Origin of the sequence: Corynebacterium tuscaniense DNF00037 (genome assembly GCF_000759055.1) — a bacterium.
Taxonomy (GTDB): Bacteria; Actinomycetota; Actinomycetes; order Mycobacteriales; family Mycobacteriaceae; genus Corynebacterium; species Corynebacterium tuscaniense.
Genome location: NZ_JRNG01000002.1, coordinates 57,672 through 115,179, shown reverse-complemented (window position 1 = coordinate 115,179; position 57,508 = coordinate 57,672). Strand labels below are relative to the sequence as shown.

Here is a 57,508-nt window from a genome sequence, read left to right as displayed (position 1 = left end):
ATAGCACTACTTTCACGTGCTTACGGGCCTCCTGCGCCACGAAGTACAGCGGCACCAACGAGGGGTCAGCCACCGGATCGTCGAGGTACCACATGATTTTCGGGATCGCGTCGGCATACTCTTCAGGCGAAACAATCTTCACGATGTGCTCTACACCAATCGCCTCAGCGGACTCCGCAGCCACGTCGACCTCGGAGTAGCCCTCACGCTCAAAGCCGGTGGTGAAGGTTAAAAGATTCGGGTTATGGCGCTTGGCCAGCGTTGCAATTGCCGTTGAATCAATACCGCCGGACAAGAAAGAGCCCACAGTGACATCAGCACGCATGTGCTTTTCGACGGAATCCTCCAACACCGCCGCAATCCTGTCGAACAGCTTTTGTTCCTCCCCGGACTTCACCGGGATGACGTTGAACTTCGGTGCGAAGTAGCGCTTCGCCTCGACAGTGCCACCGGGCTTGAGGGTGACAGTGCAGCCGGACTCGACGCGTCGAATAGCAGAGTGCAGGCTTTCAGGCTCTGGGACGTACTGGAGATCGACGTAATGCTCGATGGCGCGGTAGTCCAAATCGAGGTTCAGTCCGAGTTCTGGGGCCATTTCCAAGATGGCTTTCTTCTCGGAGGAGAAGACGGTGCCAGCTTCCGTAGTGGCGTAGTAGAGAGGTTTAATGCCGAACTGGTCACGCGCGGCGAACATGACCTTGTCCTGCGTATCCCAGATCACAATGGCGAACATGCCACGCAGGTGATTGACTACATCCACACCCCAGTGGTGGTAGCCCACCACGATTGTTTCGGAGTCGCCCTCAGTATTGAATGTGTAACCGTAGTTAGACAGCTCCTCGCGTAACTCCACATAGTTGTAGATCTCACCGTTGAAGGTCAGCGCGTAGCGCTCGGGATTATCGGACGGGCCCCAGCGCAGCGGCTGGTGGGAATGCTCAAGATCAATGATGGCCAGGCGGTTAAAGCCAAAAACTGCATCATCGTCATTCCACGTCCCTGCTGCGTCCGGGCCTCGGTGGCGGAAACAGGGGAGGGCCCGCTGTGCAGCGTCGACAAAGCGAGGCGCATCGGAATTGCTGGTCAGCATGGCGAGTAGACCGCACATGGGTGGGTGCTCCTTAACTCACGGAAGTGATGGGAAATAGGTGGATAGCTCTCCCAACAATAGAAGCCGGATAGTCACACATGGGAATCACCGTGCGCCTGGCAGGTGAATGGGGAAGAACGCACCACCTTTAGCCCGTCCCCGATAGGGGTGCAACTTCCGGATGATGTTGTTTTGGGTATGTGTGATCGGGGTTACGTAATGGTCCTTAAAGTGTGTCATCTGTCCATGTCGGGCGTGTACGTGTGCCGGAAAGTGTGATTCGGGGAGGGCTGCGGGGGCGACCCATGTGCGACGCAGGTTAAACATGAGCGAGCGATCAACTATTCTGACGGGGTACGAATATTCTGTCTTGCTACGCGCAGCTCCTATTGCGGGGAATTGCATGCAGCATGGGCGATATTCACAGCTTTAATTAGCTGGCATACAGCGTTCAAAAGCGTTTAACAGCGTTCATCAGTGTGGACAGGAAGGCAGACACACGTGGAAACGGTAAAAAACCGCGGTCTAGCTAAGAAGTTCGGCGTTGCCGGCCTTCTGGCTTTGGCTGGCATTGCTCTTACCGGCTGTGAGGTTACACCGCCGAGTTCCATGTCGAAGTTGCTCGACATGGGTTTCCCGGACCCGGTGACCCCTGAGGCTCACAGCATGTACAACTTCTGGGTATGGGTCTGGCTCGCAGCTTGGATCATCGGCATCATCATGTGGGCGATCTTCATCTACGCGATCTTTGCCTGGAATGGCAAGCGTCGTGAGAAGAAGGGGTATGGCGAGTTCCCGAAGCAGCTGCAGTACAACGTGCCGCTCGAGCTTGGACTCACCATCGTTCCGATCATCATCGTCATGGTGCTGTTCTTCTATACCGTTCAGGCGCAGACCAAGGTCGTTGCCCTGGATAAGAACCCTGAGGTGACGGTTGACGTCACCGCATACCAGTGGAACTGGAAGTTCGGCTACGCACAGGTTGGTTCCTCGCTGTCGCCGACTGGATCTGACTACGACGGCCAAGACGTTGAGCGTCAGAAGCTCGCGGACGAATCCAAGTTCGACGATGAGTCGATCCCTAACGCAAACCCGATCCACGGCCACTCCATGAGTGACCAGTCGTTCCTGCGTTACAACCTGATCGAGACGATTGGTACCACCGAAGAGATTCCGGTCCTGGTTCTGCCGACCGAGACTCCGGTTGAGTTCCGCCTCGCTTCCGGCGACGTCTCTCACTCTTTCTGGGTTCCGGAGTTCCTATTCAAGCGCGATGCTTACGTCCACCCGGAAATCAACCAGCAGCAGCGTAGCTTCCAGATTGAGCAGATTGAGAAGCCGGGCGCATACGTCGGCCGCTGTGCTGAGATGTGCGGTACCTACCACGCAATGATGAATTTTGAGATCCGGGCGGTTACGCCGGACCAGTTCCGCGAGTACATGCGCTTCCGTAACGAGAACCCGGAGGCCTCCAATGCTGACGCCCTCGAGGCAATCGGCGAAGCTCCGTACGCAACGTCCACCCGTCCGTTCAACTCTGACCGCACCGGCACCCGCGATGGCAACAACGCCGTGCAGAACGTCTAAGAGAGGCTAGGGAAAAGAAATGGGAACTGGAGCAAAGATCTTCTACGCGCTCGGCACCTTCTTTGTCATCATGGCTGTCATCTACGCAGTGGCAACCAGCTACATCGGTGACGATGCTTATCTCTCGGGTTATGAGTGGGCGGGCGGTGTCGCACTGATCCTCGCCACTGCACTCGCCTTCATGCTTGGTGGCTACCTGCACTTCACCGAGCGTCGCATCGATATCCTCCCGGAGGACTGGGAGGAAGCTGAGGTTGAGGACGGTGCAGGTGTCCTTGGCTTCTTCTCTCCGGGTTCTATCTGGCCAGCTGCTATGACTGGTGGCGTTGGTCTCATGGCCCTGGGTATCGCTTTCTGGCAGCTGTGGCTTCTGGCTCTCGGTGCCGTTGTGCTCATCTGGGCAACGACGATGCTGAATCTTCAGTACGGCATCCCCCGCGAAAAGCACTAGGACTGAACGCGAACGCTGACCCCCCGCACCCCATGTGGTGTGGGGGTTTCTGTATTTTGCAGGCTTGCGCCCAACCAAAGATGGAGGGAAAAGGGGTCAACCGAAAGTTCGCATAATTCACAGTTTCCGCAGGCGAAAAATGTGAATCCCGTCACATTTGGGAACTACTTTCGTTTTTGAGGAACTGTGTTTCTGGGAGACTCCGAAACGCCAAAAAGGTCTCTGGGGATGTGAGTCAATTTTTGGCGCACGATGACCTGCGTGGATGGCTTTAAAAAACTCGTGCCAGCAACTTCTTGATCAAAAGTTGGACGATGGCACGCTCGATGTGGAAAGAAAATTCCGTTGTTTTCGGCGGTGTTCACATGAAAAACTCGGGGGTGAACAAGGTGACTTTAGGCTTCGAAAGGGAGATACTGGTACCCGTGACGACTGCAACAACTAACCCAGGTATGGCGACTTCACCTGATCGTCTTCCTGCGCTGAACCGTCCGAACATGGTCAGCGTGGGAACGATCGTGTTCCTCGCCCAAGAATTGATGTTCTTCGCCGGACTCTTCGCGATGTACTTCACCTCGCGTGCGAACGGCATGGAAACTGGCGATTGGGCTAACCAGACTGCCCATCTGAACGTGGTCTTCGGACTCATCATCACGATTGTGCTGGTGACTTCCTCCGTGACCTCTCAGATGGGTGTGTTCGCCGCTGAGAAGGGCGATGTCTTTGGACTTCGCAAGTGGTTCACCGTAACCATTCTTCTTGGTGTGGTGTTCCTGGGGCTCGTCGCTTTTGAGTGGACCGAGATGGTTCTGCACGGTGTGACGCCACAATCGAGCGTGTATGGCTCCGTGTTCTACATCATCACCGGCTTCCACATGGCTCACGTGACTGCCGGCATCATCGCTTTCATCGTGGTGATGCTCCGCGTGGCTAAGTCGAAGTTCACCCCGGCGCAGGCAACTGCGGCCATGGTGACCTCGTACTACTGGCACTTCGTCGACGTTATTTGGATCGGCGTGTTCGTTACTCTCTACCTCGTTCAGTAACAGCACCTTGTGTGTGATTGAACTGAACACCGATTTTCGCTAAGGGATCAACATGGATAACACCCCCAAGAAGGCGCGGAACCGCCGCAAGTTGCGCCGGTCCGCTGCTGGCGCCATGGCGCTGACCTTCGGTCTCACGGGTGCCGGCCTTCTGGCCGCAGCCCTGACTCCGGATGCTCAGGTTGCCACCGCACAGCGCGACGACCAGGCGATGATCCAAGAGGGCAAGGATCTTTACGATTACGCCTGCATTACCTGCCACGGTGCAAACCTGCAGGGTGTCAAGGATCGCGGACCGTCGCTTATCGGCACTGGTGAAGGCGCTGTTTACTTCCAGGTCAACTCCGGCCGTATGCCGATGAAGTCCAACGACGCACAGGCTGAGCGTAAGAAGCCGCGTTTCACTGAGGCGCAGACCCTCGCTATCGCCGCGTATGTTGCAGCAAACGGCGGTGGCCCGGAGCTCGTGTACAACGAGGATGGTTCCATTGCTATGGAGGAACTCCGCGGCAAGAACTACGACGGCACGATTCAGGCAGCTGACGTTGCCCGTGGTTCTGAGCTCTTCCGTCTGAACTGTGCCTCCTGCCACAACTTCACCGGTCGTGGTGGAGCACTGTCCTCTGGCAAGTACGCGCCGGTTCTGGATCCTGCTAATGAGCAGGAGATTTACCAGGCTATGCTGACTGGCCCGCAGAATATGCCCAAGTTCTCCGACCGCCAGCTGACGGCTGATGAGAAGCGCGACATCATCGCCTTCATCAAGTCCGCTAAGGAAACCCCGAGCCCGTCCGGCTGGGCACTTGGTGGCATCGGCCCGGTTGCTGAAGGCCTGGCAATGTGGATTATCGGTGTCACCCTCGTTGGCGCCGCTGCTATGTGGATTGGATCGCGCTCATGAGCAATGAAGTGAAGAAGAACTACACCAAGGCTGAGCTCGATAAGATGAGCAATGCCGAGCTGGCTGCCCTGGGCACCGAGCTCGATGACGTGACGGTTGCGTACCGCAAGGAGCGCTGGCCGATTGAGAATGATCCGGCTGAAAAGCGTGCTGCTGCTGGCATCATGACGTGGCTGATCATCTCCATTGTGATGGGTATCGCCTTTTTAGGTGTCTACCTGTTCTGGCCGTGGGAAGCTAAATTCCATGGCGATGAAGGGCTGCTGCTCTTCTCGCTGTACACCCCGCTGCTGGGTCTGACCGCTGGACTGTCCCTTGCTGGACTTGGCTTCGCCATCATCCAGTACGTAAAGAAGTTCATCCCGGAAGAAGTCGCAGTTCAGCGCCGTCACGATGGTCGCTCTTCCGAGTTGGATCGTCGCACGACGACTGCCCTGCTTAATGACGCATGGCAGACTTCTACCCTGGGCCGCCGCAAGGTTATGAAGGGTCTGCTTGGTGGTGCTGGTTTGATGGCTGGTTTGGCCATCATCGCTCCGATGGGTGGTCTCATCAAGAATCCTTGGCGCGTTCGTCACGAAATGAACTACCTCGGCGATGGCACTCTGTGGACCCAGGGCTGGTCCATGGCCCGTAATGGTGCGAAGTTGTACCTCGGTCGTGATACCGGCGCTATTGCTGAGCTGCATGAGACCGGCAAGGGTGACCACTACAGCACTGCAGGCGTTTCTCGCCTGGTGCGTATGCGCCCGGAGGACTTGGACGCTGCTTCGATGGAGACGGTTTTCCCGCTCCTCGAGGAAGACGTCAACGATGGCAACAAATACGACGCCGAGCGCGATGTCTACGAGCAGCACATGCACTCGCTGCACGGTCCGCGTAATGCTGTCATGTTGATCCGTCTGCGTTCCGCCGATGCCGAGAAGGCTATTGAGCGCGAAGGACAGGAGGACTTCCACTACGGTGACTACTACGCGTACTCGAAGATTTGTACCCACATCGGTTGCCCGACGTCTCTCTATGAGGCGCAGACCAACCGCATTCTTTGCCCCTGCCACCAGTCGCAGTTCGACGCGTTGCAGCACGGCAAACCGGTGTTCGGTCCAGCAGCACGCGCTCTGCCGCAGCTGCCGATCGACATCGACGAAGAAGGTTACCTCATCGCCCGCGGGGACTTCATTGAGCCCGTTGGCCCGGCATTCTGGGAGCGTAAGTCCTAATGAGCACGAAACTCGCAAAAGCCGCGGACAACGCTGATTCGCGGTTCACAATCGCGGGCGTTCTCCGCCCACAGCTGAACAAGGTCTTCCCGACCCACTGGTCATTCATGCTTGGTGAGATGGCGCTGTACAGCTTCATCATCTTGCTGTTGACCGGTGTCTACCTGGCCTTGTTCTTCGACCCTTCCATTACGAAGGTCATCTACGAAGGTGGCTATCTGCCACTGAATGGCGTCGAAATGTCTCGCGCCTACGCAACTGCCCTGGATATCTCCTTCGAGGTGCGCGGTGGTCTGTTCATTCGCCAGATGCACCACTGGGCTGCACTGATGTTCATGATGGCGATGTTTGCCCACATGATGCGCATCTTCTTCACGGGTGCATTCCGTCGCCCACGTGAGGCTAACTGGATTATTGGTTCCACCCTGATCCTGTTGGGTATGGCAGAAGGCTTCATGGGGTACTCCCTGCCCGACGACCTGCTGTCCGGTGTTGGCCTCCGTATTATGTCCGCCATCATCGTGGGTCTGCCGATCATCGGTACCTGGTTGCACTGGGCAATGTTCGGTGGCGACTTCCCGTCCGACCTCATGCTGGATCGTTTCTACATCCTGCACGTGCTGATTCTGCCGGGCATCATCCTGGCTCTCATTGCGGCTCACCTGCTGCTTGTCTGGTTCCAGAAGCACACCCAGTTCCCGGGTCCTGGTCGTACCGAGAACAACGTCGTGGGCATCCGCATTATGCCGGTGTTCGCTGTTAAGGCAATCGGCTTCGGCATGGTCGTCTTCGCGGTGCTGGCCCTGATGGCTGGTGTCACAACGATTAACGCCATCTGGAACATTGGACCCTACAACCCGTCCCAGGTCTCCGCTGGCTCCCAGCCGGATATCTACATGCTCTGGACTGACGGTGCTGCACGTGTGATGCCAGCGTGGGAGCTCTACCTTGGTAACTACACCATCCCTGGTGTGTTCTGGGTGGCTCTGCTCGCAGGCGCCATGGTTGTCGCCCTGATTGCCTACCCCTTCATTGAGAAGAAGGTCACCGGCGATGATGAGCACCATAACCTGCTGCAGCGTCCGCGCGACGTTCCGGTTCGTACCGGTATCGGCGTTATGGGCCTGGTTTTCTTCCTGCTGCTCACGTTGTCTGGTGGTAACGACCTCTTCGCGTACCATTTCCAGATCTCGCTGAACGCCATGACCTGGATTGGCCGTATTGGTCTGTTGGTTTTGCCACCGTTGGCATACTTCATCACCTACCGCATTTGCATCGGTCTCCAGCGTTCCGACCGTGAAGTCCTGGAGCACGGTATTGCAACCGGTGTGATCCAGACCTTGCCTAACGGTGCATTCGTGGCAGTCCACCAGCCGATTGGTCCGGTGGATGGGCACGGGAACCAGATTCCTCTGGAGTACGGCGGTGCACGCGTGCCCAAGCAGCTCAACGAGCTTGGCTACGCAGATTCCGAGACGTCCGGTGTGTTCAAGGCCGATGACCCGGCGATTACAGCTCGTCGCAACGAGATTGCCCGCAAGAACCACTATGAAGAGGTTGAGACACTGCGTGCACTCGAGGCAGAGAAGTCTGCCACTGACCGTGACGCTGGTAAGTAGAACAGTTAAGTAGTTCTGTCTCGTCAAGGCCCCTTTCCCTTCAGCGGGAAAGGGGCTTCTCGCATGTAACAGAACGATAAACTTTAGCATGTGACTAGAATCACACTAAGGATTTTGTTTGAGGAAAAGTGCCTCAACTAAGTGTTGAGAGTTTTTGAAATATATTGCGTAACTGCAGGTAAAGGGTTGTGTTGCGCAATGAAATCCTGAAGCCGCTATCTCTGGTGTGGTTGTGTGATTGCGAGGAAATTTAAATAACGGGAAAATAACGGGCGCGCCGCTAGACATTCTTCGTGTCCATTTCGTAACCTAGTTGAGACCTTGCAGCCACAAGGCGGCAAGCGAAACCTAGACATCGTAAATACATACAGCCGAGTTCCTTATGTTTGATCACATGACATGAGGAAGCCGGGGAACCGAGAACTTCCCTGGGGTGAACGGGAGGCAAGGGGCGCCAGAATGGCGCCGGAGTTTCCTGCGGTGACCTCTAGCACCGAACCCGTCAGCTAACCCGGTAGGCGACTGGAAGATATGGAGTTACATAGTGGCTAAGCATCGCCGCCAGACCACGTCCGCGTCCAAGCGCGGTCTTACTGCTGCATCCGCTGTTATTGCCGGCGCCACCCTCGTGAACCCGGCTAACGCTGACGCTGCAGAGGTTCGTGTACCGAACACCAACCTCTCTGCTGACGTCCCGGGCATTGAAAATGTGCCAGGTATTGAAAACGTGCCGGGTATCGATCAGTGGGTTCCCTCCCTCGCTGGAAAGGCTGCCCCGGGCGTGAATTTCAACGCTGCTGCGAAGGGTGCTGTTCCGGCACCGGTGCAGCCGCAGGGCCAGCGCATCGTCGATATCGCTAAGTCCAAGATTGGTTCCCCATACGTGTATGGCGCTGCCGGCCCGCAGGCTTTTGACTGCTCTGGCTTCACCTCTTGGGTTTATGCGCAGGCTGGCAAGTCCATCCCACGTACCTCTGGTGCGCAGGCGTCCGCCGGTCAGCGTGTGGCTATTAATGCTCTGCAGCCGGGCGACATCGTCGTCTACTACGGTGGCGCTTCTCACGTTGGTATCTACGCTGGCAACGGTCAGATCATCGATGCACTGAACTCTGGCACCCCGGTTGGCTACCGTCCGCTGGACTACATGCCGATTCACTCGGCTGTGCGTTTCTAAGCAAGAGAGTATGTCAACCCGGCTTCGGCCGGGTTTTCTCAATTGTCACACCTGTAACACGCTGCGAGTTTGGTGTGAAACACTGCTTGACCGAGCAGAATTAGCGCTATAAATTTATTTAAGGTTTGAGAACTTCAGGCTCTTTGGTCTGTCCGAGAAAGAGGTCGCTTTAAGTGGGCATGTGTCACGCTTCCTTCCGTTTCCGTCCGATGGTTGTGGCGGGTCTCATTGCCGGCTTTTCGGCGGTGCACTTGTCGGTGCCCGCACAGGCTGATGAGATTGAGCAGATAATTAATGAGCTCAGCTCTATCTCCGAGGAGGCTACGGCTAAGTCGGAGGAAGTGAAGAAGATTGAGGAAGAGATCTCCAAGGGGGAGGAGGAGGTTTCTTCTCTGCGCCGAGAGGCAGAGGATGCACGCCGTGACGCTGAGGATGCTAAGACGGCGCGTTCCGGTGCGCAGGGTGAAGTCGACGGCACCGCAAGAACCCAGTATCGCAACCTGTCCAATGATGCGCATTTGAACGCACTTCAGTCGGCTAACCCGCAAGAGGCGATTGACCGTTCTTCCTATCTTGGTTCGCTTTCGCGTTCAGCGCAGCGCACGTTGGAGGAGTCTCAGCGCCTGAATGAGATTGCTGCATCCCGCGCAACGGATGCCGATATTGCTGTGGCAGTTGCTGATTTCCGTCAGAGCGAGCTCGAGGGCAAGCGTGACAAGCTTGAGCGTGAGCGGGAGGACTTGGACAATAAGGTCAAGGAGATTGAATCCAAGGTTGATGGATTCACTCCGGAGGAGCGCGCGCGTTGGGAATCGAAGAATGGCCCAGTTGCGGTTAATGTGCCCGAGTCAGCTCATGCTTCGGGCGTGGTGTCAGCGGCGTTGTCAAAGGTGGGCTCGCCTTATGGCTGGGGTGCAGCTGGTCCGGATCAGTTCGATTGCTCAGGTTTGATGGTGTGGTCGTACGCGCAGAACGGCAAGTCGATTCCGCGTACCTCCCAGGCCCAGCTTGCGGGTGGAACGCGTGTGTCTATGTCTGAGCTCCAGCCAGGGGACATCATCGGTTACTACCCGGGGATCACGCACGTAGGCATGTACATTGGCAATGGCCAGGTGGTTCATGCGTCGGATTACGGTATTCCGGTTCAGGTTGTCCCCTTGAATTCAATGCCGGTGCAGGGTGCTGTCCGCTACTAGCCGGGTTCTGCTGGTTACGAATGATTACCCGCCGACAGTTGGCGGGATTCAGTCGTATTTGGAGCGGTTCGTCGCGGAGATTGTCGCGCGACGGGGGAGCGATTCCATCGTCGTGTTCGCGTCGACGCAAGATACGAAGGCTGCACAGCTTTTCGACGCTGCCCGGGATCACACCATTCACCGCTGGCCTCGTAAAATCATGCTTCCTACGTTGGCGACGGCGCGGGAGATGAAGCGGATTATCCGTGAACACCAGATTGACACTGTGTGGTTTGGTGCTGCGGCACCACTAGCGCTCCTAGCGCAGGCGGCGCGCAAGGCTGGTGCTATGCGGATTGTGTCTACCACCCACGGGCATGAGGTGGGGTGGTCCATGTTGCCTGTTGCTCGGCGGATACTGCGGCGTATTGGAAACACGACGGACACGCTTACGTATGTATCCGAATACACCCGCAGGAGGTTTGCCTCCGCGTTTGGTGCACACCCGGACTATGTCGCTTTGCCCTCCGGGGTGGACACGGAGTTTTTCCGGCCAGCAACAGCTGAGGAAAAGAAGAGCACGCGTAGTGAGTTCGGCTATGGGGATGAACCACTCGTCGTCGTGGCTTCCCGCCTCGTTGCGCGTAAAGGCCAAGATCAACTCATCCGAGGGTGGAGCACTGTGCAGGCGCGGTTCCCCGAAGCACGCCTTGCCATCATTGGGGAGGGACCCTACCGGAAGAAACTTGAGCAGCTCGCAGACCCGTTGGGGGATGCAGTGACGTTCCTTGGGCGTCTGCCACGCATAAGCATGCGTGATCTTGTTGCAGCGGCGGACATCATGGCTATGCCGGCGCGCACCCGCGGCGGTGGGTTGGACGTGGAAGGGTTGGGCATTGTCTACTTGGAAGCGCAAGCGTGTGGTGTCCCAGTCATTGCTGGCACCTCTGGTGGAGCGCCGGAAACGGTCACGCCGGAGACCGGCATTGTTGTCGATGGAACACGAACTCAAGCGGTTGCGGAAGCGGTGGTGGAGTTGTTGGGGGACGGGGGACGTCGACAAGCAATGGGCCTTAGCGGACGTGAACATGTCGCCGGAGTTTTCTCCTGGCAAGCGTTGGGGGACAGGCTCGAAAGCGTACTCTTCGAGGGGCGGGGCTAGAATAATGCCCTATGTCTGAGGCAAAGCTGACCATCGGGTTCGATATCGGGGGCACAAACACCCGTGCCGGTGTCGTCGATGAGGACGGCCGCATCCTTGCTGTTGAATCCGCGGCAACCCCGCACACCTCTGAAGATCTCCGCAGTGCAATCGTGGGGATGGTGGATCGCCTGCGCCAGCGATACCCTTCCGGTGCGATTGGTTCTGTGGGTCTCGCCGTCGCCGGATTCCTCGACCCAGAGTGCGAAGTGGTTCGCTTTGCCCCGCATCTTCCTTGGCAGGACAACGCGCCTGTAAGGAAGATTCTGCAAGATGAACTACGGCTTCCCGTGCGATTGGAGCATGACGCGAATTCAGCGGCCTGGGGGGAGTATCGCTTTGGGGCGGCACAAGATGCGAAGACGTGGGTGTTATTCGCCATTGGAACAGGAATCGGCGCGACTCTCATGCACAACGGGGAGATCTACCGCGGTGCATTCGGCACAGCTCCAGAGTTTGGTCACCTAACTGTCGTTCCGGGCGGACGTGCGTGCTCCTGCGGTAAACAAGGCTGCTTGGAGCGCTACGCATCGGGTACAGCGCTGGTAGACACCGCTGTGTCGATTGCCACCAATGGAGGATTTGAATCCTGTGGCCTGTACCGGAAGGCCGTGGACAAGCGTGCGACGGGCAACGATGTTGTGGCTGCAGCGCGCACGGGCGACGCATTGGGATTAGCTACCATGGATCACTTTGCCCAGTGGCTCGGGCAGGGCCTTTCCCTGGTGTGCGATGTTTTGGATCCAGAGCTCATCGTTCTAGGCGGGGGAGTGAGCCGCGATGCTGATTTATTCCTAGACACAGCGCAGAAAACTATGGCACGTTCAGTGGTAGGTGCAGGCTTTCGGCCATTGCCGGCACTTCAAACGGCCGATTTGGGCTCGCAGGCAGGTATGATCGGCGTTGCTGACTTGGCCCGACACCAGATGTAGAGGAAATATGAACAACAAGTGGTACAAGTTCTTTAAGTACATCCTGATTGGGCCGTGGCTGCGTTTGTGGAACCGCCCCGAAACCCAGGGGCTGGACAATATCCCTCCGGAGGGCACACCGGCGCTCATGGTGTCTAACCACCAAGCTGTGATGGATTCTTTCTATTTCCCGCTCGTGTGCCCGCGTCAACTGGTTCACCCGGCGAAGAAGGAGTACTTCACATCCCCGGGTTTCTCTGGTGCTGTACAAAAGTTTTTTATGACGGCTGTAGGGCAAGTCCCCATTGACCGTGAATCGAAGGACGCGGGTTCGGCGTTGTTGAAAGTGACGCAAGAGGTCTTCGACAACGGTGACCTGTTCTGCATCTATCCAGAGGGCACGCGCTCGCCGGACGGGCGGATCTACAAGGGGAAGACCGGCATGGCTCGTGTTGCCATGGCATCCGGGGTGCCGTGCATTCCGGTAGCCATGATTGGTACCCGCGACGCGAACCCGATTGGCTCCTGGATCCCCCGCCCGACCAAGGTGCGTGTGAAAATTGGTCAGCCGGTGGATCCGCACCAATGGGCGCGCGATAACGGCTTTGAACCACATGATCCGGCAGTGTGGCGTCCGTTCACGGACTTCTTCATGGAGCAACTGGTCGAGCTGTCGGGTTGCCCCTATGTGGATGCGTATGCAGCTGACGTGAAGAAGTCTCTCGAGGCAGGAAAGGGCTACCCGAAAGGCACTGAGCCTACGGGGGACCAGCTGAGCTAAGGCTTCTTGTGCGGTACTTCTACGACACGGAATTCATCGAGGATGGCGCCACCATCACTCTTGTATCCATCGGCATCGTTGCGGAGGATAGACGAGAGTACTACGCGGTGTCAACCGATTTTGATGGTGCGCGCGCAAATCGTTGGGTGCGGGAAAATGTACTAGCTAAGCTGCCTAATCCGGATAGTCCAGTCTGGAAACCACAGCGTCAGATCCGGGATGAGGTGTTCGAGTTTCTCACCTTCGGTGGGCACCGTCCGGAACTGTGGGCATGGGTGGGCGCCTATGACCACGTTGTGTTTGCACAGCTCTGGGGGGACATGACCAAGCTTCCCAAGGATTTGCCACGCTACACCCGGGAGCTGAAACAGTACTGGGATATGGCGGGCCGTCCGTCCTTGCCACGAACACCTAGAGATAACCATGATGCGCTCGTAGATGCGCGCCACAATCTTCACAAGTTCCGAGCATGCCAGCGTGCACTTCCCCTCGATCGGCGAGGGTTTGTATTAAATAGATAGGCATACCGTCTGCGACGTGCTAGAACTTATAGAATGAGCTGGACAGTAGACATCCCCAAAGAAGTACTCCCTGATCTTCCTCCCTTGCCGGGCGATATTTTTGAATCGTTCCAGGGGGTTGTGAACCTCCCTGCGAAGCAGCAGCCCACTTGGGATGAGAATGCTGCCCTTTACGTTCGTAAGATCCTTGAATCTGTGCCACCGGTTGTTGTGGCGCCGGAAATTCATAAGTTGAAGAAGCAGCTGGCAGAGGTTGCAGAGGGTAAGGCCTTCTTGCTCCAGGGGGGTGACTGCGCTGAGACTTTTGAGTCCAACACCGAGCCTCACATTCGCGCCAACATTAAGACGCTGCTGCAGATGGCGGTTGTGCTGACGTACGGTGCATCCACCCCAGTGGTGAAGTTGGCTCGCATTGCTGGCCAGTATGCCAAGCCACGTTCATCTGATCTGGATGAGAACGGCTTGCCCAATTACCGTGGTGACATTGTTAATGGTGTGGACCCAACACCGGAGTCACGTGAGCATGATCCGGCGCGAATGATCCGTGCGTACGCGAACGCGTCTGCTGCGATGAACTTGGTGCGCGCACTGACCAACTCCGGTACGGCTGACCTGTACCGGGTGGAAGCGTGGAACCGTGAGTTTGTGGCTAATTCCGCTGCTGGTGCACGGTATGAGGCTCTGTCCCGTGAAATCACCCGTTCGCTGCACTTCATGGATGCGTGTGGCGTGAATGACCGTGAACTGCGTACCTCGGAGATTTACGCTTCCCACGAAGCACTGCTTGTGGATTATGAGCGCGCGATGCTGCGTCTGGCCAAGGATGAGAACGGTGACACGAAGCTCTACGACTTGTCGGCACACCAGCTCTGGATTGGTGAGCGCACGCGTGGCCTGGATGACTTCCACGTTAATTTCGCCGCACTTATTGATAACCCGATTGGTCTGAAGCTCGGCCCGTCCGTGACACCGGAGGAGGCTGTCCGTTACGCCGAGAAGTTGGATCCAAACCGCCAGCCGGGGCGCCTGACCTTTGTGGCTCGCATGGGGCACGATAAGGTGCGCGATGTCCTGCCGGGCATTGTCCAGGCAGTTGAGCGTGAGGGCCATAAGGTTATTTGGCAGTCTGACCCGATGCACGGCAACACGTTTACGGCTTCGAATGGTTACAAGACTCGTCACTTTGACAAGATCATCGATGAGGTTCAGGGCTTCTTCGAGGTTCACCGTCACCTGGGTACTCACCCGGGCGGTATCCACATTGAGCTCACGGGTGAGCACGTCACGGAATGCTTGGGCGGCGCGCAGGACATCACGGATATTGATTTGCCGGGCCGCTACGAATCCGCATGTGATCCGCGTTTGAACACTGAGCAGGCGTTGGAGCTTGCGTTCCTGGTGGCGGAGATGCTCCGCAACTAGACCACCGGTCGGATGAGTTCGGGGAGCTCCCCGTAGAATCCGGACCCGTACCACCAGCCACCGACGGCGACGACAGTGGTGGCTGCTGTCATGAGGAGTAAAGCGAGAAAGAGCCGGAAGCCGGATCTGTTTGTTTCCGGTTTTGGTATCGGGCGAGGTTTGCGTGGAGGAGGGGCCACGGGAACTCGCTTCGGAACTGGAGGATTCGTTGGAACCGACGGGACTTCTGGTACTTGCTCCGCAACGTGTGTGATCCTCGTGGGAATCGCAGCAACTCGGTGCGCGGCTGATTGTGTGGGCAGAGGGACCACGAAGTGGGGCAGGCGCAGGTTCGCCGAGACATCCTCAATGGCGTCGAGGAATTCACGGGCACCGGTGAAACGGTTGCGTGGGTTGCGGGCGGTGGCGGAGGCCGTTAGTTCGTCGAAAAGCTTGGGTACTCCAGCGATGCGGCTGCTGGGTGGCGGTACATCGTAGTGGAGTCGCGCGAAAGCGTGAGCAAGTGGGGTGTCACCGTGGAAGGGCACGGTGCCGGTGAGTAATTCGAAGAGGACAATGCCGGCGGAGTACACGTCCGTGGCCAGGCTCAGAGGTGTGCCATCAACCTGCTCAGGGGCGATGTAGGCCACGGTGCCCACGATCTGGTCGGTGGAGCGGTTTGATTCGCTGGCGGCTCGCACCAGTCCGAAGTCTGCCAACTTTACGGTGTGATCACCGGCGATGAGAATGTTGTCGGGTTTGATGTCACGGTGAACAAGTCCTCGGTTATGCGCGACATTAAGTCCGGTGAGCATGCCACGCATGACCGCCGCGGCTGCATGTGGCGGCATGGGGCCGCGTTCAGCGAGGAGTTCGCGCAAGGTGCCACCAGTGATGAGTTCCATGATGAGGAAAACTTCCTCACCATCGGCGGAGAAATCATACACACCCACCAGGTTGGGGTGGCTGAGCTGCGCCATTGCCCGGGCTTCGCGGGAGAAACGGTTGAGAAACACCTCATCATCGAGGTAGCGGGAGTCCATGACCTTGGCTGCCACTTCGCGGTCCAGGCGTGTGTCTAAACAGCGGTACACGGTAGACATTCCGCCCCGAGCAATGGGGCGGTCGATGACGTACCGGCCTTCAAGCACATGGCCGGACTCAAGTTCACTCATGTTTTCTAAGTATGGCGCACGGGTGGAATGAAGTGGTAGCTGACGTAGAGTGTTCACCGTGAGTACAGAAAATTACGACCTGGATGCGCTGCTTGCTGGCGAGTCACTTTTGACGTTTCCCGAGGTTGCGGAGCAGCTAGGTGTCCCCGTGACCAAAGTGCACGATTATGTCAATGCGGGCAAGCTTCTGTCCTGGAAGAAGGAAGGAAAGAAGGTCGTGCCTTCCACGCTTCTCGACGAAGATGGGGGCCTTTCTAAATTCATCTCTGGCGCCATCACCGTGTTACTGGACGGCGGTTTCACCCAGGACGAGATCCTGGGTTACCTCTTCACCGCTGATGAGAGTTTGCCGGGCAGGCCGATAGATGCGCTTCACGGGCATGGGGCGCGTGAGGTTATTCGGCGCGCTCAGGCAATGGCCTTCTAGCCGCTAGCCATGAAGCAATGGCGGTGAGCAGCATCCACCAGCCGTCGTAGAAGCGGTGGTTACCACTGCCCATGAAGGACAGGGCAACCACGACGGTCGCTGCCACCGTGAGCTTGATCAGCCATGGCCGGGGCTTGAATGTGCCTACCAGCGTGAGGGATGAGGCAAAGTACCACGGCAGCGTGACGGCGTTAAATAGGAAGGCAACTTGGTACGCCAGGGTGATGCCCATGATCGCGCGGCGGTCAGACTGCCGGAAAATTGCCCACACTGCCACCAATCCGGCAAGCATGAGTAGGGAGCCGACGGTGCGGGCGCCGGTGAGGATGGTGTTGTACCTAAAGGTTTCGTCGACAAGCTGAATAAACGGTGCGACCGCATCGGCCATGAGCGTGGCGCCTGAGAGTGGGTTGACCACCTTCGAGTTGCCGGAGATCTGCGCCAACCAGCCCCACGATGTTCCGGACGCCCACGTCACCGCGGCGACGGCTGCAACAGACAAACCCACGGTAACAGCTCCGCCGAGGAAGAACACGCCACATCGTTTTGCAAGGGGAGTGCCCTGCGGTGCGTATCGGGCCAGCACCATCCACACGACAAAAGGCAACGCAATAGCTGCGGTGGCCTTCAGCGATACCGCCACGCCGATGAGTACGACACCAAAGCCAAAACGCCCGCGCAGGCAGGCCAGCAACCCCACGGAGACGAGTCCGACCATCACGGATTCGTTGTGCATGCCACCCACCATGTGAATGATCATCACCGGGTTAGCCACACCGAGCCACAGTGCGAGCGCGGGATTGCCGCCAAGGTGTTCCGCGATGCGGGGGACAGCGAGCGCGATGGCAGCAAAACCCATGAGCGAGATGATCTTGTACACGATGAGTCCGGCCGTGACATGGTCGCCGACCAGCGTGGTTACCCCGTCGCCGATCCACAAATGAAGGGGGCCGTACGGCGTTGTGGTGTTGCGCCAGTCGTGAGAGACCTCCAACAAGTACGGGCCAGGGTTGACGGCAGCGCCTTCCGAGTACGGGTCGAAGCCATCGCGCACCATCGCGCCCTGCATCAGGTAGGAGTACACATCGCGCGACATGAGCGGCGCAGCAAGAATCAAAGGAGCTGTCCATGCCCACAGTGCCGTGTGAACAACCTTCTCCCGACGTTCGCTACCCAGCAATACCCATGCGGCTACCAGCAGGAATACACCTGTTGTCAGTGCCACGTCCATGAGACCGCGCGCGTGGCCATAGCTCAACGATGACCAGCCGAGCGCGTCTAGCACGCCTCCCCGGTTACGTGTCGCGCCTGCGCCAAAAGAGCCCAGCATCATCAGCGTTGAGCCCACGACACCGAGCGGGATAATCCAAGAGCGAGCTGCCAACGAACAATCCTTTACATACGTCGCGCAGTGGCTTTTTCGGCCATTGTCTTCAAGGCTTCCGCGGCATTGTGGTCCAGCTGCGCATGGTTAAGGGAGGAAAGCCCGGTTTCCGTCAAATGCGCAATTCGCTTTTCGACGTCCTCCACCGCCCCCGTTCCCTCAATAATCGCCGTGAGCTCCGCGATATCCTTCGGGTCCTGCACCACGCCGATTCCGGAGCGGAGTTTCTCCGCCGCCACCGGATCGGTCTGGTCCGCGGCCCGCAAAGCCAGGGAATACAAAACGGTGCGCTTACCCTCCCGCAAATCATCACCGGCGGGCTTGCCGGTGACCTCTGGGTCGCCGAAGACCCCCAGCAGATCATCGCGGAGCTGATATGCCACGCCGATGTCGCGACCATACCCACGCAGCGCGGTAATCGTTGTCTCATCGGCACCAGCCACGGCTGCACCCAAGTGCAGTGGGCGTTCAATGGTGTACGCGGCGGTCTTGTACACATTGACTGCGTTAGCTAGTTCCTCGCTTTCGGAGCTGGCTGCCTCCAAGGAAATATCTAGGATTTGGCCACCGATAACCTCACTGCGCATCCCGCGCCATGGTTCATGCGCCCGGTCCCGGGCAGCGGTGCTCAGTCCCGAGCCATGCCACATGTCATCTGCCCACACCAGTGCAAGGTCACCAATGAGAATGGCCACGTTCTGCCCAAAGACCTCCGCATCACCGTGCCATCCCTGTGACCGGTGGTTGGCTGCCGCTGCGCGGTGAACAGTGGGGTTGCCGCGCCGGGTATCGGAAGCATCGATGATGTCATCGTGGATAAGAGCACATGCCTGGATGAACTCGAGTGCACTGACAGCCCGCAGAACAGCTCTGGGGTCCTCTTCACCCTTTTCCAAACCTCCCGCAGCGGTGTAGCCAACCCAGCCAAAAGTCGGGCGAATGCGTTTTCCACCACCCAGAACAAAGTCGCGCAAAAGGCCCACGGCGTTTGCAACGGGGGCACCGATCTCAGCAACAGGTGGGGAAACCTGATTCAGAAATGCGTTCAGTTGGCGTTCCACCGCCGCCGGAACATCATCGAGGGTGGGGGCGGAACCGGAAGGGGTTTGTTGCACGAAACATGGCTCCTTTAACCAGTTGCGGGTGGTTAGCAATACCGCTCACTTTACAGCTAGGTGCGGGCAGTCAGGTCAGAGGCAGTTTCCTGCCCAGGATGGCAAAGGGGCGACTGTCGCCGGCGTAGGTGAAATGGCGCAAAACGTCCAGGAAGCCGAGGGAGCGGTAAAGCCCGAACGCAGCATTATTCTCACCTGGCACCTCCGGTGTGGACAGCAAAGCGTAGGGTTCCGTGGTTTGCTCCAGCAACATGTGCATGAGTTTCCGGCCAGTGCCCTTGCATTGCAGATCGGGTGCGACATGAATTTCGGCGACCTCAAAGTAGTTCCGTATCACTGTGATCATGGCAGGTGTCATCGCCTGCCGCTGAAATAGACCTCTTCTTAGCTGGAGGTCCCACCACCGGTCACGTGTGCCTTTGAAGCCATAGGCGATTCCAACCAGTGTGTCGTTTTTATAAGCAGTCACAGCAACAAAACCGGGAGAGGTGGCATCACGGCGCCACACAGCGATGCGCTGCTCACGTATTGCAGGCGGATACTTCATGGCTGCGATGTAGAGATCCACGAGTTCCGGCACCGACTCAGTGAACTGTGGTGCAGTGAGGTGGCGGAATGTCATAGGCACGTCACCATCGAACCATGACGCGACCCTGAGCGGAGTAAAAATGCATAACTTAGAACAAGTGTTCGAACATGTGAGAAGGGGTGTCGCACGGGTTTTCTAATGTGAGGGCAACAAAGCAGATCACAGTGAGGTGTTAAAGATGAACAGCATTATTTCTGCCACGACGGGTGCTACTTGTGGCACGGTTCCACGGGTAACCCAGTATGAAGCGTTTCTTGATTCTGCACGGGAACTTCTCGCGGATGCCCAATTGCGCATCGCTCGTGGTGAGTATGACCTTGCAATTGAAAGTGCTTATCGCGCCGCTTTGCGTACCGCGGGCGCTGCTATCGCGGAATCAGCAGCCGTGGCCAAGCGCAAGAGGCTGCCTACGAGCGCTTGGGACAAGCTGCGCATTACTGGCGCCCGGGGCGAGGTGTGGGCTGATGTTTTTAGTGGATACTCCGCACTGCGTGGCCGGGTTGCATCGGGTATTGAGCTTCGCCCGAATCCTGTGAAAGCGACTGCGCTTGTTGCTGATGCTGCGGATTTTTACGCAGAAGTCACCGGTGTGGGGGACGGTATGGCTGCAGCTTAGGGGCGTTTTTCGGGCGGTACTGTTATCCTGAGGAACAAACCTGCCCACTGAATCGTTATATCCTCAAAGTGGACATCGAGTGCACGGCTGGAGGAATCGTGGCCCTTTCTGAGCAAGAACAGCAGCAGCTCCGCGAGATTGAGGAGTCGCTCCTTGCGGATGACCCGAAGTTTGGGGCATCCGTTGCTTCCGCGTCTCGCTTCCAGGGTGGTCCTGAATCCGGGCGCTTAACAATGCGCTCTGTGGCTCTCATTGTGCTGGGGTTGTGCCTTCTTATTGGGGGCGTGGCTTTGGCGGCTCAAAGTCTGTGGTTTGTGAGCTTGAGCATTATTGGCTTCGTTGTCATGTTTGCTGGTGGCGTCTGGGCCCTCCACACTCCAGCTGAACCGAACGCACGCCAGACGGGCCGCGCCAAGCATCCTTCGCAGCGCGGTGGCATGAGTTCTCGAATGGAGGAGAACTTCCGTCGCAGGTTTGAAGGGCAGTAAGTAGCGCATCAATCCCCGCCTCTTGGCGGGGATTTTTTATGCGCCCACTTTCTCCCACCTATGTCCCCCACTATCACCCACCCTTAAACGGCACCTGGGAATTTATGGTTTTGTTCGCGGCGTTGAGCGCGATCTGATGGGGAGAATTGGCATTTAAGAGAATCTAGTTAACGGTTGTTATTCAAAAATGCGGGCGTGTCTGCCACATTTTTTATGCATCTTGACCTCGTATTTTTCTGGAAGTGGAAAGAAAGTTTGACGTGAGAGTGGAATTTGTGGGGGATTGTGGGTTAAAGTGGGGCGCAGTGAGAGGTTAGTGGGGCACTTCTGGCCTTTCGCGGATAAAAGTTCACAACCGGAGTCATCGAGCAAGAAAGGTGGGGCGCCGGATGTTTCTAGGCACCTACACCCCAAAGCTGGATGACAAAGGGCGCCTGACGTTGCCCGCTAAATTCCGTGAGGGTTTGGCGGACGGGCTGATGGTGACCAAGGGGCAGGACCATTCTTTGGCGGTCTATCCCCGCGAGGAATTTGCGGCACGTGCACGTAAAGCAGCCGCGGTTTCACGCACGAATCCGAAGGCGCGCGCCTTCATTCGTAACTTGGCAGCAAGTGCGGATGAGCAGACGCTCGACGGATCTGGTCGCATCACGCTGTCGCCGGCGCACCGGGATTACGCGCAACTATCTAAGGAGTGCGTGGTCATCGGTTCAGTGGATTTCTTGGAAATCTGGGACGCCGAGTCCTGGGCGAAATACCAAGAAAATACGGAAGCCGCTTTCTCTGCGGCTGATGAGGACGACATTCTCTCAGGCCTGCTTTAGAAAGTGGGCGATTAGCGGAGAGCGTGTATGACCTCTGCTCGGGGCGCGAGTCGTTCTGGTGTACTTCCCCGATATCAGAATGACCGCCCCGGGTAGGGCTCTATACGTTCCCCGCGAGTGCACGTAAGTGAACAACAAGCCGCGAATGAAGGGGGTGACCCGGTGGCAACAAACATGGCACATCATGTCAACCACGGGCACGTCCCTGTAATGCGCGATCGCATGGGGGAGCTGTTGCGTCCTGCGGTGGAAGCTTTCGGTGCGAACGCTGTCATCGTTGATGGCACCCTAGGAGCCGGGGGTCACACTGAATACTTCTTGGAAATTTTCCCGCATGCTTCCGTAATCGGAATTGACCGTGATGGGAAAGCACTGCGCAAGGCCGCTGAACGGCTTGCGCCTTTCTCGGATCGTTTCCTGCCAGTGCAAGGTCGTTTTGATTGCTTAGAAGATTCGCTGGCACATGATGAAGGGGCGATTGTAAAGAAAGCGCGGGAGCATGGGCTTGCAGGTGCTTTCTTCGATCTTGGTGTCTCTTCAATGCAGCTGGACCAAGCTGAACGCGGTTTCGCATACAAGGTTGATGCGCCCTTGGACATGCGGATGGATTCCAGCAAGGGGATCACTGCAGCTGATGTCCTGAATACATACTCGCACGGGGATCTGGCGCGAGTGTTGAAGACGTATGGGGATGAGCGTTTCGCCGGCAAGATCGCATCCGCAGTGGTGGCCGAACGTGAAAAGGAACCGTTCACACGGTCCGGCCGTTTGGTTGAGCTGTTGTACCGGGTCATCCCAGCGGCGACGCGGCGCACGGGCGGGCATCCAGCGAAGCGAACTTTCCAGGCGTTGCGCGTGGAAGTAAATCGTGAGCTTGATGCACTGCAAAACGTTCTTCCCATGGTGGCTGAGGCTCTCGGTCCGGGTGGGCGTGCTGTGTTTATGAGCTACCAATCCCACGAGGACAAACTGGTCAAGCAGGCGTTTACTGAGCTCACTTCTTCTAAAACCCCGCCCGGGCTTCCCACTGAGCTGCCAGGGATGGAGGCCAAGTTCAAGGCCGTCACCCATGGGGCGGAGAAAGCCAGTGAAGAAGAAATAGAACAAAACAAGCGAGCGGCACCGGTCCGGGTGCGGGCCATAGAAAAGATCAGCAACTAACCAACCGAACCAACGATGAGCTCTGTGAAGGAAACAAGGACAATGGGAGCAAGCCAAGATCGCACTGCAGGCTACGCTGGCACCGCACTGCTCGAACGTGGACGAGGACGCACTACGCTCACCCCGCCGAAGCCCCGTTTTGCGCCGCATGTCCCGCGGCCAAGTCGGCTGGGGTCGAAGCAGGTCGTGTCGGTGCGTGGGCGCCGGGTAACCACAACGGAAACGAAGCGGAAGTTTTCGCGGATGTCTATTCTGTCGCTTCCGCTCCTGCTGCTGGGCATTTTTGGGGCTATGTTACTGTCTGCGTTGTCCACGCAGCAGACATTCACTATTCAGCAGCTGCAAAGTGAAGAGCGTGCGCTGAAGAATGAGATTGAAACCCTGAACCGTGATGTCGAAGACTCTCGTGCCGCTGCGGAAGTTGCTGCCAAAGCAGGGCAGGAGGGAATGGTTGTACCGTCGCAGGCTGGCATCATCACGGTGAATAACCATGGTGAGGCAACTGAGGTTGGTCCGGCTGATCCGGAAAAAACCCTACGTGTGGTGGATGTGAACGGTGACACTGTTCGTGTGGACCGTGCAACCAGTGACCGCAGTGCCACCGATAATGTTGCTGATAACCTCTCTCCATTGCCTGCTCCTGCAGTGCTGCAGTCCTTGCCGGGTGTGCAGTAATCCGATTTGTTTCCCGTCGCCGTGTGGCGGTGAACTTCTGGTGTGCGGGAGCCAGGCAAAATGAAGGGCGATTGAGCCTGAAATTTGAGAGGTAGGTGACCTGCGCCGTGACACGCATGGACCCGCAGCGGCGCCAACAACGTGGTGAGCCACAGAAAGTCATCACGGCTAAACGCATTCAACTGCTGACCGTGTTGTTTCTCGTGGTCGCTTTAGTTCTTGTTGGACGTCTTGCTTGGGTGCAGCTGAAGTGGGGGCCGCAGCTTCAAACTGTTGCTGCTGACCAGCGGACGCGCACGTTTGTGGATCCGGCGCGGCGAGGGGAGATTGTCGATAGGCAAGGCAATGTGCTCGCGTACACCATGCAGGCGCGTTCTTTGACTGTCTCGCCGGTGATTCTGCGGCGTGAGCTGGGGGAAAACGCGCGGAATGAGATGTACCAGGAAGGCGCTACCCGCGCGGAGGCTGAAGCTCAGGAAGGCGCCCGCGTGGAGGATATGCTCCGCCAAATGGCCAATGAGATTCCCCGCATGATTGGTCAGGGGGAAGACAACGAAGAAGACAAGAAAGACGGCGACAACAAGGTCAAAACCCAGAAAGTGAACTCCAAGGATATTCTGGAGAAGCTGCATGCCTCGACTGACTATGAAGTGTTGGTTCGCAATGTGGATCCAGATGTGGCGGCCGAGGTGGCTGAGAGATTTCACGGTGTTGCTGCTGATCACCAGGACATCCGCGAGTATCCGAACGGTGCTGTGGGGGAGAACATTATTGGCCGGGTGTCCATGGATGGCCAGGGGCAGTTCGGCCTTGAGGCTTCGAGCGACTCCATCTTGACTGGTATTAATGGCCGCTCCACGGAGGATGTTTCTGTGCATGGCCAGGTGATACCGGGTACGTTGCGCGATGTTGTGCCGGCCGTCAATGGTGCGAAGATCGACCTTACGATTGATCTTGATTTGCAAGCATACGTTCAACAGTTATTGGAGCAGGCGAAGGAGAACTCCCGGGCTAAGGGTGCGGAGGCGGTTGTTCTGGATGCGGCTACCGGCGAGGTGCTGGCCATGGCTAATACGGACACGATTGATCCGAATGGGGACCTTGAAAAGCAACTCAAGAACGGGCGAAGTTTTGACAACCCATCGATCTCGCATCCATTTGAACCGGGTTCTGTGGCCAAGATCATTACGGCCACCGCGGCGATTGAAGAAGGCCTGACAAACCCGGATGAAGTCCACCAGGTCCCCGGCCAGATTGAGATGTCTGGCGTGACGGTGGCTGACGCGTGGGAGCATGGTGTGCTTCCGTACACCACCACGGGCATTTTTGGTAAGTCCTCGAACGTGGGGACGCTCATGTTGGCGCAGCGCGTGGGGGAGGAGCGCTTTGATGACTATTTGAAACGCTTCGGCATTGGCCAGGCAACAGGGGTGGAACTGCCTAATGAGTCGGCTGGTTTAGTGCCTACCCGTGAGCAGTGGTCGGGTGGTACTTTTGCCAACCTGCCGATTGGGCAGGGAATGTCTATGACGACGTTGCAGCTGGCAAGTATTTATCAGTCGTTGGCTAATGGTGGTGAACGGATTGAACCCCGTATCATCAAACATGTGACATCCGCGACGGGCGAGGAGCTTCCGCAGGAGGAGCCTCGTCGCACCCGGGTTGCCAGCGAGGAGACGGCCCGCACGATCGTGAACATGTTCCGTGCGCCGTTCCAGGAAGACCCAGCTGGTTTTAACAGTGGTACGGCGCAGGGGAACAACATTCCGGGCTACCAGCTGTCAGGCAAGACCGGTACTGCGCAGCAGGTGAACCCGGATACGGGGGCGTATTCGAACTCGGATTACTGGATTACTTTTGCTGGCATTGCTCCAGCGGATGATCCACGTTTTGTTGTGGCTGTCATGATTGATGATCCGGAGCGTGGGCCACTTGAGGGTGGCGCTGGTGGCCAATCTTCGGCGCCGGTGTTCACCCAGATTGCTAGCTGGCTTATTGCACGCGAAAACATTTCACCTAGCCGGGACCCGGGTGAGCTGATGGTCCTTCAGGCTCAGTAGAGGGGGAGAGAAAATGAGCAATCACATATCCATCAACACCATCGCGCAGATTGCGGGTGGTCGCGTTGAAAATGATGCCGCAGTAGAGATCAGCGGTATCAGTCTTGATTCGCGTGCTGTGGGATCGGGCGCGATATTCGCGGCTTTGCCAGGAACTCGCACGCATGGGGCGATGTTCGCGCATGATTCGGCAGCTTCAGCTTTCCTTACCGATGAGGAGGGCTGGGCGCTTCTGCAGGATGCGGGGGAGATACGTCCCGTGATTGTTGTGGAGAGCGTGCGGCCGATTCTGGGTCGTGTTGCTTCCGCCGTTTATGGGAATCCTTCGAGCAAGCTCACGGTTCTGGGAGTGACGGGGACGTCGGGTAAGACGACGACAACGTACATGCTTGAAGCGGGTCTGACGGCGGCAGACAAGAAGGTCGGCCTGATCGGCACGACGGGCACTCGCATCATGGGCGAAGATGTGCCAACCTCTTTGACCACCCCGGAAGCACCGAAACTGCAAGAATTATTCGCAGAGATGGTCACTCGCGGTGTCACACACGTGGTCATGGAAGTCTCCTCCCATGCGCTCGTCTTGGGGCGCGTTGGTGGGACGCAGTTCACCGCTGCTGGCTTTACTAATCTTTCGCAGGACCACCTTGATTTTCACCCGACGATGGAGGATTATTTTGAGGCAAAAGCATTGCTTTTCGACGCTTCTTTGAAGGCCTCCGTCATCTGCGTTGATGACGAGTGGGGGGAGAAGATGGCTGCTCGTGCACACAATGTGATCACCGTGGGAACGCGCAATCAGGCGGGTGTTGATTGTTCTGCACGGCTCATCAGTACCACTGATTCTGGTGCTCAGGATGTGGAGCTTGAGTTGAATGGCACTGTCCACCAATTTCGCCTTCCACTTCCGGGCGCGTTCAATGTTGCGAATGCTGCCCTGGCTGCTGCATTGGCACAGGCTGTTGGTGTAAATGTGGAGAAATTCCTCTCGGGTATTGAGGGGGCTGCGGTTCCAGGACGTATGGAACGTATTAACTGCGGACAGGAGTTCATCGCGGTTGTGGATTATGCGCACAAGCCTGCCGCAATCGCCGCTGCATTAACGACGTTGCGTGAGCAGGTCTCAGGCCGCATTGGTGTTGTTGTGGGGGCTGGAGGTGACCGCGACCAGTCGAAGCGGGCGCCCATGGGTGAAGAGGCTGCACGGCGCGCTGACCTCGTGATCATTACTGATGACAATCCTCGCAGTGAGGACCCAGCAACGATCCGGGCGGCTGTGAAGGCCGGCGCGGAGAAGGTTCAAGGGACTGAGGTCCGTGAGGTCGGCTCACGTTCGGAGGCGATACGGGAACTCGTGGCATGGGCACAACCTGGCGATGCTGTCATTGTCGTGGGTAAAGGCCACGAGGTGGGGCAGATCATCGGGGATGAAGTACACCACTTTGATGACCGTGAGGAAGTCCGTTCGGCCTTGGCTGGCGTGGGTTTTAAGGAGGATTAACCATGATTCCAATGACATTGCGTCAGATTGCGCACGTCACCGGCGGGACCTTAAGTCCTTCCGCTGATCCGGACGCAACCGTGACTGGATATGTTGAGTTTGATTCCCGCAAGATCGCTGACGGTGGGCTGTTCGTCGCACTTCCTGGCGCGAATGTTGATGGCCATGATTTTGCGGAGGCAGCCATGCAGCGCGGCGCGGTCGGTGCACTTGTTGCTAGCGATATCGGTGTCCCAGCGGTGATTCTGCCGCCAGTGGAACAGGTGGAGGGCGATAATTCGGACCTCGCAGCGGGTGATCCGGATGGTACGGCCCGAGCGGTTGTGGCCGGGATGTCGAAGTTGGCGCGATTTGTGGCTCAGGAGCTCGTCGATAAGCATGGGCTCTTAATTACCGGCGTGACAGGCTCTGCCGGTAAGACCTCGACGAAGGATCTTATTGCGAACGTTTTGGCGTGTGGCGGTGAGACCGTCGCACCACCTGGCTCTTTCAACAACGAGATTGGGCTGCCGTACACCGTGCTGCGCTGCACAGAGGACACAAAATTCCTCGTGGCGGAGATGTCCGCGCGTGGCATTGGGCACATTGAAAAACTTACACATATCGCGCCTCCCGCGATGAGCGTGGTGCTCAATGTTGGCAGTGCTCACCTCGGTGAATTTGGCTCCCGCAACAACATAGCGGTGGCCAAAGGCGAAATCGTTGAAGCGCTTCAGGCGGATGGTATTGCGATACTCAACGCCGATGATGAGTTAGTTGTCGGCATGGCTTCGCGCACTAACGCCAAGGTCGTAACATTTTCCACACAGACCAAAGCAGACTACTACGCCACGGGCATCGTCCTCGACGATGTGGCCCGGGCGACGTTCACCATGCACACTCCTGGTGGGGAGCATGAGGTTTCCTTGAAAGTCTTCGGCGCCCACCAAGTATCCAATGCTTTGGCTGCTGCCGCCGTGGGGATTGAATCTGGGATTGATGCAGCGGCGGTGGCGGAAGCATTGAGCAATGCCCACAGCGTGTCTGTTAACCGTATGGATGTGTCCACCTGTGCTGACGGCGTGACGGTGATCAATGATGCCTACAACGCCAATCCCGACTCGATGCGTGCTGGCATTGCAGCACTCGCATTCACTGCTGCCGCCCGCCCCGGTGTGCGCTCCATTGCGGTTTTAGGAGAGATGGGGGAGCTTGGTGAAGACTCCGTTGCAGCTCACACTGCGCTTGCAGATGACCTTGGCCGATACGGCATCACCCACTTGATTGCGGTGGGGGATACGCCTGAGATTCATGCGCTTATGACCGCGTCTGCGGACCATGGAATTGCGGTGGAGCAGGCAATTGATGTTGATGATGCGACCGCAATCGTCACAGGTATTCTAAGCACTGTTCCACCCGGCGAGGACCACTGGTACGAGCGGACCGACCGCGACGTCGTGCTTGTGAAAGCAAGTAATGCGGCCGGATTGTGGCGCGTAGCCGAGAAGCTGTTGAAAACGGAAAGGTAGCAAAAGGTATTCACCATGACCCAGATCATTATGGCGGGGCTGATTAGCTTCCTAGTAGCGATCTTCACTACACCACTACTGATCCGGTATTTCACCTCAGCGGGTAAGGGCCAAGAGATCCGTGAGGACGGTCCGAAGTCACACATCCGTAAACGCGGTACCCCAACGATGGGCGGCATTGCCATCTTGTTGGGCATCGTGGTCGCTTATCTTGTCGTTGGGTTTTGGGGCATGGCTACAGGCCACGGTGGGTTCGCTGCATCGGGCTTACTTGTTCTAGGTTTGACCGTGTCGCTGGGTCTGCTGGGCTTCGCCGATGATGGCATCAAGCTCTTTTTTAACCGCAACCTTGGCCTGAATAAGACCGCGAAGCTGGTTGGCCAGCTTGCTGTTGCCCTGCTGTTCGGTTTCCTGCTGCTTCAGTTCCCGAACGAACAAGGCCTGACACCGGGCTCCACGCACGTAAGTTTCATCCGCGATATTGAGACGTTTGATGTCGCTGTCGGCGGGGCCGTAGTTGGCACCTTCCTCTTTCTCATCTTTGTCTACTTCCTCATTGCCGCTTGGTCGAATGCCGTGAACCTTACGGATGGGCTGGATGGTTTGGCTGCGGGTTCGACTGCTTTGGTGATGTTCGGGTACATGATCATGACGTTTTGGCAGTTCAGAAATTCCTGCTCTGTTACACCCGGTCCTGGCTGCTACGACGTCCGCGACCCGCTTGACCTTGCAGTCCTATGCGCTGCTGGTCTTGGTGCATGCGTTGGCTTCCTGTGGTGGAATGCTGCACCGGCCAAGATCTTCATGGGGGATACCGGATCATTGGCACTGGGCGGTCTGGTTGCCGGAGTATCCATCACCAGCCGCACTGAGGTACTCATGGTCATCGTTGGCGCACTTTTTGTCATGGAGGCCGCATCCGTGGTTATCCAAGTTGCTTCCTTTAAAACCACCGGTAAGCGTGTCTTCCGCATGGCCCCGTTCCACCATCACTTTGAAAACGGAGGGTGGGCAGAAACCACTGTGGTGGTCCGCTTCTGGCTTATCTGTGGTATCGCTGTTGCCCTTGGCCTGGCAATTTTCTACGCTGATTGGCTCACCGCGACGGGAGTGAGCCTGGTATGACGCGATACCTTATTGCCGGCGCCGGTGTTTCCGGCCAAGGCACCGCAAGATTGCTTCGCGTGGCAGGGTTGCCGTTTGACATCGTCGACGATGATCCAGCAAAAACCGACATACTGCGCTCCAATGAAATCTCTTTTGCGGACTACGACACGGTGGTGACTTCTCCTGGATGGCGTCCGGATTCACCGCTACTTGTTGCCGCCAAAGAGGCTGGTTGCGAGGTGATCGGTGACGTTGAATTGTGCTACCGGCTAGATAAGCAAGGGGTCTTTGGCCCGCCGCGTGATTGGTTGGTGGTCACGGGTACGAATGGTAAAACCACCACGACCGGCATGTTGGCTGCGATCATGCAGGAGGCTGCGCACTATACCGGCAAAAAGGCCGTCGCGTGCGGCAACATCGGCGTCGCCGTGGGCGATGCGTTGATCATGGAGGAGCGGGCAGACGTCCTGGTCGCTGAGCTGTCTAGCTTCCAACTTCACTGGTCTGAGCACCTCACACCTGATGCTGCTGTGCTGCTCAACCTGGCGGAAGACCACATTGATTGGCATGGCTCTTTTGAAGCTTATGCCCAGGCAAAAGCAAAAGTCTTCACTGCGTCCACCGCTGTTGCCGGTATCGACGATGAGCGCGTGCGGGACTACGCGCCAGCTCATGCCATCGGCTTCACCGTGAACGAACCACAAGCAGGGCAAGTGGGCATTATCGACGGGGGTATTGTCTCCCGCATCGGTGACACACCCGTGCAGATCACCGCTATCGAGGGCATTGAACCTCCCGGCCGTGCTGGCGTGCTCGACGCGCTGGCTGCATCCGCAATCGCGATTACTCGAGGCGCTGCCCCGGAGCAGATTGATCGTGCTCTGCATTCCTACACGGTGGCAGGCCACCGTGGTGCCGTTGTCCACAAAGACAGTGACAACGACATCGTCTGGATTGATAATTCCAAGGCAACTAACCCACACGCAGCTGATTCCGCGTTGAAGGCAACCACGTCGAAGATCGTGTGGGTTGCTGGGGGGCAACTGAAAGGTGCGGATGTTAGCTCACTCATTCAAGACCATGGAGAGAAGTTCCGTGCGGTCGCTCTATTGGGTGTTGATGGCTTGAAAATAAAGCATGCAGTGGAAACTTTTGCTCCTTCGGTTCCCACCTTTTATACGGATTCGACTGACCCGGTTGAGGCGATGGAGCAGGTCGTAAATTTTGCCACTGAACAGGCGCTTCCTGGTGATGCGGTGATTCTTGCTCCTGCGGCGGCAAGTTTGGATATGTACACCGGTATGGCACAACGTGGAAATCTCTTTGTCCAAGCTGCGCGCGCCAAAAAGGAAAAAGCGAACGAATAGGGCAAAGTAGGCATCGATGACCACTACAGCCACATCCGCAACACGCGCTACACGGAACCAGTACTCCTCGGGCATGGCCCGCGCTCTGTCACGCCTGAACGCGTGGATGGACTCGCGCCCCCTGATTGATTACACGATGGTGCGCACCATCGTCCTTGTTCTCGCCGGTCTTGGCGTTGTCATGGTGACCAGTTCGTCGATGACATGGTCAGTGTTTAATGACGAATCCGTGTGGGCCCAACCCCTCAAGCAGGCCGCAGTTGTTGTTATGGGCTTGGTTGCCTTTTGGGTTGCCCTGCAAATCCCTCCGGAGAGAATTCGCAAGATCGCTGCGGTGTTCATGGGAGTAGCTATTCTCCTACTCATCCTCGTGCTTGTCCCAGGTATTGGTACTGGCCGTGATGAAGTGGGCTCCCAGTCGTGGATTTACATTGCTGGCTTCCAGCTGCAGCCGTCTGAGATTGCCCGCGTGGCCATCTGTGTGTGGGGTGCGTCCATCTTGGCTAATAAGAATCCGCGTAAGTTGCTCAAAGTGACCAATGGGTTCACGCCATTCATTTTCGTTTCGATGCTGTGCATGGGCCTCATTGGTGCCCAGGGTGACATGGGCATGATGGTGTCCTTCGCTATCGTGGTTGCTTTGATTCTGCTATTTGCTGGTGTGACGTGGAAGTTCATCGGTATCGTCGCAGGCTTCGGTGCCACACTTCTCGTTCTCATCATGGCTGCTGGCGGATATCGTTCCAACCGTCTCCTCGTGTATTTTGATGCGCTTTTCGGGCACTTTGAGGACACTCGCGGTGTGGCGTTCCAGTCCTATCAAGGCTTCTTGTCCTTGGCCGATGGTTCTTTCTTCGGCGTCGGCCTGGGCCAGTCACGCGCAAAGTGGTTCTATCTCCCGGAGGCGAAGAATGACTTCATCTTTGCAGTGATCGGTGAGGAGCTCGGGCTATGGGGCGGCGCACTGGTGATCACCTTGTTCGCCATGTTGCTGTTTTTCGGTTTGCGTACCGCGCGCCGGGCACAGAACCAGTTCCAAGCTCTTCTGGCTGCGTCAATCACCACCGGTATCGTGTCGCAGGCGTTCATCAACATCGGCTATGTCATTGGTTTGCTGCCGGTTACGGGTATTCAGTTGCCCATGATCTCTGCTGGTGGCACTTCGGCCGTTATCACCCTTGGTGCGATGGGCTTGGTTGCCTCCGTGGCCCGCCATGAGCCGGATGCAGTGTCCTTCATGCAAAATTACGGTCGCCCGCTGTTTGACCGGATGTTTTTCCTCGCCGAACCTAAGGCGCCACGTCCTGCTGTGCGCCGAGCACCGCGTCAGGCACCACGCCGTGTCCGTGAGGTGCCAGCACCGACCCCGGTTACGGCTCGCCGTCGCACGCAATACACTGACACTCGACGCGCAAGCTAGCTACGTAGAGGAGAAACGTGTCTTTCAACGTCGTTGTTGCTGGTGGTGGGACAGCCGGGCACATTGAGCCGGCACTGGCTGTGGCGGAGGTGTTGCGTGATGAGTTTGATGCATCTGTCACTGCTCTAGGCACGGAGAAGGGGTTGGAAACGTCCATTATCCCCGCCCGCGGCTTTGAACTTGATCTTGTGGATCCGGTGCCGATTCCGCGTAAGCAGCCCCTCAAGCTTCTCGGTGTTCCAGCGAAACTTATTAAGTCGGTGAACCAAACCCGCATGGCGCTGAAGCGCCGTGAGGCTAATGCAGTCTTTGGTACCGGTGGTTATGTTTCTGCTTCCGCCTACCTTGCGGCGAAGTCTTTGGGTATTCCTTTTTATGTCCTTGAGACAAACGCGCTAGCCGGCATGGCTAACAAGCTGGGGATCCGTCTCGGAGGCATAGGCTTTAACGCGGTGCCGAATTCCGGCATGCCCGGTGAGGTTGTTGGGGTTCCTGTTCGTCCGGGTGTGGGGAAGGATGCAGACGGCGCGAAGGCAGAGCGTGGTTACAAGATGTGGAACCTTGATCCGAACAAACCAACGGTGCTAGTTACCGGTGGCTCCCAAGGTGCGCGCAGTATTAATACAGCGTTGTCCGGGGCTGTGGAGCGCCTCACCGCGGCCGGATACCAGGTGCTTCACGCATACGGGCGTAAAAATGATGCGCCTGAACCGCACGAGGGTTACACTGCCGTGCCTTATATTGAAGACATGGAAGCTGCGTACGCAGTCACCGATGTAGTGATATGCCGTTCCGGCGCCATGACAGTTGCGGAGAATTCCGCTGCCTGCGTGCCTGCGATTTACATTCCGTTGCCGCATGGCAATGGTGAGCAAGGTCTCAACTCTGCGCACCTCGTCGAAGCAGGCGCCGCAATGCGTATTGACGATGCTGCGCTCACCCCCGATGCCCTCGTCACCGCGGTCACAGAGATTCTTAGTGGCAAGGGTGAAGAAATGAAGCAAGCGTTGTCCAGTACCCAAGCTGGCAATGCATCACAGATTATTGCCCGTCGGATCATGGGAAAGGATTCATAGTGAGCGACGCAGTTGATCTTTCACGCGTTCATTTGATTGGTATCGGTGGCGCTGGCATGTCCGGCGTGGCCCGTATCCTCCTTGATCGTGGCAGCATTGTCACTGGTTCCGATGTCAAGGACTCACGCCCAGTTCGTGCACTACGCACTCAAGGTGCGCAGATCGCCGTGGGGCATGATGCACGTAATCTGACGCTCGCCGGGGACCCGCCCACTGTTGTGGTGACTAGTTTTGCCGCGATTCCGAAAGATAACCCGGAACTCGTAGCGGCAGCCGAGTTGGGTATTCCCGTTATTCGTCGCTCGGATCTTCTGGGGGAACTGATGGAGGGCTACACCCAGATGCTCTTTGCCGGCACGCACGGGAAAACCTCTACCACTTCCATGGCGGTTGTTGCCTTGCAAGCTGCAGGGGAGGACCCGTCCTTTGCCATCGGTGGGCAGCTCAACCGTGCTGGCACGAATGCTCACCACGGCAGTGGCAGTGTTTTTGTGGCTGAGGCAGATGAATCAGATGCTTCGTTGCTGCGCTACAAGCCGGACATTGCCGTGATAACCAATATTGAGCCGGACCACTTGGACTACTTCGGTGATGAAGCGTCCTACTTCCAGGTTTTCGATGACTTCGCAGACCGCGTTACGGATACGGGAACCCTCGTTGTGTGTCTTGATGATGAAGCAACGGCGCAGTGTGGTGAACGCGCTCTTGACCGCGGTATCAATGTCGTTGGGTATGGCACGGTGACGCACCCACGGATTCCTAACCATGCTCGTGTCACTAGCGAGCGCATGGAAGACACCACTACGTTTGTCACGGTGGATCTGAACGGCACGCCCTTTGAGTATTCATTGGCTATTCCGGGGCGCCACATGGTGCTGAACTCTGCGGCTGCACTGTTGGCGGGAGACATTGCGGGTGCAAACCCGGTCAAGCTGGCTGAAGGTTTGTCCGGTTTTACCGGTGTGCGGCGTCGTTTTGAATTCCGTGGGGAGCTGCCAAGTGGCACCCGGGTTTACGATGACTATGCGCACCACCCGACTGAAGTTGCCGCGGTGCTTTCCGCGGCAAAGGCTGCGCATGACCGCGTTGTGGTTTGTTTCCAGCCGCATCTGTACTCGCGGACGGTCAACTTTGCTCAGGAATTTGCTGATGCGCTCTCGCTCGCGGACGCTGCCGTAGTTCTGGATATTTTTGGTGCCCGTGAAACGCCAGTGGAGGGTGTTGATTCGCGTGTCATCACGGACAAGATGAGCATTGAAGCTATTTACGATCCGGACTTCTCACACGCACCACTATCGGTAGTAAAGGTGACGCACCCAGGTGATGTGGTGATCACCATGGGGGCTGGAAGCGTAACCATGCTCGCAGATCCGTTGTTGGCTGCCCTAGCGGAGGCAGAACAGTGAAACGCGTAGCGGCGATCAGCGGCGCTATCGTGGTAGCACTGGCGGTGTTGTGGTCGGTGGTGTACTTCACACCACTCATGTCGGTGAAGCACTTTCAGGTTGAAGGCAACGCTCACATCAGTGAAGAAGACGCTGTGAGAGCCTCCGGAATTCGATCCGGTACACCTCTTGCCCAGGTCAAGCTGCGAGACGCAGCAGCCGGCGTTGTTGCCTTGCCATGGGTGAAGTCCGCTACCGCGTCACGCGGGTGGCCATCAACGATCAAACTGACGGTGATAGAGAATGACGCGGTGGCGTTCTTCTCTCAGGAAGATGGCGCGCATTTGCTCGATGCGGACGGGCGTGAGTTTGCGGTGGATGTTCCCCCAGAAAATGCTGTGGAACTCACGGGGGCCGCTGGCACTGATGAGGCGGTGCGTAAGGGGGCGGTAGACATCGCTGGCGCATTGAGCGACCAGGGTCGAGAAAATGTTGAAGCGATTGAAGCGCGTGGAAAGCATGACTATGTCCTGCATGTGAAAGAGGGCAGGACCGTCACCTGGGGTGCGTCCGAAGACAACCGGAATAAGTCATTGGCGCTTGATACTGTGCTGCACCGTGAGGGAGCAGAGTTCAACATTACGAACCCGCAGTTGGTCACTGTTCGTTAAAGACCCAGGTCACAAACCCTAAAGTAAAGGTTGAGGGTAACGACACGCCGAAAAAATTAGCCGAAATTCGCATTCGGTTGGTCATGATGGAAAGCGTTGTCCGAATTGTTGTACAAGAACCCTGAAAGGCGAGTTCCATCCATGACCTCTCCTAGCAATTACCTCGCCATGATCCGCGTCGTCGGTGTCGGTGGCGGTGGCGTTAACGCTGTGAACCGCATGATCGAGGAGGGCCTGAAGGGTGTTGAATTTGTAGCTATCAACACTGACTCCCAGGCGCTGCTGTTTACTGATGCGGATACAAAGCTTGACATTGGCCGCGAGGCGACACGCGGCCTTGGTGCCGGCGCTAACCCGGAGGTTGGCCGCACCTCTGCTGAGGATCATAAGCAGGAGATTGAGGAGTCTTTGAAAGGCTCCGACATGGTGTTCGTCACTGCCGGTGAAGGTGGAGGCACCGGCACTGGTGCTGCACCGGTCGTCGCTGGTATCGCGAAGAAGATGGGTGCTCTCACCATTGGTGTTGTCACTCGCCCCTTCTCTTTCGAAGGTAAGCGCCGTACCCGTCAGGCACTGGAGGGGATTGAGACCCTTAAGGAAGTCTGCGACACCGTCATCGTCATCCCGAATGACCGTCTGCTGCAGCTGGGCGACGCTGAGTTGTCCATGATGGAAGCGTTCCGCGCTGCTGATGAGGTTCTGTATAACGGTGTCCAGGGCATCACCAACCTCATTACCATCCCGGGCATGATCAACGTTGACTTCGCTGATGTGCGCTCCGTTATGGCGGATGCTGGCTCCGCTTTGATGGGGGTCGGCTCTGCGCGCGGGGACAATCGCGTGATGGCTGCTACTGAGCAGGCTATTAACTCGCCGCTGTTGGAGACCACGATGGAGGGCGCTAAGGGCGTGCTCATTTCTGTCGCAGGTGGCTCAGACTTGGGGCTCATGGAGGTCAACAACGCCGCCTCCATTGTCGAGGAGAAGGCCGACGATGACGCGAACATCATCTTCGGCACGATTATTGACGACAATCTGGGTGATGAGGTCCGCGTAACCATCATCGCGACTGGCTTTGATGAGAAAGCGAATGCCCGCCCCGAGGAGGAAGCGCCAGCCACCGGTAGCTCCCTGTTTGACGCTGAGCCGAATTCCGAGAAGAAGACGGAAGACGAGGACGAGAACGAAGCAGAGAAGCCGGTTGAGAAGGCCCCCGAGGCGCCGCGGCGGACTGAATACGCGTCACGTCACCGCTATGACGAACACCGTGGTGGCCTGTTTACCAACTCGGAGCATGATTCCCGTGGGGCCCGTGACTCCGAGCCGTACCGCCCGGCCCGCCGTGATGTGGATGACCTCGACGTCCCGGACTTTCTGCGTTAATGCACACCACTGATACCTCCAAGCGCCCCGTCCGCATGGTTTTTACTGGCCGTGCGTCGGGGAATCTTGCTTCTCACGTTGGGGATGATCCAGAAGCGGTTTCAGCGAACCGTCAACGCCTAGCTGGCTCTCTCGGGCTCAAGACAGAGCAGTTCGTGTGGATGGAGCAGTTGCATACGAATACGGTGACCGTCGTCGATAAGCAGCAGGATGCTCCAGTTGAGGCAACCGATGCCATCGTTACTACGGCTGAGAACCTTGCGCTGTGCGTACTCGTCGCAGACTGTGTGCCGGTCTTGCTCGCAGACCCCTATGCAAAGGTCATCGCTGCGGTGCATGCTGGCCGTATCGGTGCACGCAATGGCATTGTGAAGAACACTGTGGAAGAAATGCTGAAACTGGGCGCTGCTGCGGGCTCTATCCACGCGTTGCTTGGCCCGGCTGCTGCGGGGGAATCTTACGAGGTGCCCCAAGAGATGACCGAGGATGTGGAGAATCATCTGCCTGGCTCGAAGACACGCACCAAGAAAGGCACTCCCGGAATTGATGTGCGTGCGGGGCTTATCCGGCAACTCCTATCACTCGGAGTGACTCGGATTGATGCGCACCCGGCAGACACGATCACAGACGAAACATTCTTTTCCTACCGGCGTGACAAAGAAACTGGCCGCCAGGCAGGAGTTATCTGGTTGACAGGGGGCAAATAATGGACCGCTTAGCGGAACTGAAAAACAACTTGGACACCATCACGCGTGAGGTGCGCGAGGCAGAACAGAAGGCCGGACGCGAGCCGGGCAGTGTCACCATTTTGCCGGTGACCAAATTCCACCCTGCGCAAGACATTGCGCTGCTCGCGCAGCTTGGTATCACCATGGTGGGGGAGAACCGCGAACAAGAAGCAAAGCAGAAGAAAGAGGAACTAGGCGATCTCATGGAGATTGCCATGATCGGCCAGATTCAAACCAAGAAAGCAAATTCGGTGGCGCGGTGGGCAAGTTCCGTCCACTCGCTCGATTCCGTCAAACTTGCCCGCGCGCTCAACCGTGGCATGGACAACGCGGAGCGCACCGAACCGCTGCCATGCCTGATTCAGATTTCCTTTGATGATGACGCGAACCGCGGCGGGGTCGCACGCGAGGAACTCCCCGCACTCGTTGAGGAAGTCGCGGGATTAGAGAATGTGCTTATCGACGGCTTTATGGTCGTTCCTCCAATCGGTGTTGATCCGGTGCCGGTCTTCGAAACGTCGAAAAGCATTGCGTTGCAGTATGAAAATGAACTTGGCCGTCCAATGAAGCTCTCCGCTGGCATGTCCGCAGATTTTGTTGATGCAGTAGCTTCTGGGTCCGACATCGTGCGTGTCGGAACCAAGCTGCTTGGAACGCGACCCGTACTCTAAAAACAACCATAAACCGCCTGCGAACAGGAGACTTAACCCTATGTCTTTCTCAAATAGCCTGAAAGAATTCTTTGGTCTCGGCCAGTACGATCCTTCGGTCGACCCTTATTATGATGACCCGGCATATGAGGAAACCGGTACTTCCTACAGCCGTGCTCCCCGCGACTACACCGCGGCCATTATCAGTGTCCGCCCGCGCGATTACAACGACGCGAAGGATATTGGTGAGCCATTCCGTGACGGCGACGCAGTGGTTATGGACCTGTCCTCTGTGGACAAGCCGACCGCGATGCGCCTGATCGACTTCGCTGCAGGACTGTGCTTTGCGGCACGCGGCAAGATGCACAAGCTGTCCCGCACCGGGGATGACCTGCTGGTCTTCGCTATCGTTCCGGAAAACGCCCGCACCTCTGTGGGTGAGCTGGAGCGTGCAGCTCACCTGCGTTAGGGTGTATTGCCGTGACTATGATCGGCGCTATTCTCTATGCCCTCATTGGGTTGTACACCTTCATGGTGATCGTCCGGCTCATCATTGAGATGATCCAGTCCTTCTCTAAACACTTTTCTCCGCCGAGATGGTTCATGGTTGTTGCGGAATTCTTTTTTGTCACCACAGACCCTCCGCTCCGATTTCTTCGCCGTTTCATCCCGCCCCTTCCGCTGGGTGGGGTTGCGTTAGATGTCAGCGTAATTGTGCTGTTCATCGCCCTAATGTTGCTGAGTGCGGTGGTGCGACTCAGCTTTGGAATCTAAACTAATTGGATGACTTACCCTCGGGTTCACGTTGAGGGTGAGGATGCTGTGGGCTAGGCTTTACCTTGCTATCGTTCATCTATCAATTAAAAGACGTGCCTCGAGCACATCTATCCGAAGGGAACTCACATGCCGCTGACACCAGCAGACGTGCACAATGTCGCTTTCAGCAAGCCGCCGATTGGCAAGCGCGGTTACAACGAGGACGAGGTTGATCAGTTCCTGGACCTCGTCGAAGATACTCTTGCTCAATTGCAGGATGAGAACGATGAACTGCGCGCTCGCCTCGAAGATGGTGGCGCTACGCGAGGGAATCAGGTAGATGAGGCTGCTATCCGCCGCGAGGTGGAGGAGGAGCTGCGCAAGAAGTATGAGGCCCGCATTGAGCGCGCCGAACATGAGGCAAAGCAGGCTAAGGCGGCTCAGTCGCAGGCGGCCGCTTCGCAGGCTTCCGTTGATGATGAGGCAAATGTTAAGGCTGCCCGTGTCCTTGGCCTGGCGCAGCAGACTGCAGACCGTGTGGCTAACGAGGCGCAGGAGGAAGCCCGCCGTGTTCTTGAGGAAGCACGTGCTAGCGCCTCCTCCCAGCTTGCAGAAGCGGAGAAGAACGCTACTGCTACCACCAAGAATGCAGAGCTGCAGGCTAACCAGCTGCTGTCCGAGGCGCAGCGTAAGGCTGAGGAGACCACGAATGAGGCTAACTCCCGTGCCGAGGCTCAGATCCGCAAGGCGGAGGAGCAGGCAGCGCAGCTGCGTTCTGAGGCTGAGCGCAAGCACAGCGAGATTATGAGCACCGTGAAGCAGCAGCAGGCAGCCCTTGAGACGCGCATTGCCGAGCTGCGTACTTTCGAGCGCGAGTACCGCACCCGTCTGAAGACTTTGTTGGAGTCTCAGCTTGAGGAGCTGGAGACGCGTGGTTCTTCCGCACCATCTGGTGAGCAGAAGTAACACGCGGTGCTTTACCCGCCTGAAAGGGCGGGTATTTTTCTGTGCGCTACACTGTCAACTGTCCAACTGTCACGCAGTGATCCGGCTATCACCGGGGAGCGTTCCGGAAGAACGGCGCAAGCTCATTAGAACCGGAAAATCCACTAATGAAGTGGGGAACTTGTACGTTCCCAAGCGGGGTGGTACCGCGCGAGTTATCGCGTCCCCGCGGCTGAAGTGGAGGATTCATGGAAAACACTGCCCGCGTGTACCCGAAAGTGGACATGACCGGGGGGTCACAGAAGTTCCCTGAGATGGAGCAGATCGTCCTTGATTACTGGAAAAAGGACGACACGTTCCAGGCCAGCCTGAAGAACCGTGAAGGCGCAGAGGAATATGTTTTCAACGATGGCCCGCCTTTTGCTAATGGTTTGCCACACTACGGCCACCTTCTGACCGGTTACGTGAAGGATATTGTTCCGCGTTTCCGCACCATGACCGGCTACCATGTTCCGCGCGTGTTTGGTTGGGACTGCCATGGCCTGCCGGCTGAACTGGAAGCAGAGAAACAGCTGGGCATCACTGACAAGGCACAGATCCAAGACATGGGGCTGGCCAAGTTCAATGAGTACTGTGCCCAGTCCGTCATGCACTATGCCGGCGAGTGGGAGGACTACGTCACGCGCCAGGCACGCTGGGTTGATTTTGAGAACGGCTACAAGACCATGGACATCGAGTACATGGAATCCGTCATGTGGGCGTTCAAGACTCTCTATGACAAGGGGCTGATCTACCAAGGTTTCCGTGTGCTGCCGTACTCCTGGGCTGAGCACACTCCGCTGTCCAACCAGGAGACGCGCCTGGATGATTCGTACAAGGAACGCCAGGACCCAACGGTGACCGTGACGTTGCCGCTCACCGGTGCACGTGAGGGCTTCCCCGCAGCGAAGACGTGGGAAAACCATCCGGAGCTTCACACCGCCGAAGCTCTCGCTTGGACGACGACGCCATGGACCCTGCCGTCCAACCTTGCTCTGGCCGTTGGTCCGGAGATTGAGTACACCCTGCTTCGCGTGAGGGACGGTGACTTCGCCGGCCGTAGCTTCCTCATCGCCACCGCCCTCATCGGCTCGTACGTGAAGGAACTGGGTGAGTACGAGGTCGTGTCCACCTTCCAGGGCAGCGAACTCGAGGGTTTGACGTACAAGCCAGTCTTTGATTACTTCGCTGACCAGCCGAATGCCTTCATGGTTCTGGTGGCTGATTACGTTTCTACGGAAGACGGCACAGGTATTGTCCACCAGGCTCCGGCCTTTGGTGAGGACGATATGATTACGTGCGAAAAGTACGGCGTTGACCTGGTCATCCCTGTTGATGCTGATGGTAAGTTCACCAGTCTTGTTTCTGACTACCAGGGCAAGCTTGTTTTCGACGCGAACCGGGACATCATCCGCGATCTGAGGGCAGCGGATCGTGTTCTGCAGGACAAGGTCATCGTTCACTCCTACCCGCACTCCTGGCGCTCGGGTGAACCGCTGATCTACATGGCTCTGCCAGCATGGTTTGTCAAAGTTGTGGATATCCGTGACCGCATGGTGGAACTCAACCAGACCATTGACTGGATCCCCAGCCACGTGCGCGACGGTCAGTTTGGCAAGTGGCTCGAGGGGGCCCGTGATTGGAATATCTCCCGTACCCGTTACTGGGGCTCACCGGTTCCGGCATGGGTGTCTGACAATCCGGAGTACCCGCGCGTGGATGTGTACGGCTCTCTCGATGAGCTGGAGAAGGACTTCGGTGTTCGTCCGGAATCGCTGCACCGACCGTACATCGATGAGCTGACCCGCCCGAACCCGGATGATCCGACGGGCAAGTCCATGATGCGCCGTGTACCGGATGTTTTGGACTGCTGGTTTGAGTCGGGCTCTATGCCGTTTGCTCAGTACCACTACCCGTTTGAGAACGTCGAAGAGCACGATGTGCGTCAGCCGGCAGACTTCATCGTGGAGTACTCCGGCCAGAGCCGTGGCTGGTTCTACGTGCAGCACGTGTTGGCCACCGCACTGTTCGATCGTGTTGCCTACAAGCAGGTTGTCGCCCACGGCATCGTCCTCGGTTCCGATGGCCAGAAGATGTCCAAGTCGAAGGGCAACTACCCGAATGTCAATGAGGTCTTTGACCGCGATGGTTCTGATGCCATGCGTTGGTTCCTCATGTCCAGCCCGATCCTGCGTGGTGGCAACCTCATCGTGACGGAGCAGGGCATCCGTGACGGTGTCCGCCAGGCAATCCTGCCATTGTGGAATGCTTACTCCTTTCTCCAGTTGTACGCGGATAGGGAAGCGGAATTCTCTACCGAGTCCACCAACGTGCTTGACCGCTACATCTTGGCCAAGCTGCACGACATGGTGGACAACACCAAGAAGGCTCTGGATGCCACGGACATCTCCGGCGCATGCGAGGAGGTCCGTCTCTTCGCCGACACCTTGACCAACTGGTACGTGCGCCGTTCCCGTGACCGTTTCTGGGTTGGCCAGGACGAACATCCGGAGGCATTCAACACCCTGTACACGGTGCTGGAGATCCTGTGCCGCGCAACCGCACCGCTGCTGCCGTTTATCTCTGAGGTGATGTGGCGTGGTCTGACGGGTGGTCGGAGTGTGCACCTGGAGGACTATCCGAAGGCACAGGATATTCCGGCTGATGAGGCTCTGGTGGCATCCATGGATGCCACTCGCGCAGTCTGCTCCGCTGCATCGTCTGTGCGGAAGTCGAACAAACTGCGTAACCGTCTGCCGCTGCCACAGCTTACGGTGGCACTGCCGAACGCTGATTCCCTGCAGAGCTTCCAGGACGTCATCCGTGATGAGGTCAACGTGAAAAACGTGGAGCTGACTACTGACGTGGATGCAGCTGGTTCTTTCGAGGTTGTGGTGAACGCTAAGGTCGCTGGCCCGACCTTGGGCAAAGATGTTCAGCGCGCCATCAAGAACGTGAAGGCAGGCAACTACGTTCGCGAGGGTGAGAACGTCGTCGTCGATGGTGACATTGTTCTGACGCCGGAGCTCTACACCGAGCGCCTCGTTGCAGAGAACCCGGATAGCACCGCCCGCGTGGACGCTGGTGATGCAGTGGGTCTGGTTGTCCTGGACACCGACGTCACCGAGGAGCTCGAATCTGAGGGCTGGACAGCGGACGTCATCCGTGGCCTGCAGGATGCCCGCAAGCAGGAAGGCCTTGAAGTCTCCGACCGCATCTCTGTGGTCCTGTCCGTTCCGGCGGACAAGGAGCAGTGGGCACGCACTCACGCCGACCACATCGCTGCGGAGACTCTGGCCACCTCCTTCGACGTGGTCACCGAGCCGGTCAAAGGGCACGACGTGGTCGATGGTGTGACTGCAAGCGTGCAGAAGAACTAGAGGAATGTCTCGCTGGGTGTTGCACATTGACATGGACGCGTTCTACGCGTCCTGCGAGCAGCTCACCCGGCCGACTCTTAAAGGCCGCCCCGTGCTCGTTGCTGGTGTGACGGGCAGGGGAGTGGTCGCCGGCGCTTCCTATGAGGCACGCAAATACGGTGCTCGTTCCGCCATGCCGACATACCGTGCGGTACGTCTCGTCGGCTCTAAAGCCGTCCTCGTTGCTCCACGTCGCGCCGTGTATTCCACGGCGTCGCGCCGGGTGTTCGAGATCATTGCCCGCCACGTTGATGTGCTCGAGCAGCTCTCCATCGATGAGGCGTTTATGGAGCCCGCTCATCTCCAAGGCGCCGCCCCGGATGATGTTGAGCAGTGGGCGAACCTTCTCCGCGAGGAGATCCGGGAAGAAACAGGCCTGCCCAGTTCGATCGGGGCGGGCACAGGCAAGCAATACGCGAAGATTGCCTCTGGGCTGGCTAAACCCGACGGTGTTTTCATCATTCCGCGCAACAGTCAGACAGAAATTCTCCAACCCCTTCCCGTCAATGAACTGTGGGGAGTCGGCCCCGTCACTGGCGCGAAACTCACCAACGCCGGGGTAGAAACCATTGGGGATTTCGCGCGCCTTACGGAGAAAGAAGTGGATATTGCGCTCGGGGGTGTCGTGGCCAAGCAACTCTGGCAGCTCGCCCGCGGCACTGATGATCGGCCCGTCGCGCCACGCGCAGAAGCCAAGCAAATCTCGGCGGAGCACACGTACCCGACTGATTTGACCACTACAGCGGAAGTCGAGGCCGCTATCAGACGTGCTGCGAGTGAGTCACATCGCAGGTTGCTTATCGACGGCCGCGGGGCCCGCACCGTCACCGTCAAACTCAAATTAGCTGACTTTCGCATTGAATCCCGCTCAATGACGTTGCCGTATGCGACAGACGATGCAGACACCTTGACCGCTGTCGCCTTCAAAATCGCGCGGTACCCTGACGAGGTTGGCCCTATCCGTCTAGTGGGAGTAAGCTTCTCCGGCCTAGAAGCCATCATGCAGGACACGCTTTTCCCGGAATTAGACCAGGAGATCACGCCACACCAGGTGATTCCTGAAGAAACCGGCGTTTCTGATCTTGCTGAGCTAGCCACGCCGATACCTGAACCGGCACACACCGAATCAAGTTGGCGTGCCACCCAGGACGTCACGCACCCGGAGTACGGCCATGGTTGGATACAGGGCACCGGTCACGGATTTGTCACCGTACGGTTTGAAACTCGCGCGACAGGCCCTGGCAAAGTGGTTAACCTCCGTGCGGACGACCCAGACCTTAAACCAGGCGACCCGATTGACTCGTTGGCGTGGGACGACTGGCTGGAATGATAAAACGCGCGACTAGCCCTCCAGCTTCTCGTGGCGCAAGCTCCAGCCTCCCGCCGTGTGAGGTGGCAATACTGTCTGTCAACGTGAGACCCAAGCCGTGACCAGATCCGGTAAAAGGCTCTACAAACGTGGCTACTTCATCTTCCGTCAACACCGGCCCGGAACTTTCCACCGTCACGGTGGCCTGCCCGTTACGCACATTCAGCGCACCCGCGACATACTCCCCGTGAGTGCGCGCATTGCGCACGAGGTTCGATACTGCGTGCTGTAACAAAATAGGATCTCCCGTGACGGTGACTGCTTCCGCTTCGATCCCGCAGTCACGGCAAATTGCACCAAAATCAATCGCATCAACAGTGGGCATTTCCGCGCGGGCAAGATCAAGCAGTGCGTTCACTGTTTTGGCATTACCGGCATTGACCTCACGGATTCGTACCAAAGCTTCACGCAGTTCGGACTCGTCCTGGCCTGCTAAGGCCACATCCGCGATGGTTTGAATAGTGGAGATCGGGGTTTTCAGTTCGTGTGAGGCATTCGCGGAGAAACGCTTCTGCGCGGTGATGGAATCAGCCAGAGTATCTAGCATGGTGTCCAACGCCTTTGACACATCCCCGAGCTCATCGGCCGCGCCGGAGTATCCGGTGCGCTCCTTCATATCGCCCGCGGTCACTTTGCGGGCAGTGGAGGCAATCGAGGACAGCGGCGTGATCACCCACCCGGCTACGAACCATCCGATGACACCGGCCAGAATGGTCAGCACCAGCAAACTCACCAGTGAGGCAGTTAACATGGCGCGCAGAATCTCGCTGGTCACCGGAACTGCGCCGTCGATTACTGCGGAGTCCGGGAACTCCGCGCGGAAGGGGACCGGCGTTAACTTCAAGTAGCCGTACACTAGCGCGATGAGTGCCAGGCCCACCGATGCCGTCGTGGCTACGAACATTGCTGTGATGCGGGAGCGCAGACTCATGGGACGTAGTACCCCTCACCAGGTCGAGTAAAAATCACCTGTGGCGCGCCAAGCTTTTTGCGCAGGTAAGAAATGGTCACGCGCGGAGAATTTGTAAACGGATCCGCATTCTCATCCCAGGCTTGCTCCAACAAGTCCTCGGCGGACAGCACTGCTCCACCTGCTTCCATGAGTACTTCCAGAACTGCGAATTCCTTCGGGCTGAGAGCAATCTCTGTATCTCCTCGCATGACGCGCCGCCGCACGGTATCCATCCGCACGTCCCCGGACACGAGAACAGAATCACGCTTCGGGGAACTGCGCCTTCCCAGTGCAGCCACGCGGGCGATGAGTTCCGGTAACTCAAACGGCTTCGGCAAATAATCGTCCGCCCCTAAGTTAAACCCACTCAAACGATCATCGAGGGTGCCAGACGCCGTCAACATGAGCACACGGATGTGGGGATAATCACTAACAATGCGCGCGCAGATTTCATCACCGTGCATGCCCGGTAGGTCGCGGTCCAGCACCACGACGTCGATGCCGCCGCCGGAACTTTCAAGCTTTTCCACGGCCGCGGCGCCGTCGTAAAGCACCTCCGCATGCATTCCTTCCCTGGTCAGAGCGGTGTGCAACGCGTCGGCGAGATAGACCTCGTCTTCAACGATGAGTACATGAGGGGACATGAAAAATGATCTTAACGCTCTCGCAACATCGCCCTCCGTAACGTGCGAAGCATGCGGATAGTAGGAATTGATGTGGCACGCGCAATTGCCCTCATTGCCATGGTGGCGGCGCACCTGACAGTGACTGGTGCGAACACCTTGGGCATGGCGGGGCAGTTGCTCTACGGGTTTCCGGCGGCGCTGTTTGCGTTCCTCGCAGGAATATCTATGGGCTTGATGCGACCGCACCCGGTTACCTTTTTGGTGCGCGGGCTCATCCTCATCTTTCTTCACTTTGTGCTGGTCCCTTTCGCCGGAACCATCGAGGTGGTCCTACTTCCGCTGGGCCTTTCAATGATGCTTCTCGCTTTCATTCCTTCCTGGAGCACGCCACGTCTGGCTGCAGTGGGCATTGCCGCTATTGCTCTCAGCGCGACAACGAGCCAGCTGGGAGGAATCTTCGGCGCGCCCTATCCACTCGCCATGTGGGTTGCCCTCATGGTTGCCGGCATGCTGTTTAACCGGATCAAGTCATTCGGCGGCGCTGTTGTTGTCGGAGTGATCTTGGCAATTGCGGATCTGTACCTCCGCATGAATGTTGTGCTGCCGTTCTGGCTTGATGCCAATGGTCATACGGGTGGGGTTGTTGATGTTGTTGGCTCAATTGGAATGTCGGCAGCAGTGGTCGGTATGTGCCGTCTGCTGTACTCCGCCATCCCAGCATCCCTGGTGCTTCAACCGATGGGTTCGATGACGCTCACCTTGTACTGCCTTCACATTGTGACTTCGGAGTACTTGTCTTTCGTAGTCACGGTGGTGGCGGCAGCGGTCATCGCTGTGGTGTGGAAGCACTTCTTTAAACGCGGCCCGCTTGAAACCGTGGTCGCGAACATTACTAAAACCGCTAAGGAGAATTATGAAACTCGCACGCACAGCAGCGCTCGTAGCAACGGCTAGCCTGCTCAACCCAACTCTTGCTCTTGCGATGGAGAGCAAAGACATGGCCGGCAACACCGCTGAAGCCAACACTGTTGTCTCGCTGCGTATGCAAGACGATGAGCCAGAAGACGGCACCTGCACCGGCACCGCCGTCGCCCCGCACTGGGTGCTCACCGCGCGTCACTGCATGGAAATGTTTGATAAGGCCGGAGGCAGCGTCCGCACTCTGCAGGGCGAAGACCAGCGCGTCTACGAGGTGGACCGTTGGGAGAAGGCGCCGATTGGTGATATCGGCCTGGTCCACACCGTCCAGGACATGCAGCTGGACTACTACGCCGAGGTGTCCAAGGAAACCCTCGCTGACGGTGACGTGACCCTCTACGGTTGGTCCTCCGATGGTTCTGGCGGGTCCACTCAGCTACCCATCGCACAAGGTACCTCCAAGACAAGCGATGAAGCGCCCGCGCTTTTCGACGCCCCCAATGCCGCCGTCGTCGACCTTGCGGATGAAGCCCGCATCCAGCCGGGTGACTCTGGCGGACCAATTTTCCAGGACGGTCGCGTCTCGGCTGTGATGTCTGCAGGACTGTTCAGTGATCCAGACAACCCGTCTGAGGAGGAACTGCTGAGTAATCCGAAGGTAGCCGTTGCCCCGGTAGCAGCACAATACGAGTGGATTGACAACATTATCCAACAGCCGGAATCAGACATGGTGGAGGAAAGCAACGACACCAAGACATGGTGGATCGCTGGTGTTCTTGGAGTGATCGCCCTGATTGGTGCCGGAGCACTACTGTTCAAGCGCCGATAATCTCCGCTGGATGGACCCCAGCCTGCAACGCAACCGCCAAAGCGATGCGGGCCTGACCCGCGCGCAACCAACCGGAGGGAATCACCCCGAACTTCCCCAGGGTGTTTCCTCCTCCGGGACCACCGTAGGCAAAGTCCACCTTGCCGAAGGGCACGGAAGTCGACATGACTACGGGAAGCGACAGATCTGCCAGCGCTTCGCCCACCTCGGTGGAGACATTGCCAGCTCCAAGGCCTTCGATGACGATGCCGTCAGCCCCCTCAACCCCATCGAGAATGCTCGCCGGCGCGCCGGGATAACAGGTGATGATGGGCACGTTCATCCCCGCCAATGACACCGGCGGAAGATGGTACGGGTATGTCGGAGCATCACCGGTAGCAACAAACGGATTCAACGCTCCCGTATGAGCCTTAATCAGTCCGCGGGCAGACAAAACCTTCCCGGCAAAAACCACGTGTGCGCCGGGGGTCAACGATTGCACTGCAGTTCTCAGGTTCTCAAACCCATCTGGTTCCTCGTGATCCGCTGGCCGCATCGCACCAGTGATCACTATGGGGCGTTCGAAGAAGAGATCAAGCGCAAATGCGGTATCTACCAGTGAATCTGTTCCATGCGTCACCACAACCCCTGAATGGTCTACCAGTTCCTCTTGTACGGCCTCAACCACTGCGTCAATATCCGCGAATGTCATCGCCGATGAATCGAGCGCAGTGATGTCACGCGCCGAAACCCCCGAAAGACCCGCGCACTCCACCAAGTCCGCCGCGGAAAGGGTGGGGGTTAATCCGCCCTCACTGTCGCGTGTACAGGCAATCGTCCCACCAGTGGAAATTACTGAATCTTGCACCATATTCCCAAGAGTGCCACAGGCGCGTCAGTTGGACCCACGTGACCAAACCGGTAACGTGAAAACGGTGAAAACAAGCAAATTTGTAGCCATCGTGACCGCCTTCGGTGCCGCAGTGACTCTCGCGGCATGCTCGAACGACGATTCAGGGAAGGAAGAAGCCACCGCAACCACAGCGAGTAGTGGTGCCGAGCAAGCACCGGCTGCGGAGACGCCTACTGCAGCCGAACTGAATGAGATCCTTGCTCGAGCCACTGACCCAAACCTGCCGATGGAGGAACGCACTCGCACCGTTCAGGGCGGTGAGAACGCGGTTGAAATCTTCGATGTGATGACACAGGCAAAGCATGAATCTGGCGCTGATTTCCAGGTTGTGGAGCCTATCCTGCCGGGGTACACCCCGACTGAGGTGCTCGCCGCAGTGAACTTCACCCAGCCGGATCAGGGCCCGACTACCGCGGAGAACGTGTCCTTCGTTTACGAGGATGGAACCTGGAAGCTGTCCCAGTCCTGGGCATGCACCCTCATCCACAACACCGTTGCTCCTGACCAGGTCCCTGCCATGTGTGGGGCACAGGCACCGGAACAGGCACCGGAAGAAGTACAGATCGAGGACCAGGCACCTGCTCCAGCACCGGAACAGGCACCCGCCCTTTAGTCCTTTAGGTTTCCTCGCGCCACACCTCGTCCGTCCACAGCGTGGACAGAGTGAGGATCGTGGCGCGTTGATCTTTTTCAGCGATACGCCTGCGCCATTGGCGGCGCACCCACCGGTCGTGGGACGTGATGATGACGGTGCCTTCGAAGTCCAACAGTGCTTCCTCAAGCTCTTCGGCAAGGGCGAGGGAGAGGTGGTTCGTGGGCTCGTCGAGAAGCAGCAAATCCGGCGGTGAGGACAAGATCAACCCCAAGGAGACGCGGCGACGTTGGCCGAGGGAGAGGTCCTGCAGCGGTTGTTCTGCTTGCTCCTGTGTCATGAGGCCCATCTCGACGATCTCCGGGAGCATATCCAGCGCCGTCACCGAGAGGTCCGTCCAAGTGTCATCCTGCTCGAGGCGTGCCACCGTCATCTCTTCCGGCATGTGGAGTTCGCCGGAATAGTCGGTGAGCTCACCGTCCAGGATTTTCAGGAGTGTGGATTTGCCAGCGCCATTCGGACCCTCCACGAGGAGCTGCTGGCCAGGCTGCACCTTGATGGTCAGCGGTGCTAACCGATCTTCAACCGCGAGATCCTTCGTCACTACCGCGGGCACACCGAGAGAAGTAGCGGTGTGGGATGGCAGGCCCTGGAAGCGCAGCCGCTTCGGAGGTGCAGGAATCTCACGGCGCTCGAGTGCTTCGAGGCGGTTCTCCGCGGACTTGCGGCGCCCACCGATGGTCTTGGCCGCGCGATCGGCATAGAACTTGGCTGCCTTGCGAGTTTCGGTCTTGTTCTCGAAGGAGTGGAACACGTCTTCGTCCGTAATCGCGGCGGCTTTCTCCAGCCGGGCGCGTTCGTGTTCCTGCGCGGCATAGTCGGTAGCCCACCGTGCGCGTCGGGCCTCGCGGGCGACCAGGTAATCGGAGAAGGAACCGGAGAAACGCGCACCCTGGCGGGTTTCTTCACCGAAGCCGCCCTCCGCACCCAGACCGGGGTCGAGGTCAACCAGCCCATCGCAGGCGCTATCCAAGAAGAAGCGGTCGTGGGATGCTGCCAGAACCGGACCCTTGAAAGCGCGCAATTCTTCAATGAGGAAGTCCACGGCCTCATCATCGAGGTGGTTCGTGGGCTCGTCCAACACCATCGCATCCACGGGGCGCAGCAGCAGCGCTGCAAGCGCGAAGCGGCGGCGCTGACCACCAGACATCTCGCCCAGGGGAGTGCTCAACTCAACATTGGCAAGACCAAGGCCAGCCAACACAGCAGCAATGCGGGCATCGAGTTCCCACACACCGGAATTCTCCGCGCGGGCGAGAGCCGCATCGAATTGATCCGAGTACTTGTCCGGATCCTCTGCCATCAGTCCGGACAGTTCGGTGATGGCGCGTTCGACGCCGCGGAGTTCGTGCACGGATTCGTCGATAAGCGACTGTGCAGGAGCACTGAATGGCAGCGACGTTTCTTGCGCGATGAATCCGGTCAACTCTGGGGTAATGATCGTGCCGGCTGTTGGTTTCAGATCACCGCTGATGAGTGACAACAGAGTGGACTTGCCGGCGCCGTTCTCACCGATGAGACCCGTCACTGATCCGGCGGGGACCGCAAAAGAAACGTCGGTGAGGACGCGGTGTCCATCCGGATAACTAAAGGAAACTCCGTCTAAACCGATGTGGGTGTGCCGCATGTGAGATCACTTCTTGTACGTCGTTGCGGTGGTCATGTCTTGGACCACCTTGAAATCAGGGTTAGGTCCAGCGTAAACAGTGCGGGTGGTGGCCGCGTTCTCGCCGGCGATGGGAAGAAGTTTGTTCAGATCTACCGTGATCGTCCCTTGTGATGTGGTGGACCATTCTTCAGCAGTCAGGTTATCCTCACCATCCAGATTCAGAGTCTTCTTCGCGGGTTCCTCCTGGACCTGAACATCCAGCGTGACGGTATTCCCATCGCGGGAGGTCAACGAGTAGGTGGTTGTGCGGCGCATGTTCGTCTCACCCAACGTCCGCGTTTCCACCGACCATGTTGCTCCCACGCCCACCGGCTCCACGGGGAACACCGGGTTAGTGGAAATGATCTGCAGCAGCGCGCGCTCAATGACTGCGCGCCCCTCATCGGAACTGCCTTCTGGGGGCAACAGTTTGATGTCCTCGATCTGTCCCTGCACATCGGTGGTCCAGCGCATGCGGAAACCTTCAGCGGTCAACGCCTCAGTGCCGGTGTCCAGGTTGGAATGCTTCGGCTCACCCACGGTGAACTCAGCGACGTTTCCGTCCACCACAGCAACAGATAATGGCAGGGTTACTTGCTCGACGTCGCCTCCGGCGGGAGCCTCCACGCTCACCTTGTCTGTTGCCACAGCGCCCTGGTGCGCGGCGTAGGACACAGTGATCTCCGATTCTTGTGGGGAAAATGAATAGACCAGCTGCTCTTTATCGCCTTCACCTGCGGAAATGAGCTTCACGTCAGGTGTGTCCACGGCAAAATCAGGGATCTCCTCAATCGGATCAGTTCTGGAACAACCGGAGACAACCAAGGCACTGGCCACAAGAAGAGTGGCGGTGATTCTACGCAAACTCACTCCTTGAACCTACCGCCGACTAAGGTTAGGGGCCAATGACCTCCCTAACTCATAAGCGCACGCATCTGGCCCTCATCATGGTCGCCGTGGGAATCATCGATCAGATTCTCAAGCAGATCATGGTGTCTTCACTGACGCCAGGAGAACCTTTCTACCTGATCGGGGACTGGTTCCGGCTTCTTCTCGTGTTCAATCCGGGTGCTGCTTTCTCCCTTGGCAGTAGTTCCACGTGGCTGTTCACCACCATTCAGCTTGTTTTTGTGGTGGGTGCGCTCATTGCGGCGCCACGCTTGAAAACTCGATGGGAGCTCGTCGGTCTTGCCCTCATTGCCGGTGGTGCTTTGGGGAACCTCATTGACCGACTTTTCCGTGATCCAGGCTTCTGGTTCGGGCATGTGGTGGATTACATCTCTATTGGCTCCTTCGCAGTGTTCAATTTTGCAGATATGGCTATCAATGTCGGGGTGATCGTGTTCATCATCTCGCTGTTCTTTGCGGGGAAGAAATGAGCAAGTACAGGTCACTTGTCGTGCCTGAAGGCCTCGACGGCATGCGCGTTGATGCCGCCGTTGCCAAAGCATTCGGAGTTTCACGTACGGTCGCCGCGGAGCTCGAAGTGCTTATCGACGGCTCCTTGGCCCCCAAATCCACCCGCCTTTCCACCGGCCAAACCTTGGAGGTGACCCTGCCGGAGCCGAAAGCGCCACCGATGCCAAAGGAGGAATTGGTGGAGGGGCTGACCATTTTGTATGAAGATGCGGATGTCATCGTCGTCGATAAGCCAGTCGGCGTCGCTGCGCACCCGACCTTGGGATGGGAAGGGCCGACTGTTGTGGGCGGGCTGTATGCGATGGGCTTTCAGCTGCCCGATGCGGGGCCACCTGAGCGCAAAGGCATTGTGCAGCGCCTTGACGTGGGCACGTCTGGCGTGATGGTGGTGGCTAATTCCATCCCGGGCTATTCAGTACTGAAGCGCGCGTTCAAGGAACGCACCGTGGATAAGACCTACCACGCGGTTGTGCAGGGGCTTCCGGATCCGATCGTGGGCACGATTGATGCGCCGATTGGCCGTCACCCTTCGTCTGGGTGGAAGTTCGCCGTGACGTCGGATGGCCGCCATTCCGTCACGCATTACGAGGTGTTGGAGGCTTTCCGTGAGGCGAGCTTGCTAGAGATTCAGCTGGAAACGGGACGCACGCACCAGATTCGCGTGCACATGTCTTCAGTGGGGCACCCGTGCGTGGGCGATCCGATGTATGGCTCCGATCCCAATTTGAGCGCGCGACTTGGTTTGAACCGCCAGTGGCTGCACGCGACGAAGCTCGGATTTATTCATCCGGGCAAAGGCACATGGATGGAGGTTGAGTCACCTTTTCCAGCGGACCTTCAACATGCGGTGGATGTGCTCCGCGGATGAAACGCGTACTCGCTGCCCTTGGCTGCCTCGCGTGCCTTGCCGGCATCTACATGTTGGGTCTGACCACGGGGATTGATCCGAATCTCATGGGGGATCAGCTTGGCCCTGACAATAATGAGTCCGCGATGGAATATGCACAGCGATCCCAAGACTCCCTTGCGGAAGCGAATGAACCTGCTTTCGCACTGGTCACCTTTTCTTCGCCTCTCGCGCCGGCTGATGCGGCGACCTTGTTACGGGATGTGCGCCGTGTGAACCAGATCATCGTCGCGGATGCGCCTCCGATCACCGTGGGGGAGATGCCGGACCGTACTCAAGTTTTCGGCACTGAGCCACTCATCGCCGTTGTGGTCTGGGAAGAGGGGGACGTCTTGCGTTCGCTTGTGAGAGACCCCCGCATCGCAATCATCGACGTCCTCCCGCCCGATGCTGTGTGGGGCACTTTCGGTATTCGTGTCTATTCGAACAAGTAGTCAGTAGTATTTGTAAATAGTTTGAATTTGCCCTTGCGGATCGAAAATATGTTCTGGTATTGTTGTGCCTAGGAAATTGAAATATCGAAGGGGGTGAGATCGTGTCAGCTTCAGGCGTGCGAAAGCGATTGGAAAAGATCATAGAGAACGGGGAGGACACCCAGCCGGAGCAAGAAACTGCATTCTTTGCCACCGAGTGTCCGGATAATGAAAATGCGGAATATGCCTCGCTGCTGCGCCAGTGTCAGTTTGGACTTTTTGGTCTCTACGCCGAAGATGGGCAGGATTTCGCGGGTTCCAGTGATGACATTCACGTGGAGATAGCCAAGCTAAGTGTTGTCACGGGGATGGGGAAGAAGGCGGTTGAAAATGCAATGTGTGCCTACATGCGGCTTCAAGAGCTACCAATGTTGCGGGACCTTCAAAGAAGGACACAGCGCCTCGATCTGTCCCGCTTGATCACCATTGATAATCAGCTTGCGCGGTTGGGCAACGACATCACGGATGAGATGCTCGCTGCTTTTGATGAGCTGCTGGCAGGACTGTTTAGTCCGTCCACGGAGAATCAGCAATTGCCCACGCCGTGGATGATCAAGAACCGAATGAAGAAGCTTCTGGCAGCGTTTGATCCGAATATTGACTACTGCTCAAAGAAGAAGAGGACCCGCGAACAGGGTGAAGATGTACCGCCGGGGTGCTGCAAGGTCTCATTCAGTGCGGAAAATGAAGATGTTGGCAGCGCTCGCCTAAACGTTGTAGGGGATTGCGCAACAATGGCTTCTATCCGCGCATTCGTCGAAGAAACAGCGCGTGAACACAAACTGAGCCTGGCGGATGCAACGGTGAAGCTGCTTACCGGGGATGTGGCTCCTGCTGCCAAAGTAGTGGTCTATGGCTACGCGCCGAAGAATGCTGATGGCTTGATTGATCGCAACACCTCGGTATATATCCCCTCGTTCGGCTGGACCACGGCACCAGGGACCGCGATGTTTCACTTCATGGCGGACGCGAATGGTGCGGTCGTGGACTTGGACAGCGAGGACCTTAACCGTGCTGTAGCTGGATATGTGGCACCGGATGACATCAAAGCAAAGGTTCGGTGGCGTGACGGTACTTGCGTCTGGCCAGGCTGCCATGTCCCTGCGGAGAGCTGCCAAATGGATCACCGAATCTCTTACCGCGAGGGCGGTCGGACGAAGGTGGACAATCTCTATTGTCTGTGTCAGCGACATCACAATATAAAAACCGATAAACGTGCGTACTACTTGCCAGATCCGGTGACTGGGGAAGTGGTGTGGCTTTTGCCCGACGGGACGTACATGAAGTCGGAGCGTGAAGGGTTCATTCAAAGACAGGTGCTGGCTGAGAACCCGCAGTGGAAGACAACATTGCGCGGGCTGTTGAAGCTAAGGCGGCATGCAACAAGGTTCTTTGCCCTAGCGCACACGATCATGGACCGGTATGAAGAAAATCGGGACTATGAGGCATGCGTGAATTCGCTCGAGACTTTAGAAGCGGAATACAAATTGGTTTTCCCCTTCCACCCAACACCACCGCCAACTACACCGGCCCCTGATTTCGAACCACCACAGGACCCATTGGATGATCGGCCCACGGTGCAAGACCTGAGCATGGAGCGCCGAATGAGCCTTCCATCTTAAGTTTGGTGGTGTGTAAAGTGTCTTCAGTAAGTTTGTTCTCATCCCCTGAAAGTGGAGAATCATTTTGTCATCTCAACACACCATGTGGGCACGTCGGGCTGGGGTCTCATTGGCTATGGCAACGTCTCTGTTTTTCACCACCGCTTGTGGTGCGGGTGAGAAGGGTGCTAACGATGCTGTTTCAGCGGGCGATTACGCGGTGGCAGCACGTGAAAATGTAGTGGACAGCATCGTCGTTGATGGCACTGTAGAGCCGGTACGTACTGCCGCGATTTCCAGCACTCTGACAGTTCCGGTGGGGACCGTGCATGTGCAGGTAGGGGACCGTGTCAAACAGGGGCAGCTGCTGGTGACAATGGATACGTCTTCCATTGAGCGTCAGTTGAATGCTTCCGGTGAGTCGATCACGATGACAGCTGCTGCAGGCCAAGTCGAACGTGCAGTTCAGGACGCTGGTGAGGCCATCCATGACAGCATTAGTTCCATCTTCCCGCAGGGTGCCCCACCACCACCGGCACCCGCCCCTGCTCCAGGTCCGAGCCGGGAGGAGATTGAACAGGCCCTCGTTGAAGCGCATGAACAAGGGCGTGTGGAAGGCCAGAATGAAGCTCAGGCCGCTGTCGAAGAGCAGCTGGGTACACAGCAGGGTATTCCACCTGGGATGGGAGAGGATACGAGCTCTCTTGAGTACCAGATGGAAGAACGTGAGATTTTTGCGCCGATGGACGGTGTTGTCACCAAGATCGAGGCGCAAGAAGGTGCCCCAGCTGCTGGTGCTTTGTTGACTATTGCGGATGCTTCGCGCTTGCTGGTCAAGGCGAATGTGCGTGAGACTGACGTGGCCAGGGTGAAGGAAGGCAACCGGGTTGAGTTCACCACCCCCGTGACTGGGGATAAGAAAATTGAGGGTCGCGTGCGCAAAATTGCGCCGATGGCAGAGGAGACAGACCCAGCGGCACGTGCCATGCAGCAGGGGCAGGGACAGGGACAGTCGAAGGACTCTGGCATTTTGTTCCCAGTGGAGATTGAAGTTGTCGGGGACATGAATGACCTGCGCTTGGGTGGTTCGGCGCGTGCGGAGATCATCACGGATGAAACTAAGGATGGGTTGAGCATTCCGCGCGACGCGGTCTATGGGGATGGCAAGGTGCTGGTGCTTGTGCCTGAGGAGGACTCGACGGCGACGGTAGAGGAACGCACGGTGAAAACTGGTGTGAAGAATGACACGGACATCGCCGTGACTGGTGGTGATCTGAAGGAAGGCGACATGGTCGTTGCCTGGCCTGATGATTACAAGGACAAGGTTGGTGAGACAGTCCAGATCGCCGATGAGTCTTTTGGCCAGGACAAGAACGATAAGAAGGACTAGACAGTGAGCAGTTCTGTTCACGGTATGACGCCAGAGCTGGTCGAGATTGATCCAGATCAACTGGTGTGCATGCGAGGAATCGTCAAGACCTACAACCAGGGCAAAGACACTGAGCTGACGGTGTTGCACGGGATTGATTTTGATACCAAGCACGGTGAGTTCGTGTCCATCGTGGGTCCTTCGGGTTGCGGTAAGTCAACGCTGATGAACCTGATCGGGATGTTGGATAAGCCCACCCACGGCGGTTACGCGTTCAATGGTGAGGATATTTTCATCAAAAATGACAAT

Annotated in this window: 55 protein-coding genes and 1 riboswitch (2 of these 56 only partly in view); of the genes, 45 read left to right on the top strand and 10 right to left on the bottom strand. The window is 57.4% G+C overall.

All coding sequences use genetic code 11. The annotated features are described in order from the left end of the window. Positions 1-1,108, bottom strand: partial view of an asparagine synthase (glutamine-hydrolyzing) gene (gene asnB, locus HMPREF2129_RS01160; RefSeq protein ID WP_034661929.1) — the 5' portion only. It extends 815 nt beyond the left edge of the window; 1,108 of the gene's 1,923 nt are visible here — the first part of the coding sequence; its start codon is at positions 1,106-1,108; the stop codon falls past the left edge of the window. Between the two features lie 483 nt (positions 1,109-1,591). Here asnB and ctaC point away from each other — a divergent pair, with 483 nt between their 5' ends. From ctaC to HMPREF2129_RS01095, 13 genes are all read left to right on the top strand, one after another. Continuing rightward, the gene (gene ctaC / locus HMPREF2129_RS01155; protein WP_034661926.1) at positions 1,592-2,677 is read left to right on the top strand and encodes an aa3-type cytochrome oxidase subunit II; all 1,086 of its coding nucleotides are present in this window, start codon (positions 1,592-1,594) and stop codon (positions 2,675-2,677) included. A gap of 19 nt (positions 2,678-2,696) precedes the next feature. Beyond that, positions 2,697-3,128 (top strand): aa3-type cytochrome oxidase subunit IV, encoded by a 432-nt coding sequence (ctaF, locus tag HMPREF2129_RS01150; RefSeq protein ID WP_034661924.1) that lies wholly within the window; start codon positions 2,697-2,699, stop codon positions 3,126-3,128. A gap of 425 nt (positions 3,129-3,553) precedes the next feature. After that, entirely contained in the window at positions 3,554-4,174 is a 621-nt protein-coding gene (gene ctaE, locus HMPREF2129_RS01145) for an aa3-type cytochrome oxidase subunit III (protein WP_180969879.1), read from the top strand. A 52-nt stretch (positions 4,175-4,226) separates the two neighbouring features. Continuing rightward, positions 4,227-5,075: a cytochrome bc1 complex diheme cytochrome c subunit gene (qcrC, locus tag HMPREF2129_RS01140; protein WP_034661921.1), complete on the top strand. Its 849-nt coding sequence runs from the start codon at positions 4,227-4,229 to the stop codon at positions 5,073-5,075. Further along, positions 5,072-6,295 carry a cytochrome bc1 complex Rieske iron-sulfur subunit gene (qcrA, locus tag HMPREF2129_RS01135; protein WP_034661918.1) on the top strand — a complete coding sequence of 408 codons (1,224 nt, stop codon included), beginning with the start codon at positions 5,072-5,074 and terminating at the stop codon, positions 6,293-6,295. Before qcrC ends, qcrA begins: the two co-directional genes overlap by 4 nt. Further along, positions 6,295-7,914: a cytochrome bc1 complex cytochrome b subunit gene (qcrB, locus tag HMPREF2129_RS01130; RefSeq protein ID WP_034661916.1), complete on the top strand. Its 1,620-nt coding sequence runs from the start codon at positions 6,295-6,297 to the stop codon at positions 7,912-7,914. Before qcrA ends, qcrB begins: the two co-directional genes overlap by 1 nt. A gap of 359 nt (positions 7,915-8,273) precedes the next feature. After that, a riboswitch (cyclic di-AMP (ydaO/yuaA leader) is annotated at positions 8,274-8,450 on the top strand. Positions 8,451-8,458: 8 nt separating this feature from the next. Continuing rightward, on the top strand, positions 8,459-9,088 hold the full coding sequence (locus HMPREF2129_RS01125) for a C40 family peptidase (protein WP_034661913.1): 630 nt from the start codon (positions 8,459-8,461) through the stop codon (positions 9,086-9,088). A gap of 179 nt (positions 9,089-9,267) precedes the next feature. Then, on the top strand, positions 9,268-10,284 hold the full coding sequence (locus HMPREF2129_RS01120; protein WP_150385840.1) for a C40 family peptidase: 1,017 nt from the start codon (positions 9,268-9,270) through the stop codon (positions 10,282-10,284). Next, positions 10,271-11,425 (top strand): glycosyltransferase family 4 protein, encoded by a 1,155-nt coding sequence (locus HMPREF2129_RS01115; RefSeq protein ID WP_034662054.1) that lies wholly within the window; start codon positions 10,271-10,273, stop codon positions 11,423-11,425. The genes HMPREF2129_RS01120 and HMPREF2129_RS01115 overlap by 14 nt, the downstream gene beginning before the upstream one ends. A gap of 11 nt (positions 11,426-11,436) precedes the next feature. Then, positions 11,437-12,396, top strand: a complete 960-nt coding sequence (locus tag HMPREF2129_RS01110; protein WP_034661911.1) for an ROK family protein — start codon at positions 11,437-11,439, stop codon at positions 12,394-12,396. 7 nt (positions 12,397-12,403) lie between these two features. Next, positions 12,404-13,156, top strand: coding sequence for a lysophospholipid acyltransferase family protein (locus tag HMPREF2129_RS01105; RefSeq protein ID WP_034661909.1), 753 nt, complete (start codon positions 12,404-12,406; stop codon positions 13,154-13,156). An 8-nt stretch (positions 13,157-13,164) separates the two neighbouring features. Further along, positions 13,165-13,677, top strand: coding sequence for a polyadenylate-specific 3'-exoribonuclease AS (locus tag HMPREF2129_RS01100; protein WP_034661907.1), 513 nt, complete (start codon positions 13,165-13,167; stop codon positions 13,675-13,677). 33 nt (positions 13,678-13,710) lie between these two features. Further along, positions 13,711-15,099, top strand: a complete 1,389-nt coding sequence (locus tag HMPREF2129_RS01095) for a class II 3-deoxy-7-phosphoheptulonate synthase (protein ID WP_034661904.1) — start codon at positions 13,711-13,713, stop codon at positions 15,097-15,099. Here HMPREF2129_RS01095 and HMPREF2129_RS01090 read toward each other — a convergent pair. Beyond that, entirely contained in the window at positions 15,096-16,253 is a 1,158-nt protein-coding gene (locus HMPREF2129_RS01090; RefSeq protein ID WP_034661901.1) for a protein kinase domain-containing protein, read from the bottom strand. The two genes, HMPREF2129_RS01095 and HMPREF2129_RS01090, sit on opposite strands and share 4 nt — an antisense overlap. 49 nt (positions 16,254-16,302) lie before the next feature. Between HMPREF2129_RS01090 and HMPREF2129_RS01085 the strand changes: the two genes are divergently transcribed. Then, positions 16,303-16,680: an Rv2175c family DNA-binding protein gene (locus HMPREF2129_RS01085; protein WP_034661899.1), complete on the top strand. Its 378-nt coding sequence runs from the start codon at positions 16,303-16,305 to the stop codon at positions 16,678-16,680. On the opposite strand, the gene HMPREF2129_RS01080 is transcribed toward HMPREF2129_RS01085, so the two are convergent. The 3 genes from HMPREF2129_RS01080 to HMPREF2129_RS01070 all read right to left on the bottom strand — a co-directional run bounded on the left by HMPREF2129_RS01080 (position 16,649) and on the right by HMPREF2129_RS01070 (position 19,801). After that, a complete protein-coding gene (locus tag HMPREF2129_RS01080; RefSeq protein ID WP_034661896.1) occupies positions 16,649-18,064 on the bottom strand; it encodes an alpha-(1->6)-mannopyranosyltransferase A in 1,416 nt (471 codons plus the stop codon). The genes HMPREF2129_RS01085 and HMPREF2129_RS01080 overlap by 32 nt on opposite strands. Positions 18,065-18,075: 11 nt before the next feature. Continuing rightward, positions 18,076-19,179, bottom strand: coding sequence for a polyprenyl synthetase family protein (locus HMPREF2129_RS01075; RefSeq protein WP_034661894.1), 1,104 nt, complete (start codon positions 19,177-19,179; stop codon positions 18,076-18,078). A 70-nt stretch (positions 19,180-19,249) separates the two neighbouring features. Further along, positions 19,250-19,801, bottom strand: coding sequence for a GNAT family N-acetyltransferase (locus HMPREF2129_RS01070; RefSeq protein WP_034661891.1), 552 nt, complete (start codon positions 19,799-19,801; stop codon positions 19,250-19,252). Positions 19,802-19,946: 145 nt separating this feature from the next. Between HMPREF2129_RS01070 and HMPREF2129_RS01065 the strand changes: the two genes are divergently transcribed. The 22 genes from HMPREF2129_RS01065 to HMPREF2129_RS00960 all read left to right on the top strand — a co-directional run bounded on the left by HMPREF2129_RS01065 (position 19,947) and on the right by HMPREF2129_RS00960 (position 44,874). After that, entirely contained in the window at positions 19,947-20,384 is a 438-nt protein-coding gene (locus tag HMPREF2129_RS01065) for an SAV_6107 family HEPN domain-containing protein (RefSeq protein WP_034661888.1), read from the top strand. A 98-nt stretch (positions 20,385-20,482) separates the two neighbouring features. Continuing rightward, positions 20,483-20,872 carry a DUF3040 domain-containing protein gene (locus tag HMPREF2129_RS01060; RefSeq protein ID WP_034662052.1) on the top strand — a complete coding sequence of 130 codons (390 nt, stop codon included), beginning with the start codon at positions 20,483-20,485 and terminating at the stop codon, positions 20,870-20,872. Between the two features lie 389 nt (positions 20,873-21,261). Beyond that, on the top strand, positions 21,262-21,696 hold the full coding sequence (mraZ, locus tag HMPREF2129_RS01055) for a division/cell wall cluster transcriptional repressor MraZ (RefSeq protein ID WP_034661885.1): 435 nt from the start codon (positions 21,262-21,264) through the stop codon (positions 21,694-21,696). 174 nt (positions 21,697-21,870) lie between these two features. Further along, positions 21,871-22,857: a 16S rRNA (cytosine(1402)-N(4))-methyltransferase RsmH gene (gene rsmH, locus HMPREF2129_RS01050; protein WP_034662049.1), complete on the top strand. Its 987-nt coding sequence runs from the start codon at positions 21,871-21,873 to the stop codon at positions 22,855-22,857. A gap of 42 nt (positions 22,858-22,899) precedes the next feature. After that, on the top strand, positions 22,900-23,532 hold the full coding sequence (locus tag HMPREF2129_RS01045; protein ID WP_102723888.1) for a hypothetical protein: 633 nt from the start codon (positions 22,900-22,902) through the stop codon (positions 23,530-23,532). Positions 23,533-23,648: 116 nt separating this feature from the next. Continuing rightward, positions 23,649-25,592: a peptidoglycan D,D-transpeptidase FtsI family protein gene (locus HMPREF2129_RS01040; RefSeq protein WP_052092490.1), complete on the top strand. Its 1,944-nt coding sequence runs from the start codon at positions 23,649-23,651 to the stop codon at positions 25,590-25,592. Between the two features lie 13 nt (positions 25,593-25,605). Next, on the top strand, positions 25,606-27,090 hold the full coding sequence (locus HMPREF2129_RS01035) for a UDP-N-acetylmuramoyl-L-alanyl-D-glutamate--2,6-diaminopimelate ligase (protein WP_034661882.1): 1,485 nt from the start codon (positions 25,606-25,608) through the stop codon (positions 27,088-27,090). Positions 27,091-27,092: 2 nt separating this feature from the next. After that, a complete protein-coding gene (locus HMPREF2129_RS01030; RefSeq protein ID WP_034661879.1) occupies positions 27,093-28,598 on the top strand; it encodes a UDP-N-acetylmuramoyl-tripeptide--D-alanyl-D-alanine ligase in 1,506 nt (501 codons plus the stop codon). A gap of 15 nt (positions 28,599-28,613) precedes the next feature. Beyond that, complete coding sequence (mraY, locus tag HMPREF2129_RS01025) at positions 28,614-29,723, top strand: phospho-N-acetylmuramoyl-pentapeptide-transferase (RefSeq protein ID WP_034661876.1); 1,110 nt, start codon at positions 28,614-28,616, stop codon at positions 29,721-29,723. After that, positions 29,720-31,072, top strand: coding sequence for a UDP-N-acetylmuramoyl-L-alanine--D-glutamate ligase (gene murD, locus HMPREF2129_RS01020; RefSeq protein WP_034661873.1), 1,353 nt, complete (start codon positions 29,720-29,722; stop codon positions 31,070-31,072). Before mraY ends, murD begins: the two co-directional genes overlap by 4 nt. 16 nt (positions 31,073-31,088) lie before the next feature. Next, positions 31,089-32,492 (top strand): FtsW/RodA/SpoVE family cell cycle protein, encoded by a 1,404-nt coding sequence (locus HMPREF2129_RS01015; protein WP_052092488.1) that lies wholly within the window; start codon positions 31,089-31,091, stop codon positions 32,490-32,492. A 17-nt stretch (positions 32,493-32,509) separates the two neighbouring features. Continuing rightward, on the top strand, positions 32,510-33,568 hold the full coding sequence (locus tag HMPREF2129_RS01010) for a UDP-N-acetylglucosamine--N-acetylmuramyl-(pentapeptide) pyrophosphoryl-undecaprenol N-acetylglucosamine transferase (RefSeq protein WP_034661869.1): 1,059 nt from the start codon (positions 32,510-32,512) through the stop codon (positions 33,566-33,568). Beyond that, positions 33,565-34,974, top strand: a complete 1,410-nt coding sequence (murC, locus tag HMPREF2129_RS01005; protein WP_034661866.1) for a UDP-N-acetylmuramate--L-alanine ligase — start codon at positions 33,565-33,567, stop codon at positions 34,972-34,974. Before HMPREF2129_RS01010 ends, murC begins: the two co-directional genes overlap by 4 nt. Beyond that, positions 34,971-35,624 carry a cell division protein FtsQ/DivIB gene (locus HMPREF2129_RS01000; protein WP_034661863.1) on the top strand — a complete coding sequence of 218 codons (654 nt, stop codon included), beginning with the start codon at positions 34,971-34,973 and terminating at the stop codon, positions 35,622-35,624. The genes murC and HMPREF2129_RS01000 overlap by 4 nt, the downstream gene beginning before the upstream one ends. Positions 35,625-35,765: 141 nt before the next feature. Next, positions 35,766-37,007, top strand: a complete 1,242-nt coding sequence (gene ftsZ / locus HMPREF2129_RS00995; RefSeq protein WP_034661860.1) for a cell division protein FtsZ — start codon at positions 35,766-35,768, stop codon at positions 37,005-37,007. Then, entirely contained in the window at positions 37,007-37,714 is a 708-nt protein-coding gene (pgeF, locus tag HMPREF2129_RS00990) for a peptidoglycan editing factor PgeF (protein WP_034661845.1), read from the top strand. Before ftsZ ends, pgeF begins: the two co-directional genes overlap by 1 nt. Then, the gene (locus HMPREF2129_RS00985) at positions 37,714-38,406 is read left to right on the top strand and encodes a YggS family pyridoxal phosphate-dependent enzyme (protein WP_034661842.1); all 693 of its coding nucleotides are present in this window, start codon (positions 37,714-37,716) and stop codon (positions 38,404-38,406) included. Before pgeF ends, HMPREF2129_RS00985 begins: the two co-directional genes overlap by 1 nt. 40 nt (positions 38,407-38,446) lie before the next feature. After that, positions 38,447-38,854 (top strand): cell division protein SepF, encoded by a 408-nt coding sequence (locus tag HMPREF2129_RS00980; protein ID WP_034661839.1) that lies wholly within the window; start codon positions 38,447-38,449, stop codon positions 38,852-38,854. Between the two features lie 17 nt (positions 38,855-38,871). After that, positions 38,872-39,159, top strand: a complete 288-nt coding sequence (locus HMPREF2129_RS00975; protein ID WP_084576392.1) for a YggT family protein — start codon at positions 38,872-38,874, stop codon at positions 39,157-39,159. Between the two features lie 129 nt (positions 39,160-39,288). Next, the gene (gene wag31 / locus HMPREF2129_RS00970) at positions 39,289-40,107 is read left to right on the top strand and encodes a DivIVA-like cell division protein Wag31 (protein WP_034661828.1); all 819 of its coding nucleotides are present in this window, start codon (positions 39,289-39,291) and stop codon (positions 40,105-40,107) included. A gap of 227 nt (positions 40,108-40,334) precedes the next feature. Beyond that, the gene (ileS, locus tag HMPREF2129_RS00965) at positions 40,335-43,505 is read left to right on the top strand and encodes an isoleucine--tRNA ligase (RefSeq protein ID WP_034661826.1); all 3,171 of its coding nucleotides are present in this window, start codon (positions 40,335-40,337) and stop codon (positions 43,503-43,505) included. 4 nt (positions 43,506-43,509) lie between these two features. Beyond that, the gene (locus HMPREF2129_RS00960) at positions 43,510-44,874 is read left to right on the top strand and encodes a DNA polymerase IV (protein WP_034661823.1); all 1,365 of its coding nucleotides are present in this window, start codon (positions 43,510-43,512) and stop codon (positions 44,872-44,874) included. On the opposite strand, the gene HMPREF2129_RS00955 is transcribed toward HMPREF2129_RS00960, so the two are convergent. Beyond that, entirely contained in the window at positions 44,822-45,844 is a 1,023-nt protein-coding gene (locus HMPREF2129_RS00955) for a sensor histidine kinase (RefSeq protein ID WP_084576390.1), read from the bottom strand. The two genes, HMPREF2129_RS00960 and HMPREF2129_RS00955, sit on opposite strands and share 53 nt — an antisense overlap. Then, positions 45,841-46,509 (bottom strand): response regulator transcription factor, encoded by a 669-nt coding sequence (locus HMPREF2129_RS00950; RefSeq protein ID WP_034661820.1) that lies wholly within the window; start codon positions 46,507-46,509, stop codon positions 45,841-45,843. Before HMPREF2129_RS00950 ends, HMPREF2129_RS00955 begins: the two co-directional genes overlap by 4 nt. 51 nt (positions 46,510-46,560) lie before the next feature. On the opposite strand from HMPREF2129_RS00950, the gene HMPREF2129_RS00945 reads away from it, so the two are divergent. Continuing rightward, complete coding sequence (locus HMPREF2129_RS00945; RefSeq protein ID WP_150385858.1) at positions 46,561-47,445, top strand: DUF418 domain-containing protein; 885 nt, start codon at positions 46,561-46,563, stop codon at positions 47,443-47,445. After that, on the top strand, positions 47,405-48,238 hold the full coding sequence (locus tag HMPREF2129_RS00940) for a trypsin-like serine protease (RefSeq protein WP_034661817.1): 834 nt from the start codon (positions 47,405-47,407) through the stop codon (positions 48,236-48,238). The genes HMPREF2129_RS00945 and HMPREF2129_RS00940 overlap by 41 nt, the downstream gene beginning before the upstream one ends. Here HMPREF2129_RS00940 and HMPREF2129_RS00935 read toward each other — a convergent pair. After that, positions 48,225-49,088, bottom strand: coding sequence for an asparaginase (locus HMPREF2129_RS00935; protein ID WP_034661815.1), 864 nt, complete (start codon positions 49,086-49,088; stop codon positions 48,225-48,227). The two genes, HMPREF2129_RS00940 and HMPREF2129_RS00935, sit on opposite strands and share 14 nt — an antisense overlap. 64 nt (positions 49,089-49,152) lie before the next feature. On the opposite strand from HMPREF2129_RS00935, the gene HMPREF2129_RS00930 reads away from it, so the two are divergent. Continuing rightward, positions 49,153-49,743, top strand: coding sequence for a hypothetical protein (locus HMPREF2129_RS00930; protein WP_034662030.1), 591 nt, complete (start codon positions 49,153-49,155; stop codon positions 49,741-49,743). Positions 49,744-49,747: 4 nt separating this feature from the next. On the opposite strand, the gene HMPREF2129_RS00925 is transcribed toward HMPREF2129_RS00930, so the two are convergent. Both HMPREF2129_RS00925 and HMPREF2129_RS10515 read right to left on the bottom strand, forming a co-directional pair. Next, entirely contained in the window at positions 49,748-51,409 is a 1,662-nt protein-coding gene (locus tag HMPREF2129_RS00925; protein WP_034661813.1) for an ATP-binding cassette domain-containing protein, read from the bottom strand. 6 nt (positions 51,410-51,415) lie between these two features. After that, positions 51,416-52,294, bottom strand: coding sequence for a DUF6263 family protein (locus HMPREF2129_RS10515; RefSeq protein ID WP_150385860.1), 879 nt, complete (start codon positions 52,292-52,294; stop codon positions 51,416-51,418). 41 nt (positions 52,295-52,335) lie between these two features. Here HMPREF2129_RS10515 and lspA point away from each other — a divergent pair, with 41 nt between their 5' ends. The 6 genes from lspA to HMPREF2129_RS00890 form a co-directional block, all read left to right on the top strand. Beyond that, positions 52,336-52,809, top strand: coding sequence for a signal peptidase II (gene lspA, locus HMPREF2129_RS00915; protein ID WP_034661810.1), 474 nt, complete (start codon positions 52,336-52,338; stop codon positions 52,807-52,809). Then, a complete protein-coding gene (locus tag HMPREF2129_RS00910; protein ID WP_034661808.1) occupies positions 52,806-53,717 on the top strand; it encodes an RluA family pseudouridine synthase in 912 nt (303 codons plus the stop codon). Before lspA ends, HMPREF2129_RS00910 begins: the two co-directional genes overlap by 4 nt. After that, positions 53,714-54,190, top strand: coding sequence for a hypothetical protein (locus HMPREF2129_RS00905; RefSeq protein ID WP_052092483.1), 477 nt, complete (start codon positions 53,714-53,716; stop codon positions 54,188-54,190). Before HMPREF2129_RS00910 ends, HMPREF2129_RS00905 begins: the two co-directional genes overlap by 4 nt. A 101-nt stretch (positions 54,191-54,291) precedes the next feature. Beyond that, positions 54,292-55,851 carry an HNH endonuclease signature motif containing protein gene (locus HMPREF2129_RS00900; protein WP_034661805.1) on the top strand — a complete coding sequence of 520 codons (1,560 nt, stop codon included), beginning with the start codon at positions 54,292-54,294 and terminating at the stop codon, positions 55,849-55,851. A 115-nt stretch (positions 55,852-55,966) separates the two neighbouring features. Continuing rightward, positions 55,967-57,220 (top strand): efflux RND transporter periplasmic adaptor subunit, encoded by a 1,254-nt coding sequence (locus tag HMPREF2129_RS10510; protein WP_052092480.1) that lies wholly within the window; start codon positions 55,967-55,969, stop codon positions 57,218-57,220. A gap of 24 nt (positions 57,221-57,244) precedes the next feature. After that, a protein-coding gene (locus tag HMPREF2129_RS00890) for an ABC transporter ATP-binding protein (RefSeq protein WP_052092478.1) crosses the window boundary here: on the top strand, positions 57,245-57,508 show its start. The gene runs 462 nt beyond the window's last position; the window shows 264 of its 726 coding nt (coding positions 1-264); the start codon lies at positions 57,245-57,247; the stop codon falls past the right edge of the window.

What these genes read in the sequence shown, in the direction of transcription:
- HMPREF2129_RS00935 (WP_034661815.1), bottom strand. Translation starts at nt 49,088, where the DNA reads ATGGTGCAAGATTCAGTAATTTCCACTGGTGGGACGATTGCCTGTACA.
- HMPREF2129_RS00925 (WP_034661813.1), bottom strand. Translation starts at nt 51,409, where the DNA reads ATGCGGCACACCCACATCGGTTTAGACGGAGTTTCCTTTAGTTATCCG.
- HMPREF2129_RS00980 (WP_034661839.1), top strand. Translation starts at nt 38,447, where the DNA reads ATGTCTTTCTCAAATAGCCTGAAAGAATTCTTTGGTCTCGGCCAGTAC.
- wag31 (WP_034661828.1), top strand. Translation starts at nt 39,289, where the DNA reads ATGCCGCTGACACCAGCAGACGTGCACAATGTCGCTTTCAGCAAGCCG.
- qcrB (WP_034661916.1), top strand. Translation starts at nt 6,295, where the DNA reads ATGAGCACGAAACTCGCAAAAGCCGCGGACAACGCTGATTCGCGGTTC.
- HMPREF2129_RS01105 (WP_034661909.1), top strand. Translation starts at nt 12,404, where the DNA reads ATGAACAACAAGTGGTACAAGTTCTTTAAGTACATCCTGATTGGGCCG.
- HMPREF2129_RS10510 (WP_052092480.1), top strand. Translation starts at nt 55,967, where the DNA reads ATGGCAACGTCTCTGTTTTTCACCACCGCTTGTGGTGCGGGTGAGAAG.
- ftsZ (WP_034661860.1), top strand. Translation starts at nt 35,766, where the DNA reads ATGACCTCTCCTAGCAATTACCTCGCCATGATCCGCGTCGTCGGTGTC.
- HMPREF2129_RS00910 (WP_034661808.1), top strand. Translation starts at nt 52,806, where the DNA reads ATGAGCAAGTACAGGTCACTTGTCGTGCCTGAAGGCCTCGACGGCATG.
- HMPREF2129_RS01065 (WP_034661888.1), top strand. Translation starts at nt 19,947, where the DNA reads ATGAACAGCATTATTTCTGCCACGACGGGTGCTACTTGTGGCACGGTT.
- ctaF (WP_034661924.1), top strand. Translation starts at nt 2,697, where the DNA reads ATGGGAACTGGAGCAAAGATCTTCTACGCGCTCGGCACCTTCTTTGTC.
- qcrC (WP_034661921.1), top strand. Translation starts at nt 4,227, where the DNA reads ATGGATAACACCCCCAAGAAGGCGCGGAACCGCCGCAAGTTGCGCCGG.
- HMPREF2129_RS00985 (WP_034661842.1), top strand. Translation starts at nt 37,714, where the DNA reads ATGGACCGCTTAGCGGAACTGAAAAACAACTTGGACACCATCACGCGT.
- HMPREF2129_RS01070 (WP_034661891.1), bottom strand. Translation starts at nt 19,801, where the DNA reads ATGACATTCCGCCACCTCACTGCACCACAGTTCACTGAGTCGGTGCCG.
- murD (WP_034661873.1), top strand. Translation starts at nt 29,720, where the DNA reads ATGACGCGATACCTTATTGCCGGCGCCGGTGTTTCCGGCCAAGGCACC.
- HMPREF2129_RS00975 (WP_084576392.1), top strand. Translation starts at nt 38,872, where the DNA reads ATGATCGGCGCTATTCTCTATGCCCTCATTGGGTTGTACACCTTCATG.
- ileS (WP_034661826.1), top strand. Translation starts at nt 40,335, where the DNA reads ATGGAAAACACTGCCCGCGTGTACCCGAAAGTGGACATGACCGGGGGG.
- HMPREF2129_RS01090 (WP_034661901.1), bottom strand. Translation starts at nt 16,253, where the DNA reads ATGAGTGAACTTGAGTCCGGCCATGTGCTTGAAGGCCGGTACGTCATC.
- pgeF (WP_034661845.1), top strand. Translation starts at nt 37,007, where the DNA reads ATGCACACCACTGATACCTCCAAGCGCCCCGTCCGCATGGTTTTTACT.
- HMPREF2129_RS00955 (WP_084576390.1), bottom strand. Translation starts at nt 45,844, where the DNA reads ATGAGTCTGCGCTCCCGCATCACAGCAATGTTCGTAGCCACGACGGCA.
- HMPREF2129_RS00960 (WP_034661823.1), top strand. Translation starts at nt 43,510, where the DNA reads ATGTCTCGCTGGGTGTTGCACATTGACATGGACGCGTTCTACGCGTCC.
- HMPREF2129_RS01120 (WP_150385840.1), top strand. Translation starts at nt 9,268, where the DNA reads ATGTGTCACGCTTCCTTCCGTTTCCGTCCGATGGTTGTGGCGGGTCTC.
- HMPREF2129_RS01015 (WP_052092488.1), top strand. Translation starts at nt 31,089, where the DNA reads ATGACCACTACAGCCACATCCGCAACACGCGCTACACGGAACCAGTAC.
- HMPREF2129_RS01110 (WP_034661911.1), top strand. Translation starts at nt 11,437, where the DNA reads ATGTCTGAGGCAAAGCTGACCATCGGGTTCGATATCGGGGGCACAAAC.
- HMPREF2129_RS01095 (WP_034661904.1), top strand. Translation starts at nt 13,711, where the DNA reads ATGAGCTGGACAGTAGACATCCCCAAAGAAGTACTCCCTGATCTTCCT.
- HMPREF2129_RS01030 (WP_034661879.1), top strand. Translation starts at nt 27,093, where the DNA reads ATGATTCCAATGACATTGCGTCAGATTGCGCACGTCACCGGCGGGACC.
- HMPREF2129_RS01045 (WP_102723888.1), top strand. Translation starts at nt 22,900, where the DNA reads ATGGGAGCAAGCCAAGATCGCACTGCAGGCTACGCTGGCACCGCACTG.
- HMPREF2129_RS00950 (WP_034661820.1), bottom strand. Translation starts at nt 46,509, where the DNA reads ATGTCCCCTCATGTACTCATCGTTGAAGACGAGGTCTATCTCGCCGAC.
- HMPREF2129_RS00940 (WP_034661817.1), top strand. Translation starts at nt 47,405, where the DNA reads ATGAAACTCGCACGCACAGCAGCGCTCGTAGCAACGGCTAGCCTGCTC.
- HMPREF2129_RS00905 (WP_052092483.1), top strand. Translation starts at nt 53,714, where the DNA reads ATGAAACGCGTACTCGCTGCCCTTGGCTGCCTCGCGTGCCTTGCCGGC.
- rsmH (WP_034662049.1), top strand. Translation starts at nt 21,871, where the DNA reads ATGGCACATCATGTCAACCACGGGCACGTCCCTGTAATGCGCGATCGC.
- mraZ (WP_034661885.1), top strand. Translation starts at nt 21,262, where the DNA reads ATGTTTCTAGGCACCTACACCCCAAAGCTGGATGACAAAGGGCGCCTG.
- mraY (WP_034661876.1), top strand. Translation starts at nt 28,614, where the DNA reads ATGACCCAGATCATTATGGCGGGGCTGATTAGCTTCCTAGTAGCGATC.
- qcrA (WP_034661918.1), top strand. Translation starts at nt 5,072, where the DNA reads ATGAGCAATGAAGTGAAGAAGAACTACACCAAGGCTGAGCTCGATAAG.
- HMPREF2129_RS01040 (WP_052092490.1), top strand. Translation starts at nt 23,649, where the DNA reads ATGGACCCGCAGCGGCGCCAACAACGTGGTGAGCCACAGAAAGTCATC.
- HMPREF2129_RS00945 (WP_150385858.1), top strand. Translation starts at nt 46,561, where the DNA reads ATGCGGATAGTAGGAATTGATGTGGCACGCGCAATTGCCCTCATTGCC.
- lspA (WP_034661810.1), top strand. Translation starts at nt 52,336, where the DNA reads ATGACCTCCCTAACTCATAAGCGCACGCATCTGGCCCTCATCATGGTC.
- HMPREF2129_RS01035 (WP_034661882.1), top strand. Translation starts at nt 25,606, where the DNA reads ATGAGCAATCACATATCCATCAACACCATCGCGCAGATTGCGGGTGGT.